58 protein-coding genes and 2 pseudogenes (1 of these 60 cut by a window edge) are annotated in these 54,193 nt (G+C 60.8%); 35 read left to right on the top strand and 25 right to left on the bottom strand.

The features are described from left to right. A protein-coding gene (locus tag BM70_RS0119370) for an NUDIX domain-containing protein (protein ID WP_025857516.1) crosses the window boundary here: on the bottom strand, window positions 1–352 show its 5' portion. The gene continues 236 nt to the left of window position 1, outside the view; 352 of the gene's 588 nt are visible here — the first part of the coding sequence; it begins with the start codon at window positions 350–352; the stop codon falls past the left edge of the window. A gap of 10 nt (window positions 353–362) precedes the next feature. Beyond that, on the bottom strand, window positions 363–1,220 hold the full coding sequence (locus tag BM70_RS0119365; protein WP_025857515.1) for an SDR family NAD(P)-dependent oxidoreductase: 858 nt from the start codon (window positions 1,218–1,220) through the stop codon (window positions 363–365). Window positions 1,221–1,382: 162 nt separating this feature from the next. Here BM70_RS0119365 and BM70_RS0119360 point away from each other — a divergent pair, with 162 nt between their 5' ends. Beyond that, window positions 1,383–2,309: an alpha/beta hydrolase gene (locus BM70_RS0119360; protein WP_025857514.1), complete on the top strand. Its 927-nt coding sequence runs from the start codon at window positions 1,383–1,385 to the stop codon at window positions 2,307–2,309. A gap of 176 nt (window positions 2,310–2,485) precedes the next feature. Here BM70_RS0119360 and BM70_RS0119355 read toward each other — a convergent pair whose 3' ends face one another. Beyond that, window positions 2,486–3,661: an alpha-hydroxy acid oxidase gene (locus tag BM70_RS0119355; RefSeq protein ID WP_025857513.1), complete on the bottom strand. Its 1,176-nt coding sequence runs from the start codon at window positions 3,659–3,661 to the stop codon at window positions 2,486–2,488. A gap of 120 nt (window positions 3,662–3,781) precedes the next feature. Here BM70_RS0119355 and BM70_RS0119350 point away from each other — a divergent pair, with 120 nt between their 5' ends. Then, a complete protein-coding gene (locus BM70_RS0119350; protein WP_025857512.1) occupies window positions 3,782–4,567 on the top strand; it encodes a DeoR/GlpR family DNA-binding transcription regulator in 786 nt (261 codons plus the stop codon). Here BM70_RS0119350 and BM70_RS0119345 read toward each other — a convergent pair. The 3 genes from BM70_RS0119345 to BM70_RS0119335 are packed head-to-tail and all read right to left on the bottom strand — an operon-like array spanning window position 4,532 to window position 5,912. After that, entirely contained in the window at window positions 4,532–5,269 is a 738-nt protein-coding gene (locus tag BM70_RS0119345; protein WP_025857511.1) for a DUF72 domain-containing protein, read from the bottom strand. The genes BM70_RS0119350 and BM70_RS0119345 overlap by 36 nt on opposite strands. Next, window positions 5,266–5,697 carry a hypothetical protein gene (locus BM70_RS0119340; protein WP_025857510.1) on the bottom strand — a complete coding sequence of 144 codons (432 nt, stop codon included), beginning with the start codon at window positions 5,695–5,697 and terminating at the stop codon, window positions 5,266–5,268. The genes BM70_RS0119345 and BM70_RS0119340 overlap by 4 nt, the downstream gene beginning before the upstream one ends. Window positions 5,698–5,699: 2 nt before the next feature. Next, window positions 5,700–5,912 carry a hypothetical protein gene (locus BM70_RS0119335; RefSeq protein WP_025857509.1) on the bottom strand — a complete coding sequence of 71 codons (213 nt, stop codon included), beginning with the start codon at window positions 5,910–5,912 and terminating at the stop codon, window positions 5,700–5,702. Window positions 5,913–6,115: 203 nt separating this feature from the next. Here BM70_RS0119335 and BM70_RS0119330 point away from each other — a divergent pair, with 203 nt between their 5' ends. After that, window positions 6,116–6,676, top strand: coding sequence for a type 1 glutamine amidotransferase domain-containing protein (locus tag BM70_RS0119330; RefSeq protein ID WP_025857508.1), 561 nt, complete (start codon window positions 6,116–6,118; stop codon window positions 6,674–6,676). A 68-nt stretch (window positions 6,677–6,744) separates the two neighbouring features. Here BM70_RS0119330 and BM70_RS0119325 read toward each other — a convergent pair whose 3' ends face one another. After that, on the bottom strand, window positions 6,745–6,960 hold the full coding sequence (locus BM70_RS0119325) for a PLDc N-terminal domain-containing protein (RefSeq protein WP_025857507.1): 216 nt from the start codon (window positions 6,958–6,960) through the stop codon (window positions 6,745–6,747). Between the two features lie 265 nt (window positions 6,961–7,225). Here BM70_RS0119325 and BM70_RS0119320 point away from each other — a divergent pair, with 265 nt between their 5' ends. Both BM70_RS0119320 and BM70_RS0119315 read left to right on the top strand, forming a co-directional pair. Next, window positions 7,226–7,702 (top strand): hemerythrin domain-containing protein, encoded by a 477-nt coding sequence (locus tag BM70_RS0119320; protein WP_025857506.1) that lies wholly within the window; start codon window positions 7,226–7,228, stop codon window positions 7,700–7,702. 68 nt (window positions 7,703–7,770) lie between these two features. Further along, window positions 7,771–8,049, top strand: coding sequence for a hypothetical protein (locus BM70_RS0119315; RefSeq protein ID WP_025857505.1), 279 nt, complete (start codon window positions 7,771–7,773; stop codon window positions 8,047–8,049). On the opposite strand, the gene BM70_RS0119310 is transcribed toward BM70_RS0119315, so the two are convergent. Both BM70_RS0119310 and BM70_RS0119305 read right to left on the bottom strand, forming a co-directional pair. Next, a complete protein-coding gene (locus BM70_RS0119310) occupies window positions 8,038–8,523 on the bottom strand; it encodes a hypothetical protein (protein WP_025857504.1) in 486 nt (161 codons plus the stop codon). The two genes, BM70_RS0119315 and BM70_RS0119310, sit on opposite strands and share 12 nt — an antisense overlap. A gap of 190 nt (window positions 8,524–8,713) precedes the next feature. Next, window positions 8,714–9,109, bottom strand: coding sequence for a helix-turn-helix domain-containing protein (locus BM70_RS0119305; RefSeq protein WP_025857503.1), 396 nt, complete (start codon window positions 9,107–9,109; stop codon window positions 8,714–8,716). Window positions 9,110–9,200: 91 nt separating this feature from the next. Between BM70_RS0119305 and BM70_RS0119300 the strand changes: the two genes are divergently transcribed. Beyond that, window positions 9,201–10,115 (top strand): aromatic alcohol reductase, encoded by a 915-nt coding sequence (locus BM70_RS0119300; RefSeq protein WP_025857502.1) that lies wholly within the window; start codon window positions 9,201–9,203, stop codon window positions 10,113–10,115. On the opposite strand, the gene BM70_RS0119295 is transcribed toward BM70_RS0119300, so the two are convergent. Both BM70_RS0119295 and BM70_RS0119290 read right to left on the bottom strand, forming a co-directional pair. After that, window positions 10,090–10,635, bottom strand: coding sequence for a putative natural product biosynthesis protein (locus BM70_RS0119295; RefSeq protein WP_025857501.1), 546 nt, complete (start codon window positions 10,633–10,635; stop codon window positions 10,090–10,092). The two genes, BM70_RS0119300 and BM70_RS0119295, sit on opposite strands and share 26 nt — an antisense overlap. 62 nt (window positions 10,636–10,697) lie before the next feature. Next, window positions 10,698–11,081 carry a DUF2946 domain-containing protein gene (locus BM70_RS0119290; protein WP_025857500.1) on the bottom strand — a complete coding sequence of 128 codons (384 nt, stop codon included), beginning with the start codon at window positions 11,079–11,081 and terminating at the stop codon, window positions 10,698–10,700. A 164-nt stretch (window positions 11,082–11,245) separates the two neighbouring features. Between BM70_RS0119290 and BM70_RS0119285 the strand changes: the two genes are divergently transcribed. After that, the gene (locus BM70_RS0119285) at window positions 11,246–11,854 is read left to right on the top strand and encodes an SCO family protein (RefSeq protein ID WP_025857499.1); all 609 of its coding nucleotides are present in this window, start codon (window positions 11,246–11,248) and stop codon (window positions 11,852–11,854) included. Continuing rightward, the gene (locus BM70_RS0119280) at window positions 11,854–12,321 is read left to right on the top strand and encodes a copper chaperone PCu(A)C (protein ID WP_025857498.1); all 468 of its coding nucleotides are present in this window, start codon (window positions 11,854–11,856) and stop codon (window positions 12,319–12,321) included. Before BM70_RS0119285 ends, BM70_RS0119280 begins: the two co-directional genes overlap by 1 nt. Window position 12,322: 1 nt before the next feature. Here BM70_RS0119280 and BM70_RS0119275 read toward each other — a convergent pair whose 3' ends face one another. Beyond that, a complete protein-coding gene (locus BM70_RS0119275) occupies window positions 12,323–13,246 on the bottom strand; it encodes a LysR family transcriptional regulator (RefSeq protein WP_025857497.1) in 924 nt (307 codons plus the stop codon). Window positions 13,247–13,455: 209 nt separating this feature from the next. Between BM70_RS0119275 and BM70_RS0119270 the strand changes: the two genes are divergently transcribed. Beyond that, on the top strand, window positions 13,456–15,078 hold the full coding sequence (locus BM70_RS0119270; protein ID WP_025857496.1) for an argininosuccinate lyase: 1,623 nt from the start codon (window positions 13,456–13,458) through the stop codon (window positions 15,076–15,078). A gap of 89 nt (window positions 15,079–15,167) precedes the next feature. On the opposite strand, the gene BM70_RS0119265 is transcribed toward BM70_RS0119270, so the two are convergent. Next, on the bottom strand, window positions 15,168–16,388 hold the full coding sequence (locus tag BM70_RS0119265) for a cation:dicarboxylate symporter family transporter (RefSeq protein ID WP_025857495.1): 1,221 nt from the start codon (window positions 16,386–16,388) through the stop codon (window positions 15,168–15,170). A 118-nt stretch (window positions 16,389–16,506) separates the two neighbouring features. Between BM70_RS0119265 and BM70_RS0119260 the strand changes: the two genes are divergently transcribed. Both BM70_RS0119260 and BM70_RS0119255 read left to right on the top strand, forming a co-directional pair. Beyond that, window positions 16,507–17,427, top strand: coding sequence for a LysR substrate-binding domain-containing protein (locus BM70_RS0119260; protein ID WP_025857494.1), 921 nt, complete (start codon window positions 16,507–16,509; stop codon window positions 17,425–17,427). Then, window positions 17,426–17,650: pseudogene (locus tag BM70_RS0119255) on the top strand (zinc-binding dehydrogenase); the annotation flags it as partial. The gene BM70_RS0119260 and the pseudogene BM70_RS0119255, both read left to right, overlap by 2 nt. Here BM70_RS0119255 and BM70_RS0119250 read toward each other — a convergent pair. Next, window positions 17,637–17,966 carry a DHCW motif cupin fold protein gene (locus tag BM70_RS0119250; RefSeq protein WP_025857492.1) on the bottom strand — a complete coding sequence of 110 codons (330 nt, stop codon included), beginning with the start codon at window positions 17,964–17,966 and terminating at the stop codon, window positions 17,637–17,639. The pseudogene BM70_RS0119255 and the gene BM70_RS0119250 sit on opposite strands and share 14 nt — an antisense overlap. Window positions 17,967–18,089: 123 nt before the next feature. Between BM70_RS0119250 and BM70_RS0119245 the strand changes: the two genes are divergently transcribed. After that, complete coding sequence (locus tag BM70_RS0119245) at window positions 18,090–18,578, top strand: HIT family protein (protein ID WP_025857491.1); 489 nt, start codon at window positions 18,090–18,092, stop codon at window positions 18,576–18,578. Window positions 18,579–18,702: 124 nt separating this feature from the next. Here the strand turns inward: BM70_RS0119245 and BM70_RS0119240 are convergent, their stop codons facing one another. After that, window positions 18,703–19,173: a GNAT family N-acetyltransferase gene (locus BM70_RS0119240; RefSeq protein WP_025857490.1), complete on the bottom strand. Its 471-nt coding sequence runs from the start codon at window positions 19,171–19,173 to the stop codon at window positions 18,703–18,705. Between the two features lie 175 nt (window positions 19,174–19,348). Between BM70_RS0119240 and BM70_RS0119235 the strand changes: the two genes are divergently transcribed. After that, window positions 19,349–19,684, top strand: coding sequence for a hypothetical protein (locus tag BM70_RS0119235; protein ID WP_025857489.1), 336 nt, complete (start codon window positions 19,349–19,351; stop codon window positions 19,682–19,684). Here the strand turns inward: BM70_RS0119235 and BM70_RS0119230 are convergent. Further along, on the bottom strand, window positions 19,674–21,287 hold the full coding sequence (locus BM70_RS0119230) for a hybrid sensor histidine kinase/response regulator (protein WP_025857488.1): 1,614 nt from the start codon (window positions 21,285–21,287) through the stop codon (window positions 19,674–19,676). The two genes, BM70_RS0119235 and BM70_RS0119230, sit on opposite strands and share 11 nt — an antisense overlap. Before the next feature lie 114 nt (window positions 21,288–21,401). Between BM70_RS0119230 and BM70_RS0119225 the strand changes: the two genes are divergently transcribed. After that, a complete protein-coding gene (locus tag BM70_RS0119225; protein WP_025857487.1) occupies window positions 21,402–22,004 on the top strand; it encodes a response regulator transcription factor in 603 nt (200 codons plus the stop codon). Here the strand turns inward: BM70_RS0119225 and BM70_RS0119220 are convergent. From BM70_RS0119220 to BM70_RS0119210, 3 genes are read right to left on the bottom strand one after another with little or no spacing between them, the layout of a single operon-like run. Further along, window positions 22,001–22,435 (bottom strand): GNAT family N-acetyltransferase, encoded by a 435-nt coding sequence (locus tag BM70_RS0119220; RefSeq protein WP_025857486.1) that lies wholly within the window; start codon window positions 22,433–22,435, stop codon window positions 22,001–22,003. The genes BM70_RS0119225 and BM70_RS0119220 overlap by 4 nt on opposite strands. Before the next feature lie 5 nt (window positions 22,436–22,440). Beyond that, window positions 22,441–22,992 (bottom strand): hypothetical protein, encoded by a 552-nt coding sequence (locus BM70_RS0119215; RefSeq protein ID WP_155952174.1) that lies wholly within the window; start codon window positions 22,990–22,992, stop codon window positions 22,441–22,443. 6 nt (window positions 22,993–22,998) lie between these two features. Continuing rightward, window positions 22,999–23,499: a hypothetical protein gene (locus BM70_RS0119210; RefSeq protein WP_025857484.1), complete on the bottom strand. Its 501-nt coding sequence runs from the start codon at window positions 23,497–23,499 to the stop codon at window positions 22,999–23,001. A 170-nt stretch (window positions 23,500–23,669) separates the two neighbouring features. Between BM70_RS0119210 and BM70_RS0119205 the strand changes: the two genes are divergently transcribed. The 4 genes from BM70_RS0119205 to argE are packed head-to-tail and all read left to right on the top strand — an operon-like array spanning window position 23,670 to window position 27,267. Continuing rightward, window positions 23,670–25,001 carry a flavin-containing monooxygenase gene (locus tag BM70_RS0119205; protein WP_371262168.1) on the top strand — a complete coding sequence of 444 codons (1,332 nt, stop codon included), beginning with the start codon at window positions 23,670–23,672 and terminating at the stop codon, window positions 24,999–25,001. A gap of 25 nt (window positions 25,002–25,026) precedes the next feature. Beyond that, the gene (locus tag BM70_RS0119200) at window positions 25,027–25,437 is read left to right on the top strand and encodes a RidA family protein (RefSeq protein ID WP_016969085.1); all 411 of its coding nucleotides are present in this window, start codon (window positions 25,027–25,029) and stop codon (window positions 25,435–25,437) included. Between the two features lie 10 nt (window positions 25,438–25,447). Next, entirely contained in the window at window positions 25,448–26,125 is a 678-nt protein-coding gene (locus tag BM70_RS0119195) for a DUF1028 domain-containing protein (RefSeq protein ID WP_025857482.1), read from the top strand. Continuing rightward, window positions 26,122–27,267 (top strand): acetylornithine deacetylase, encoded by a 1,146-nt coding sequence (gene argE / locus BM70_RS0119190; protein WP_025857481.1) that lies wholly within the window; start codon window positions 26,122–26,124, stop codon window positions 27,265–27,267. The genes BM70_RS0119195 and argE overlap by 4 nt, the downstream gene beginning before the upstream one ends. 114 nt (window positions 27,268–27,381) lie before the next feature. Here the strand turns inward: argE and BM70_RS0119185 are convergent, their stop codons facing one another. After that, a complete protein-coding gene (locus BM70_RS0119185; protein ID WP_025857480.1) occupies window positions 27,382–28,293 on the bottom strand; it encodes a LysR substrate-binding domain-containing protein in 912 nt (303 codons plus the stop codon). Window positions 28,294–28,511: 218 nt separating this feature from the next. Here BM70_RS0119185 and BM70_RS0119180 point away from each other — a divergent pair, with 218 nt between their 5' ends. From BM70_RS0119180 to BM70_RS0119150, 7 genes are all read left to right on the top strand, one after another. Continuing rightward, window positions 28,512–29,927: a cytosine permease gene (locus BM70_RS0119180; RefSeq protein ID WP_025857479.1), complete on the top strand. Its 1,416-nt coding sequence runs from the start codon at window positions 28,512–28,514 to the stop codon at window positions 29,925–29,927. Between the two features lie 189 nt (window positions 29,928–30,116). After that, window positions 30,117–30,608 carry a GNAT family N-acetyltransferase gene (locus BM70_RS0119175; protein ID WP_025857478.1) on the top strand — a complete coding sequence of 164 codons (492 nt, stop codon included), beginning with the start codon at window positions 30,117–30,119 and terminating at the stop codon, window positions 30,606–30,608. A 2-nt stretch (window positions 30,609–30,610) separates the two neighbouring features. After that, the gene (locus BM70_RS0119170; protein ID WP_025857477.1) at window positions 30,611–31,036 is read left to right on the top strand and encodes a GNAT family N-acetyltransferase; all 426 of its coding nucleotides are present in this window, start codon (window positions 30,611–30,613) and stop codon (window positions 31,034–31,036) included. Window positions 31,037–31,198: 162 nt separating this feature from the next. Continuing rightward, on the top strand, window positions 31,199–31,711 hold the full coding sequence (locus tag BM70_RS0119165; protein WP_043274295.1) for a sigma-70 family RNA polymerase sigma factor: 513 nt from the start codon (window positions 31,199–31,201) through the stop codon (window positions 31,709–31,711). After that, window positions 31,708–32,658, top strand: coding sequence for a FecR domain-containing protein (locus tag BM70_RS0119160; protein ID WP_025857475.1), 951 nt, complete (start codon window positions 31,708–31,710; stop codon window positions 32,656–32,658). Before BM70_RS0119165 ends, BM70_RS0119160 begins: the two co-directional genes overlap by 4 nt. Window positions 32,659–32,755: 97 nt before the next feature. Then, window positions 32,756–35,218: a TonB-dependent receptor gene (locus tag BM70_RS0119155; protein ID WP_025857474.1), complete on the top strand. Its 2,463-nt coding sequence runs from the start codon at window positions 32,756–32,758 to the stop codon at window positions 35,216–35,218. A 63-nt stretch (window positions 35,219–35,281) separates the two neighbouring features. Continuing rightward, entirely contained in the window at window positions 35,282–36,175 is an 894-nt protein-coding gene (locus BM70_RS0119150; RefSeq protein ID WP_025857473.1) for an AraC family transcriptional regulator, read from the top strand. Here BM70_RS0119150 and BM70_RS0119145 read toward each other — a convergent pair. Further along, a complete protein-coding gene (locus tag BM70_RS0119145; RefSeq protein WP_025857472.1) occupies window positions 36,117–36,704 on the bottom strand; it encodes a LysE family translocator in 588 nt (195 codons plus the stop codon). The two genes, BM70_RS0119150 and BM70_RS0119145, sit on opposite strands and share 59 nt — an antisense overlap. Before the next feature lie 329 nt (window positions 36,705–37,033). Here BM70_RS0119145 and BM70_RS0119140 point away from each other — a divergent pair, with 329 nt between their 5' ends. Next, window positions 37,034–37,876: an alpha/beta fold hydrolase gene (locus BM70_RS0119140; protein ID WP_025857471.1), complete on the top strand. Its 843-nt coding sequence runs from the start codon at window positions 37,034–37,036 to the stop codon at window positions 37,874–37,876. Window positions 37,877–37,940: 64 nt separating this feature from the next. Then, window positions 37,941–38,519, top strand: a complete 579-nt coding sequence (locus BM70_RS0119135) for a TetR/AcrR family transcriptional regulator (RefSeq protein ID WP_025857470.1) — start codon at window positions 37,941–37,943, stop codon at window positions 38,517–38,519. 6 nt (window positions 38,520–38,525) lie between these two features. Here BM70_RS0119135 and BM70_RS0119130 read toward each other — a convergent pair whose 3' ends face one another. Further along, window positions 38,526–38,960 carry a helix-turn-helix domain-containing protein gene (locus tag BM70_RS0119130; protein WP_025857469.1) on the bottom strand — a complete coding sequence of 145 codons (435 nt, stop codon included), beginning with the start codon at window positions 38,958–38,960 and terminating at the stop codon, window positions 38,526–38,528. On the opposite strand from BM70_RS0119130, the pseudogene BM70_RS33955 reads away from it, so the two are divergent. After that, window positions 38,875–39,764, top strand: a pseudogene (locus BM70_RS33955) (SDR family oxidoreductase). The gene BM70_RS0119130 and the pseudogene BM70_RS33955 overlap by 86 nt on opposite strands. A 55-nt stretch (window positions 39,765–39,819) precedes the next feature. Here the strand turns inward: BM70_RS33955 and BM70_RS0119120 are convergent. After that, on the bottom strand, window positions 39,820–41,265 hold the full coding sequence (locus BM70_RS0119120) for a mechanosensitive ion channel domain-containing protein (protein ID WP_025857468.1): 1,446 nt from the start codon (window positions 41,263–41,265) through the stop codon (window positions 39,820–39,822). A 356-nt stretch (window positions 41,266–41,621) separates the two neighbouring features. Here BM70_RS0119120 and proC point away from each other — a divergent pair, with 356 nt between their 5' ends. Genes proC through solA form a run of 4 tightly spaced genes read left to right on the top strand, consistent with a single transcriptional unit; the run spans window position 41,622 to window position 45,351 of the window. Then, the gene (gene proC, locus BM70_RS0119115; RefSeq protein WP_025857467.1) at window positions 41,622–42,440 is read left to right on the top strand and encodes a pyrroline-5-carboxylate reductase; all 819 of its coding nucleotides are present in this window, start codon (window positions 41,622–41,624) and stop codon (window positions 42,438–42,440) included. After that, a complete protein-coding gene (locus BM70_RS0119110; RefSeq protein ID WP_025857466.1) occupies window positions 42,428–43,285 on the top strand; it encodes a methyltransferase in 858 nt (285 codons plus the stop codon). Before proC ends, BM70_RS0119110 begins: the two co-directional genes overlap by 13 nt. Before the next feature lie 6 nt (window positions 43,286–43,291). Next, complete coding sequence (locus BM70_RS32560) at window positions 43,292–44,203, top strand: EamA family transporter (protein ID WP_081782099.1); 912 nt, start codon at window positions 43,292–43,294, stop codon at window positions 44,201–44,203. After that, window positions 44,200–45,351 carry an N-methyl-L-tryptophan oxidase gene (gene solA / locus BM70_RS32555; RefSeq protein WP_081782098.1) on the top strand — a complete coding sequence of 384 codons (1,152 nt, stop codon included), beginning with the start codon at window positions 44,200–44,202 and terminating at the stop codon, window positions 45,349–45,351. Before BM70_RS32560 ends, solA begins: the two co-directional genes overlap by 4 nt. A 59-nt stretch (window positions 45,352–45,410) precedes the next feature. Here solA and BM70_RS0119105 read toward each other — a convergent pair whose 3' ends face one another. Further along, on the bottom strand, window positions 45,411–46,277 hold the full coding sequence (locus tag BM70_RS0119105; protein WP_025857465.1) for a pirin family protein: 867 nt from the start codon (window positions 46,275–46,277) through the stop codon (window positions 45,411–45,413). Window positions 46,278–46,353: 76 nt separating this feature from the next. After that, complete coding sequence (locus BM70_RS0119100; protein ID WP_025857464.1) at window positions 46,354–47,559, bottom strand: multidrug effflux MFS transporter; 1,206 nt, start codon at window positions 47,557–47,559, stop codon at window positions 46,354–46,356. 100 nt (window positions 47,560–47,659) lie between these two features. Between BM70_RS0119100 and BM70_RS0119095 the strand changes: the two genes are divergently transcribed. The 3 genes from BM70_RS0119095 to BM70_RS0119085 all read left to right on the top strand — a co-directional run. After that, a complete protein-coding gene (locus BM70_RS0119095; protein WP_025857463.1) occupies window positions 47,660–48,766 on the top strand; it encodes an efflux RND transporter periplasmic adaptor subunit in 1,107 nt (368 codons plus the stop codon). 2 nt (window positions 48,767–48,768) lie between these two features. After that, the gene (locus BM70_RS0119090; RefSeq protein WP_025857462.1) at window positions 48,769–51,852 is read left to right on the top strand and encodes an efflux RND transporter permease subunit; all 3,084 of its coding nucleotides are present in this window, start codon (window positions 48,769–48,771) and stop codon (window positions 51,850–51,852) included. A 131-nt stretch (window positions 51,853–51,983) separates the two neighbouring features. Next, window positions 51,984–54,193: DUF6531 domain-containing protein (locus BM70_RS0119085; RefSeq protein WP_177326569.1), on the top strand; the 2,210-nt coding region annotated here is incomplete at its 3' end.

Genomic DNA, 54,193 nt, shown 5'->3' with positions numbered 1-54,193 from the left:
CTGCGTAGATTTTCTCGACATGGCCGACGCGATAGCCGGTCTCTTCCTCGGCCTCCAGGCGAATGCGTTCTTCGGGGCTGGCGTTATCAAGCAACCCGGCCGCCGCTTCGATGAGGTAGCCATGGTAATCGTTGACGAACGTCGGCATGCGAAACTGGCGAATCAGCAACACCGTACGCTGCGCGCGGTTGTACAGCAGGATGGTCGCGCCGTTGCCGCGGTCGTAAACCTCGCGGGTCTGGGCTTGCCAGCTGCCGTCGCGGCGGCGCAGGTCGAAGCTGTACTTTTTCAGCAGGTACCAGTTTTTCGAAAGGGTCTCTTCAGCGGTAATGCGCACGGGGCTGTCAGCCATGGTCGTTTTCTCAAGAAAGGGAATGTGTCTGTTTGATGCGATCCCAGGCAGCGGCGACTTCTTCTGCGCTGCTTGCCTTGATCCGCGCCAGATTACGCGGATATTCAACCCCGGGATTTTCCGTAAACCGCGTAGCGGTGAATTGGCCGTTGCTCGCGCGCAGGATGTAACCGGTGTCTTCACACTGCGCCGATGCCAGGTACACCACCCCCGGCGTCACCCACTCCGGTTTGAGTTCATCCGGCTCTTCAGTCACGCCCCACATGCGCGTCTTCGCCACCGGCGAGATCGCATTGACTTTGACGCCCGCCTCCAACCCCTCATGGCTCAACGCATTCATGATCCCCAGTTGGGCCATCTTGCCGGCGCTGTAGGCCACCAGGCCGGTTTGCTCGTACTGCGCGTACATGGCGCGGTCGGAGGTGGTGAGGATGATGCGCGGCGCGGGTGAACGCAGCAGGTGCGGCCAGGCGTGCTTGCACAGCCACAGCGGGGCGTAGAGGTTGATGTCCATGGCACGTTGCAGGAACGTGGCGTCGAGGTCGGTGATGTTCTGGTAACCCACCCAGCCGGCGTTGTGAATCAGGATATCGAGTTGGCCAAAGGCCTCGAGGGTGTACGCAACCAACTGCCGGCAGCCCTCGTTCGTGGACAAGTCGCCGCCGTGACCGATCACGTTCAAGCCTTCGGCCTGCAACGCCTTTGCCGCCGCCTGGACGACCGTTGCATCGCTGCCTGCGCCCGCGCTGTCGGCGCCGATATCGCTGATCACCACCCGTGCACCGCCCTGGGCCAGTGCCCGTGCGTAACAGAGCCCCAACCCGCGTGCGCCGCCGGTGACGATTGCGGTCTTGCCTATGAAATCCATGTGCTTGCTCTCCTGTTCGGCGGCCCACCCTAACAATCTCTGCACGTTTTGTTCAATGCAGTAACACTTTGTAAGAAACACCCATGGGCGGCTGTCGAATTAATTCCTGCCTGCCCAGGCCATCTGGTAAAACCCCTGCTTCACCTTTTTCCTGGAACCTTCATGTCCTCTCGTTTTTTCTCGCGCCTGAGCCTGCGCTGGTTTCCCATGCTGTGCATGGCGTTGTTGATCGTCGGCCTTCCGGTGGGATGCGCCGTGCTGCAACACAAGGAGCGTGAGCTGGTGTTTCGCATCGAGCCGGGCACCGCCAGTTGGTACAGCGGCTTGCCCAAAGCGGTGCAGGAGTTCGAACTCAAGCCCGCCAGTTTCAAATCGGGACAGAACATTCATGGCTGGTGGTACCCGGCGGACAACAAGGACGCGCCTGCCATCCTCTACCTGCACGGCGTGCGCTGGAACCTGACCGGGCAACTGTTTCGCATCGAGCAACTGCACGCCCTGGGCTATTCGGTGCTGGCCATCGACTATCGCGGCTTCGGCCAGAGCCACGGCGAGCTGCCGTCGGAAACCACCGTGTACGAAGATGCGCGCATCGCCTGGGAGCGTTTCCAGGTGCTGCAACCCGATCCGCAAAAACGCCTGATCTATGGGCACTCCCTGGGCGGCGCGGTGGCCATCGACCTGGCTGCCGAACTGGGCAAGCAGACACCGCTGCCGGTGCGCGGGCTGGTGATCGAATCGACCTTTACCTCGCTGGCGGATGTGGCGACGGCCGTGGCGAATACCTCGTTGCCGGTGCGCTGGCTACTGTCGCAGAAATTCGATTCCATCGACAAGATTGCCGACATCCACATGCCACTGCTGGTGGTGCATGGCCTCGACGACCGCTACGTACCGCCGCGCTTCAGCCAAGCATTGTTTGAAGCCGCCCAGGAACCCAAGCGGCTGTTGTTGGTGCCCGGCGCCAGCCATAACAACAGCATGAGCCTGGCGGGTCGCAGTTATGGCCAGGCGCTGGACAAACTGATGCAAGCGAAGATGCCGGCGCAGGTTGTCACGCACTCCACAGGCCGCGACGGCGACTCATAAAATCGCTTTTCGGCACTGGGTTAGCGCTTGCCTGTCAAGCGCAAACCCTGCCCATGCTGGGCCAAAGCGGAAGTTGATCAAATATTGATCTTGGCTTAAATCGCCAACCCTGCCGGGGCTTCGCAAAGTTATCCACAGAGATACCCACGGTTTTCGTGGACAACTCTTTTTATTTTTTACGTTTTTTTTGCTCCGTGAATGCTTTCTGGAAATGTACCCGGCAACAAAATCTCGCGATTCACATCGCGTATATCGTTATAGCCACACAGCGCCATGGTCACGTCCAACTCACGGGCGATGATCTCAAGCGCCTTGGTGACGCCCGCCTCGCCCATCGCGCCCAGACCGTACAAATGCGGCCGGCCGATCAGGGTGCCTTTCGCACCCAACGCCATCGCCTTGAGCACGTCCTGGCCGGACCGAATGCCGCCATCCAGCCACACCTCGATACGCTCGCCCACCGCCTCCACAATCGCCGGCAGTTGGCTGATGCTCGACGGTGCGCCATCCAGTTGCCGCCCCCCGTGATTGCTCACCACCAAGGCATCGGCACCGGCGTTCGCGGCCAGGCGGGCGTCTTCCACATCGAGGATGCCCTTGATGATCAGTTTGCCGCCCCAGCACTTCTTGATCCATTCCACATCGTCCCAGCTCAGGCGCGGGTCGAACTGCTGGGCCGTCCAGGAAGACAGCGAACTCATGTCGGCGACGCCTTTTACATGCCCGACGATATTGCCAAAGCCACGGCGTTTGGTGCCGAGCATCCCCATTACCCAGCGCGGCTTGGTGGCCATGTTGAGGATATTCGGCAGGGTCAGTTTGGGCGGCGCCGACAGGCCGTTGATCAAGTCCTTGTGGCGTTGCCCGAGGATCTGCAAATCGAGGGTCAGCACCAACGCATCCACACCGGCCGCCTTGGCGCGCTCGATCAATTGCTCGATGAAGGCGCGGTCGCGCATCACATACAACTGGAACCAGAATGGCGTGCCGACGTGTTCGGCGATGTCTTCCAGGGAACAGATGCTCATGGTCGACAGGGTATAGCGCAGGCCAAACGCGGCAGCGGCGCGGGCGGTGAGAATCTCGCCATCGGCGTGCTGCATGCCGGCCAATCCGGTAGGTGCCAGGGCCACCGGCATGGCCATCTCCTGGCCGATCATGGTGGCGCGGATCGAACGCTGATCGATATTGCGCGCGACCCTTTGGCGGAATTGGATGCTGGCGAAATCGCTTTCATTGGCCCGGTAAGTGCTCTCAGTCCAGGAGCCGGAATCGGCGTAGTCATAGAACATGCGTGGGACACGTTTTTGCGCGAGCTTGCGTAAGTCTTCGATGGTTGTGATCAACGATATCTAGGTCACCTCTCCCTGAACTGAATGCTGAGAGTAACCGCCCAATGGTCGCACAACAGCCATTGCGTTTAGATCGCGGCACGCTTAATCTCGCACAAACCCGCAAAAAAGCGCACAACCATGCACAACACTCATCAAACCATCGACCTGCCTTCTTTGCGCAAACAGAAGATCCTGTTGCTGCTGGAGCGCGACGGTAAAGTCACCGCCGCCGAACTGGTGGAACATTTTGCCGTGTCCCAGGACACCATCCGCCGCGACCTCGGTGAACTCGCCGCCGCCGGCCTGTTGCAACGCGTACACGGCGGCGCACTGCCCCGCCCCAAGGACACCGGCAAAGATTTCTTCACCCGCGTCGGCGAGACTAACGAGACCAAGCGCCAGCTCGCCCGACTGGCGGCCGACCGCGTGGAAGATGGCCAGATCGTGCTGTTCGATTCCGGCTCCACCACCCTGCAGATCGCCCAGGCATTACCCCACTCGATCCGCCTGACCGTGGTGACACCGTCGCCCATGATCGCCATTGCCCTGGCCGACCATCCCGATGTGAAAGTGATACTCGCGGGCGGCCAGCTCAACCCGGCGACCCTGTCCACCAGTGGCCATGAAACCGTGCGGCTGATCCAGGGCATCAAGGCCGACCTGCTGTTTACCGGCGTGTGTGCGCTGCATCCGCAAGTGGGCATCAGTTCGCTGCATTTTGACGAAGTGGCGGTCAAGCAAGCCTTGCTCGACAGCGCGTCCCACGTGGTGGCGGTGACCATGGCGGACAAGCTCGGTGCGGTGGAGCCCTTCGTGGTGGCGCCATGCAGCCGCATTCACACACTGATCACCGAGTGGCATGTACCGAGTGTGGAGGCGTACGAGCAGCTAGGGTTGGAAGTGTTGCGGGTGGAGGTCGAGTAAGGACAGCGCATCGGGCGTTGCCAGGCCGCTGGCGGTGTTGTCGAAGATGCACCAGGTGGAAATGCCATCCGCCACGGACGCGCTCAACAAGCGCGCGTACGCCGCAACCCGTTCGGGCCCGTAGGCACTGTGATAGATACGCGGCGTTCCATGCAGGCGCCAATAACGCACGCCCTGCCAGCCCGCCGGGGCATCTCCCGAGGCGAACACCGGCGGGTCGGCGGCCACTCGCCCAACCTGCAGAGCCTGCAACATCCCTTCGGCCGCCAGCCAGCTCGCATGCCGGGGTTCAAGCACCACAGCCCCGGCAAACCGTTCGCGCAACGCCATGAAGAATGCGTTGGCAACAACCGGTTCGTAGCTCAGCAACGGCGGCAATTGCACCAGCAGGCAACCCAGCTGTGTGCCCAGTTGCAGGCATTGCCCGAGAAATTCATCGAGTGCCGCCTCGCAGCCTTGCAAGCGCAGCTCGTGGGTAATGTGCTTGGGCACCTTGACCGAAAATCGAAAGCCTGGCGGCACCGATTGCGCCCAACGCGCATAGGTCTTCGCCAGGTGCGGGCGATAGAACGAACTGTTGATTTCCACCGCATTGAAGCGCGACGCATAGCGCTGCAAATGCGTGCCCCCGGCGGCAAACGCCGGCCAGTATTCACGGGGCAGACTCCAGCCCGCACAGCCCACTGACAGCACTGCGGTCAAAACAGCACCTTGGCCGCATCGCGCATGAAAATCTCGATGGTCTTCGGGCCCACACCGTCGAATTCCCCAAGGCGCTTTTCGAAGCCCTCACGGTTCTCGCTGGCACTGAGCATGCGGGTGATCTTTCCCGCGTACTCGGCGTTCAACTTGGCGCTGAGGTCGAGCAAACGCTGTGCGGTGGTTTCGTCATAGCGCACATAGTGGGCACGTCCGAGCATGGCCACCAACTCACGCGATGTGCAGTGCTGCAACTTGCGCGCAGTGTCGCGACCGTGTTCTTCGACAATCACCTTGTAGGCCTGCGCGGCAATCGGTGCCTGGATACGCTTGCCCATGAGAAAACTGGCGATAAACCACTTGAACAGACCACTGTCATCGTCGGGTTGGAGATCGATGCCCAACTCCGACGCGGTGATAGAACGGGCCATGTTCAGCGGCCCAGCTTGCGCTCGGCCTTGGCGGCCTGTTCGTTGATGGCATCGGTCTGGCGCTGAGTGTCTTTGATCGAGGTCGGCGTCACGACTTTATCGACGGTTTCAGTCTTGGGATTCGGGCGCTCCAGGGTCTGGCCTTTCGCGGCTTTGTCTGTACCCTGCTGGGCCTCTTCGGAGCTGATGGGGGCCGGGGTTTTGTCGGCAGTCATGGTCTGTCTCCAGTCAGATGAAGGCCCGCAGGAATGCGCGGGCGCTTAAAACAGCAGAGGCCTGCCGGTTTGGATAGTTCAAGGAAATTGCCCATGCCAACCGCCCAGGAAATAAGCGCAAATTAATTTAAACCTTTGCCGTCCCAGCCGGATCAACTCTCCCATATCCCCTCCTTCGCTCACCCATCAGGAGACACTCGATCATGAGTTCACACCTCAACGGCAAGAAGATTCTAGTCATCACTTCCAACACTGGCATCGAGCGCGATGAACTGCTCAAGCCACTGGAAGCACTGCGCGGTTATGGCGCGACGGTGACCCACGGTTCCAGCAAAGGCGGCACCACCCAGACCTTCGTCGACGACACCGAGAAAGACAGGACCGTGGAGTCCGACGCGAAACTGTCCGAACTCTCCGGCGCCGACTTCGATGCGCTGGTCATTCCCGGCGGCACCGTCAACGCCGACACACTGCGCCAGGATGCGGCGGCCTTGAAACTGATCAATGAATTCGTGCAAGCGGGCAAGACCGTGGCGGCGATCTGTCACGGGCCATGGGCGCTGATTGATGCGGGCGTGATCAAGGGCAAGACCCTGACCTCCTACAAGAGCGTGCGCATCGACCTGGAAAACGCCGGCGCCGCCGGATGGGTCGATGCCGAGGTCAAGGAATGCAAGGCCAATGGCTGGACATTGATTACCTCGCGCACACCGGATGATTTGCCGGCGTTCAATGAGGCGATTGCCAAGGCCGTCGCGGGCTGATTTTTTACAGCGCAACGAAAACAGGCGCCTTGATGGCGCCTGTTTCGCATCGACTCATGCCTCAGCTTTTACGGTGCTCCTGTTTTACGATGCTCTGGCATTTCCCGTTTAGGCCCAAACATCGCCCAGGCAATCAGGCCAAACATCGGCACAAAGATCAGCACCACCAGCCACAGCCCCTTGGTCTCCCAGCCACCGGTGCTACGCAGCACGACATTGATCGCCCACAATTCCAACAGCAGCAGAATCACCGCCAAACCGATCCAGATATATTGAATTTCCATGCTTCACCTCCTAGGTCGTATGCATTAGGTCAAGCGTCGGCCGCGAGGGTTCATTAAAATTTTCGCAGATGGTGCGGCGTTGTGGATTGCAACGCGCCAAACGCCCAACCATGCAAGGTGCACGACGAGTATCGCGCCGCGCTACTTCTAGCCCCTTGAATTACATGGTGATTCGACAAACGCTCAAGTTGGTACAACTGATGCACCTCTTGACGGGACGAGGCGTGCATTTCGACACGCCCTGAGTTCCCGTGAGGTGTCACCCATGAATGCCATTGACCTGCTCAAAGCCGACCACGAACGCGTGAAGGCGCTGCTGACTCAATTGAGTGAGTCCACCGAACGCGGAGTAAAAAAACGCACTGAGCTGCTGGCCAAACTGGAAGCGGAAATCAGCCTGCACACCCGGCTGGAAGAAGAAATCCTCTACCCGGCGTTCCGCAAAGCCGGTGGCAAGGAACAGGACATCATGTACCACGAAGCCAAGGAAGAGCACCGCACCGTCGACTCCCTGGTACTGCCCGACCTGAAGCAGACCGAGCCTTCGACAACGGAGTTTTCCGGCCGCGTCAAAGTGGTCAAGGAACTGCTGGAGCACCACATCGAGGAAGAAGAAACCGAGATGTTCCCCCAGGCTAAAAAGCTGCTGGGCAAAGCGTTGCTTGACGAGTTGGGCGCCGAAATGGAAGCGATGAAAACGGCGCATAAAAAGTTGCAGTCGACCAAGCCCATGGCGGCTTGATCGAGGCATGACGGGAGCCTGGGGGTGATCCAGGCTCTTGCTACCTCCACACGCTAGGGGATTGCGTCATGAAGACCAGATCGTCCCAAAGGATTTTACTCATCGTCGGCCTATCAGCCCTGCTCACCGGCCCCGCCCTCGCCGCCTTTGGCGATAACCCGCAACCGTCGTCCAACGCCTTGAGTGGCGACAGCGCTAGCGGCTCTGCCCTACCACCGGGCACCTACCCCAGCAGCCCCTCAAACAGCGACAAGAACAGCAAAGACACCGACAAGCAGCCGAGCAAATCGACCAAACCGGCTGACACTCACAAACCGGCCAAGGAAAAGCCGCGTTCAGGCAGTTGACAATCGGTAGACCTTGACCCGTGGAATACCGGCGGCTGCCAGCAGGTCGATGTCCAGGGCATCCAGGCACTTGTCGGCGCTCACCACCGGTTGACCACGCTCCAGCACCTGCCCGCGCTTGCGTACGTGTTCACCCAAGCGCAACGGTGGGCACCAGATACGTGGGCCATACACGCGGCAGCGTTGCAGGGGCACCACGCTGTCGGCCCCCGCGGGCAGCGGCGCACCGCTGAAGGTCCGTGCGGCCTGCCTTGCCTGCAACGGCACATCGCGGCTGTCTGGCTCGACAACAACCAAGTAACCGCCGAGCTCCGGCACGTCGAACGCACGCAGGGCATAGCCGTCCAAGTCGCTGCTGTCCCGAGCCGGCACATCGAGGGGTGAAAACACGTCTTCGGCAGTCACCCGCCCAAGGGCCTGGGCCAGGGTAATCATCTCGGTGCAAACACAACGGCGCGGGATCAGGTCCGCCATGATCCAGGCTCCCGGCGCTGAAAACACACAGGCCACCGGCGACGCAATGGCGCAAGGGAAAGGGGCATGGCGCGTTCCTCCAGAACGTTCGCCACAGTGTGGGAAGCGACGCCGTATCACGCCTTGATCGCGGTCAACAAACGTGCGCGGCATGACACCGCACGCCTGTTCATTACCGCGCAAGAACAACTCAGTTCCGGTCGAAACGCTCCCGCGCCTGGCGAAAATCCTCGCCCTTCTCCACCACCCAAGTCCACAGTGGGATCATGTGCACCAGCAGTTCCGTCCCGAGGGTCGACAGCTCGTATTCGACCTTCGGTGGCACTTCCTGGAAGTCATGGCGCAGCACCAGCCCGTCGCGCTCCAACTGGCGCAAAGTGCGAGTCAGCATGCGTTGGGTGACACCGTGCATGCGCCGGCCGATCTCGGCGTGACGCAGGCGACCGCTCACACCCAGCACGTGCACGATGCCCAGGGACCAGCGGTTTCCCGCATGGGTCAGCACTTCGCGCTTGAGGCCGTCATCGTCAGCGCTCAGGGCATCACAGGCTGCCTGTGAACGGCGGATGATCTCGTCGTTATCCATGTGGGCGTCTCGGTATCACGGGTGTGCCTTCTTATGCGCAGCGATTAATTCTGCAAGCATGCCACGACTTTCAACCCACACGGAGCCTCCTATGACCTCCTCTTCCATCCTGGTACTCGGTGCCGGCGAACTGGGCATGGCCGTCTTGCACGCACTGGCCGACCTAGCCGCACCGCGCGGCACCCGCATTGCCGTACTGCTGCGCCCCGCCAGCCTGCAATCGGCGGCGGCCAGCACGTTGGCTGAACGCGGTATCGAGCGGGTACCCGGTGATCTGCTGAACGACAGCCTAAGCACGCTTGCCGGGATCTTTGCCCCTTTCGACACGGTGATTTGCTGCACCGGTTTTGCCGCCGGCCCCGGTACCCAGCTCAAGCTGGCGCGAGCCGCCATCGAAGCAGGCGTGAGGCGTTATGTGCCGTGGCAATTCGGCGTGGACTATGACGTGATCGGGCGTGGCAGCCCGCAGGATACGTTCGATGAACAACTCGACGTACGCGACCTGCTGCGCGCCCAGCAAGGCACACAATGGCTGATCATTTCCACGGGGATGTTCACCAGTTTTCTGTTCGAACCCTCGTTTGGCGTGGTCGACCTGGCACAGAACAGCGTGCATGCCCTGGGCGGCTGGGACACCGCCGTCACCGTCACCACACCTGAAGACATCGGCCGGCTGACCGCGCAAATCGTATTCGCGCAGCCGCCGCTCGCCAACCAAGTGGTGTTCACCGCTGGCGACACCCTGTCCTATGGGCAACTGGCCGATACCGTGGACGCCGCCCTCGGTATCCAGCTCAAGCGCGAGCCCTGGCCAGTGCCGATGCTGCTGGACGAACTGGCGAAGGATCCCGACGACAACCTGAAGAAATACCGTGCAGTGTTCGCCCAGGGCAACGGCGTGGCCTGGGACCCGGCCGTGACGTTCAACGTCCGTCACCAGATCGCCGTGACGGACGTTGCCGCTTGGATTCGCCAGCACCTCAAGGCACCGGCAACCAACCGCTGAACTCACCACGGGTATTCAACGGGCACCAGGCGAAGTCCCATTCCGAGCCCGGCAACGCCTGGTGTTCGGCGCCCGCCAACGGCGGTCCCTTCCAATCGAACACCGTTGCACCTTGCCAGGCCAGGACCACACCTCGGGCCTGGCTTGCGTCTGTATGGACCCAGCGCGCGGCCGCCGCGGCCATGAAGGCCTCGATGGGTTCATCGTCAGTCTGCGCTCGATACACGGAGCCCAGCAGCCAACGGCAGACGTTCAGGTGATAGGTCCAATCCAGCGGCGGCTGATTGCGATAGGCCCAGGTCATGAAGCTGCGAAACAGGTTCAGGCCCTCGGGCGGGTCGAGCTTGAGCAGCGCCGGGCAGATATCGAACAGGGTGTGCCAATACGGCAACAGCCGTGCGTCCAGGTGCACGAAGCTGCGGGAATTGCTGGGGTATTCAGGCAGCGCGGGCTCCGCGTGCAGGCGACGGGACGCCTTGCTGACCAGGCGGCGGGCGCCTGCGGGCAACAGGTGGTTCATGAAGCGCACTCACAGTCATGACGATGGAATGCCTCCTCGTCTCAGGAGGCCCAGGGCATACGTCAGAATGCGGGGGAAGCGCGGGGGTTGGCCGAGGGCCAGGAATAACGCGGCGGCGCCTTGTTGCGCCGTTCATGGGCCGGGCGCGGGGTTTGCCCAAGGCCGAGCAGCCATGCCAGTCCGATCAGGAACACCAGGGTGACGGTCAAGGCATTGCAGACGGGGCAGGCAAAGTAGTTCGAGATGTTGCTGGAAGACGGGCTGCCCAACCCTTTGTCGGAAACTGGCGGCTGGCTGCCGTCCACCGAACAGAACGCCCCGCCGATGCCATTGAGGGCCTGGCCCATCATCTGCCCATGCCCCAAACCGCAGACGAACAGGTTCATCAGCACGCAGAAGTACAGGGCCCAGGCGATCAGCGAACGGTCAGGGTGGCTCAATTTCATGGCGGCGACTCTACCACCAGAGCCGCAGAAGGATGAAGCGCGGCATGCCCCTGTGGCAGAACGTCGCAGATTACGTGGACCTGCCAGGGTTGGTAGACTGGGCGCCCTCAAAGCCTGACGTATTGATCCAGAGCAATGCAGGCGCTTCACAGGATGCACAGTTGATGAGTACGTTATTCACCCGCCGCAAAGTGCTGACCGGTATGGGCCTGCTGGGCCTGGGCAGCCTGCTGGGCGGCTGTGACTACAGCCCCAGGCTGAACTTCAAGTACGGCAAGGACTTGAGCGACAAGATCATGGGTCGCACCTTCAAGCTCAAGAACACTGACGGCGAGACCGTCACCCTGAGTTCGTTCCGTGGCCTGATGCCGGTGGTGTTCTTCGGTTTCACCCAGTGCCCGGCCGTGTGCCCGACCACCCTGGCGCGCGCCGCCCAGGCCAAGAAGCTGATGGGCCGCGACGGCGAAATCATGCAGGTGGTGTTTATCACCCTGGACCCGGAACGCGACACGCCCGAGATTCTCGACAAGTACGTCAAGGCCTTCGACCCCAGCTTCGAAGCGCTGTACGGCACCCCGGAAGAAATCGCCGTGGCCGCCAAGGAATTCGGGATCTTTTATGAAAAGATCCCCGCCGGCGACACCTATACCCTGTCCCACACGGCCACCAGTTTCGTGTTCGACACCCGTGGCAACCTGCGCCTGGGCCTGCAGGCATCCCTTACTGCTAAAGAGTGCGCAGAAGACCTGCTCACCGTCATGGAGGTCTGCTAATGACTGCCGTTCAACACCTCAAACGCGCCCTTGTCGGCATGACCTTGCTGGGCCTCGCCGCCCACGCCAGCGCCCAGGTGCACGTCACCGACGCCTGGGTACGCGCCAGTGTGCCGGGCCAACCGTCCAGCGGCGCGTTCATGACCGTCACCGCCGACAGCGCCAGCAAGCTGCTGAGCGTGGCCTCGCCAGTGGCCAAGGACGTGCAGATCCATGAAATGAGCATGAAGGACGACGTGATGCGCATGGGTCCGGTGGACTCGGTGGCCCTGCCGGCCGGCAAGGCCGTGACTCTAGACCCTAACGGTTACCACGTGATGCTGATGGGCCTGACCGGCCAGATCAAGGAAGGCGACCAGGTGCCGCTGACCCTGACCGTGCAAAATGCCAAGGGTGAGAAGCAGACGATTGAAGTGACAGCGCCTGCCCGTGGCCTGGATGGGATGGACCACAGCAAGATGCACTGAGTCACAGCACGCGCAAATGGGCCGCCGGCGCAACGCTCGGCGGCTCGCGCAGAAAATCGATCAGCGCCCGCAGCTTGCGGCTCACACGGCGGCGATCGGAGTAATACAGGGTGAAGCCGGGCAATGCCGGGCACCAGTCTTCGAATAGGCTGACCAGTTCACCACGGGCGACAAAAGGGTCGATATGGCCGCTGATCATGTAGCCGATACCCAAACCATCCAGCACGCTCTGCACCAACGCTGAAGAATCGTTGACGATCATTCGGCCGCGCACTGCCAATTGCAGGGTTTCCTGGCCGTTGGCAAGGTCCCAGCGTTCGACCACGCCGCTGGACGCACGGAACGTGATGCAGTTGTGCTGGAGCAGTTCGCTGGGATGTTGCGGTGTACCGTGTAGCGCCAGGTAGGCCGGCGCGGCAATCACGCGCATGCACAGAGGCGGCCCGACCTTGACCGCAACCATGTCCTGCTCGACGAAATCACCGAAGCGAATACCCGCGTCATAGCCCAGGCGGACGATGTCCACCAATGCGTTTTCCAGGGTCAGTTCCAGGTCGATCTGCGGGTGGGCTTCGAGAAACGCCGCGAGCAAAGGCTGCAGCACGGTCATGTAGGCGGCACGCGGCACGTTCAGGCGCAGCAGGCCGGACGGTGAGCCGCTGCTGTCCCCCACTTCCAGGGCGGCGGCCGTCAGGGCCATGACCGCCGGTTGCACTTTGGCCAGGAACCCCAGCCCCGCTTCGGTCAGGCTGACGCTGCGGGTCGTGCGATTGAACAGCGCCACCCCCAGGCGCCGCTCCAGGTTGCGAATCACCTGGCTGACCGCTGACGGCGACACACCGAGGCGCACGGCGGCGGCCGAGAAACTGGCATGTTCGGCGACGCAGACGAACGTCACCAACCCGTCGAGTTGATCCTGGCGCATAAAGGGTTCCGCATAAAATGAACGGTATAGCACAAGCATTATGAAGATAGGCTTCAAAGCATGAATAGGATTAGGGGGCTAGTGCATTCAATCAAACCCTGCCCGCATACTTAAAAGCTCTGCCATCTACACTTACTATATATTTTCAATCTGAAAACAGACTCGATAGCCTGACGGCTCACAACTCCAAAAATAAATCGGGTATTCCTGTGAACACATCCCCCCGCGCCCTCAAAAGCCTGCTTCATCTGGCGGTGGCTTTCGCCCTGTTCAACAGCGTTGGCGCCCATGCCGCCAACACCGGCGAACTGCCCTGCACCACCACCGAACAATGCGCCGCCCAGGCAGCGAAAGTCGGCGCCACGCCTGACAGCTCGCACACCGAGCACAAGGCCAAGGGCGATCCGACCCAGACCCAATTCGCCTGGCTGAACCGCATCAACAAAGCCTCGATCGTGATGCTCACCGAAGAAGGCATCGTCAAACCCGAGATGGGCCAGAAGATCGCCGGCGGCGTGCGTTACGCGATTGCCCAGGCCGACCAGCCCGGTGGCACGCGCCCCAGCGATGTGCTGCAACTGGAAAAAATCATGACCGACAAGATCGGTCCCGAGGCCTCGCTGATCCACTCCGGCCGCAGCCGCCAGGACATGCTCGCCACCTACCGCCTGGCCGCCCTGCGCAGCCAGGTGCTGGCCTACAGCGAAGCCCTCAACGCCACGCGCCTGCGCCTGCTGAACATTGCCGACAAAAACGTCGACACCCTGGTCCCGGCCTACACCAACGGCGTGCAGGCCATGCCGATCAGCTATGCGCATTACCTGCTGGCGTTTGAAGCGGCATTTGACCGCGACGGCCAGCGCATCCGCGAGCTGTACACACGCTTGAACAAGAGCCCGATGGGCACCGCTGTGCTGGCCAACTCCGCCTACCCGCTGAACCGCGAGCGCCTGGCCGAGTTGCTGGGCTTTGATGGGGTGCGCGAGAACTCGTTGGACTCCAGCCAGGTATCGACCTATGACATTCCGATCGAAGCGGCCAACCTGGCGTCGTCGTCGGCGATTCGCGTCGGCGCCATGATTGGCGACATCCACACCCAGTACCATCAGATCCGCCCGTGGTTGCTGCTGGATGAAGAAGCCACCTACACCAGCAGCGCCATGCCGCAAAAACGCAACCCCGGCCTGCTGATGCGTGCCCGCGAGACCGCCTCGGATGTGGTCGGCCTGGCCCAGGCCGTGACCCTGCGCGCGCACAACGTCACCACCGGCATGACCGACTACAAGTTCGCGTTTGATTCACTGGGCGTGTTCCGCTCCACCAAGGAAATGTTCGAAAGCCTGGACGCGGTGCTCGATGCGCTGCAGATCAACCCGCAGCGGGCGCTGGAAGAGCTGGAATCGGAATGGACCACCTCGATGGAACTGGCCGACACCCTGGAGCGCCAATTCAAGGTGCCGTTCCGTATCGGTCACAGCTTTGCGTCGCTGATCGTCACCGAGGCGCGCAGCAACGGCACCACACCGAAAACCTTCCCGTACGCCGACGCGCAGAAGCTGTATAGCCAGGCGGCCGACAAGTACAAGTGGACGCCCAACACCTTGCCGCTGGATGAGGCAGGCTTGCGCGCAGCCCTGTCGCCCACCACCATGGTACAGACCCGCAAAGGCACTGGCGGCCCGCAGCCGCAGGAGGTCAAGCGCATGCTGGTGGAGGCGCGCAAGACGCTGGAGGGCGATCAGCAGTGGTTGAAAGAGCGGCGTGAAAAGCTGCAGAGCGCTGAAGGCAACCTCGACAAAGCGTTCGACAAGCTCGCCACTACCAAAAACTGACACCCTCGCCCCGCAAGAGCCGGCTTGCCGGCGATCGCGCCCCTGAAGACCTCGCTGATCTCAAGGACGCATCGCCGGCAAGCCGGCACCTACAGGGGGCGGTGTGTGAGTTGGGCGTGCAATGCCTCACGGTCAATCGACCGTTGCCACCCACAAATCGCCAGGCACGCCACGCAGTTGCCCAGCACATTGGTCAGCGAGCGGCATTTCATCAAGCGTTCCACTCCCAGCAGCAACCCGACGCCTTCCAGCGGCACCAGTTGCAGGATGTTCAAGGTGGCGATCAACGTGAACAACGCCGAGCCCGCCACGCTGGTGGAGCCCAGCGACGTCACCATGCAGATGACCAGCACCGCGAGCAGCTCCGGCACGGCGATCTCGACCCCGGCCATATGGGCCAGGAACATGATGGCGGTGGTCAGGTACAGGTTGGTGCCAGCCAGGTTGAAGGTGTAGCCGGTGGTCAAGACCAGACGCATTAATTGGCGATCACAACCGAGGGCTTCGAGTTTATTCACGCAACCTGGAAGTGCAGCGACAGAAGAGCCCGTAAATGTCACCAATAACAACTCTTCTTTTAAATACACAATCAACCGGGACAACTTGACCCCGACCAATCGGGTAAGCGTGGCAAACACTAAAACTACAAACAGTGCACTGACCAGGTAAATAACCACGACAAACTTCAACAACGGCAATACTGAACTTACACCGTATTTCCCCACCACAAAGGCCATCGCTCCAAACGCTGCCAACGGGGCAAACCTGAGGACGATCCGCAGCAGGTAGAACAACCCTTGCACCCCGGTTTCCAGCCAGCCCAGGCAGCGGTTGCCCAAGGCGCTGCCGCGGCCCAGCAACAGCCCGCAGACCACGGCGGCAAACATCACCTGCAGCACCAGGCTCTGGGTGAACACACGATATAACGTGGAGGATGCCGACAGCAGCGACAGCTCGTGCAGGAAGCTTTCCGAAGGCACCGGCGGCGTCGACAACACCCCGTGTTCCAGATTGAACACCCAGCCAGTGGCCATGCCCAGCATCAGCGCGGCGCAGGACATCAACTGGAAGTACACAATGATCCGTCGCACCACATGGCGGTGATGAGGTTCGCGCTTGATACCGGCGACCCCGGTGGATACCAGTACAAACAACAGAAAGGGCATCAACCCGCCGACCACTCTGATAAAAGTGTCACTGAGCACTTTCATATCAATCGCCAGGTTCGGATACACCAGGCCCAGTATCATGCCAAGTGCAATGGCAATCAAAATAGGCAGGGTTCCGTTCTTGGCGTATCGGGTCGGCATCGGTACTCCAGCCTGTTTTTATTTATTGTTATTGTCGCCCTTCGCAGCTTTGGGCATATTGGGCGCCACGGTCGCTGCCGGCCGCAAATAATAAAGTCTTGTCACGGGATATACCACCATGGAACTTCGCCATTTACGTTATTTCATCATGGTGGCTGAAGAGCGACATTTCACCCGTGCCGCCGCGCGCCTGAACATGCAGCAACCGCCCCTCAGCCAACAGATCCGTGCCCTCGAAACCGAGTTGGGCTTCGACCTGTTCAAGCGCCATCCCAAGGGGGTCGACCTGACCGCCGGCGGCCTGGTGTTTCTCGACGAGGCGCGGGTCATCCTCGCCCGGGTCGAACAGGGCTCCCTCAAGGCGTCCCGCGCTGCACAGGGCATCGAAGGCACGCTGGTGATCGGCTTCACCAGCTCCGCCGCCGCCCACCCGCTGATCCCACGGATCATCCGCGCCTACCGCGAGCGCTACCCCGGCGTGGAACTGTCGATCAACGAAGGCAGCGCCCGCGAGGTGACCGAGGACAGCATCGAAAAACGCCTCGACATCGGCATCCTCCGCGCGCCGGTCAGCACCCACCAGAGCCTGACCTTTCACCGCCTGCTCAATGAAGAAATGCTGCTGACCCTGCCCATCGGCCATCCCCTGTTGAACACACCCGGTAGCGCCATCCCCCTTATCGCCCTCAAGGATGAACGTTTCATCCTCGTACGTCGCCCCGGCGCGCCGGGCATGTACGCCAACCTGATCAAAGCCTGCCAGAACGCCGGTTTCGAGCCGAAAATCGCTTTTGAAGTGGAGCGCATGCTCACCAACGTCAGCCTGGTGGCCGCCGGCGAAGGCATCTCGGTGGTGCCGGCATCAATGCGCGATGTGCACCGTGAAAGCGTGGTGTATTGCCGGATCAAGGACGCGCGCCCCAAGCTGCTCGCACCGATTACGCTGGTGCGACGCACGTTCAATCCGTCGGCGCCGTTGCAGAATTTTATCGGGTTGGCGCGGGAGCTGGGTGGGGTGTATCGCAAGGGAACAGGATGACATCCTCGCCAAGAGCCTGACCGTACGCGGGTTTATCCAGACCGAGTTCGTCGATCAGCAACAGGACACGTTCTTGAAAGAGGCCGCACAGTGGATCGCCGACGGCAAACTCAAATGGCGCGAAGACATTGTCGACGGACTCGAACAGGCACCCGAAGCATTTATCGGACTGCTGGAGGGGCGCAACTTCGGCAAGTTGATCGTGCGCCTCAATCCACGATAAACAACCTCGCCCCGACACTCGTCGAAGAGCGATGGCCTTCCATGTCATTGCCCACCTGGTAACTCATTCCGGCCGTGAGGGTGAACTGGCGGCCGTCTTCCAGCTCCGTGTGCAACTCGCCTTCGAGGCACAACAGAATGTGCCCGCGCCAGCACCAGTGATCCGCCAGGTAGCCGGGGGTGTATTCGACCATGCGCACGCGGGTGGTGCCGAAGTGGCCGGTACGCCATAACGCATTGCCGGTCACGCCAGGGTGAGAAACCGGTTCGACCGTGGACCAGTCGGTGGTGCCAAAGGGGACAGCGTTCAGATCCATGATGGGCTCAGTGATGGTTTGCAGGGCTTGAGGCTATCCACCTGGTGCGGCAGCCGATAGACACAGATCAAGCGCTTTTGTGGGATACAGTATCCTGTCCGCACTGCGCTCACGGATACGCTTATGCAGATCGACCCCACCTACGTCCTTCACGAAACCGAACACTGGCTGCTCAACCATCACCTGGCGTCCGCACTACCCGGTTACCTGATGCTGGGTGCCAAGGCACCGATCCATTCCCTGGCGGACATGCCGGAAGCGGCGCTGGCCGAGCTGGGCGGGTTGCTGGCAAAGACCCAGCGGGTGATGGAGGCGCAACTTGAGCCGAAGTGGCTGTACATCAGCCGCTATGGGCACATGCCGGGCTTCCCGCTGCATTTTCATTTCATCCCGGTGTATGACTGGGTGGAGGACGCGTTCTGGCGGGATGAGCGCTATCGGCGGCTGCAAGGTTTTGGCGCGCAGGGCCAGGCGCAGGCATTGACCGATGGCGCGGAACTGACGCTGTTTGTGTGGCGGGAGTTTGGGGAAAGCCCTACGCCGCCGCCGGTTCAGGGAGAATCCCTGCAGCAGGTGATCGCGCGATTGCGCGCTGCGTTCAGACCGGAGTGAAAAGCCCAGCTTAAAACAGATCCCCTGTAGGAGCCGGCTTGCCGGCGATGGCGGTCCGTCATGCAGCCTCGTTGCTGCTGACACGACGCTATCGCCGGCAAGCCGGCTCCACAGGGGTGTGGTATCAGCAGGTGAGGTGTTTGGTCATTGGGACACAGGCCAACTGCAAACCCGACGGCGAATGGTAAATCGCCTGCTCATCGCCCACATACCCACAGGCCCGATAGAAACTCGCCGCATTCAACGTCGCATCCAGCACCAGGGTTTCAATCGCCTGTTCCCGCGCAACGCTCTCCAGGTGATCGAGCATCGCCTTGCCATATCCGCGCCCGGTGAACCCAGGCAACACAAACAATGCGCCGACTTCGTTGTTGTCCGGATCAAGCATGCCGGTGGCCACCGGTTCTCCCTGCACCCACCCCAGGTAAAACGGTTTGTCCATCAGCGCGCTGTAGCCGTCTTCGGCTCTACCCCGCGTCCACAGCAGCATTTGCGCCTGCGTGTAGGCGCCGATGCACTGGCTGCGAATGGCCTGCAAACGGATGTCGAATGCCACTTGGGCATGTTCCTGGTTGGCGCGTTTGATCTCCAGCATGTGTAACTCCTTCCATGAAATCATCGTGCCATTAGCACACTTGTGCTAATCGACCCCTCTTCCCTGCGGCGCTATATTCCCCGGCACTTCCAACGCTGCCCAGACACCGCGCATTCATTGCGCGAGGGGTCGTTGTGCGCTGGAAAAACCATAACAACCCCAAGGAAGAATCACCATGAAACTGCAAGCCTCTGTTACCCGCCTTACCCTGCTCGGCGCCCTGATCATCGGCGTCGCCGGCTGCAGCAATGTCAAACCCAGCGAAGACCACCTCAAGACCTTGTCGGAAACCAACCTGGGCGAGCCGGTCAAGCGTATCTCCAACGTGCGCAGCGACTCGATGACCACCTACTACATCGCCAGCGCCGCCTCCGGCGACTACAACTGCTCCGTACCCAGTGGCGCCAGCGGTGGTTTGTTCACGGTGGCGAGCTTTGGCCTGATGAAGCCCGCCGCCTACTGCCAGCCCAAGGGCGCACGGGGCAACGCGCTGCAGGGCTTCACCCAGTAACCGTCTCCTGGCTCAAGTCCCGCAGGGTGCCGCGCAGTTCAGCGGGACGCACGGGCTTGGAGAGAATGGCGATCTGACGGTCGTACAGCGCGGCCTGGATTTTCTCCACATCGTGCCCGGTGAGGATCAGCGCCGGGACCGCCCAGCCGCGTTGTTCACGCAGGGCATCGATGCATTCGATACCGGTGGCGTGGTTCCCCAGGTCGTAGTCGGCAACGATGATGTCGCAGTCGCTGACCAGATCACGGCCCGAGGATTCGGCCTGCACTTCGCAACCCCAGCGCTCGAGCAGGGCCTGGGTGGCGAGCAGTACGTTGTGATCATCTTCTACCAGGCACACTTTCAAACCGGTCAACAAGCCGGCCTGCCGGGTGTCGTCGCGTGGAGCCATGGTGCGTGGCGCAGTGGCCAGGGTCAGGCCGTACAGGCTTACGCAAGTGCCGTGGCCAACCCGTGAACGCAGGCTCACTTGCACGCCCATCAACTGCCCCAGGCGCTTGACGATGGACAGCCCCAGGCCCACGCCTTCGACGTCTTTGTCACGCAGGTGGCGTACCCGATAGAACTCTTCGAAGACCTTTGACAGATGCTCCTCGGCAATCCCCCGCCCTCGGTCGTAAATCTCCACCGCCAGGCCACCGTCGCGAATGCGCACGCCGATCAGCACCGGACGTTGCGCGCCGTATTTGAAGCAGTTGGACAGCACGTTCTGCACCATCGTCGCCAACAGCGCCGGGTCGACCAGCGCCCAGTGCGCGCAAGGCCGCAGGCGCAGTTCCACGCCGGCCCAGCGCGCGGCTTCGGCGTTCTGGCGCACCAGGTCGGCAAGGAACTCGCCCAGGTGCACCGCCTGGTATTTAGGCAACAGGCGGCCGTTGTCGAGGGTGTAGAGGTCGAGAATCGAGCGGAACAATTGCGACACGTTCAGCAGCGAACGGTCGATGTTGTCGACCAGGCGCCGCTCTTCATCGCCCAGCCGGGCTTCGCGCAGGCAGGCAGTGAACAGGCCGATGGAGTGGATGGGCTGGCGCAGGTCATGGCTGGCCTGGGCGAGGAATCGGGATTTTTCCAGGTTGGCGGCGATGGCCTGCTCGGAGGCCTTGCGCGTGCGCTCCAGCAGGATATGCGCGTACACCGGGATCACCGTGCTGGTGATCATCAGCATCAGCACCATGAAGGGTTGCGCCTGCCACACCGGCGTGAGCCGATACACCACCAACAGCGCCAGCAACGCCAATGCCGTGGCAATCGCCAGGTAGCGCGAGCCGTAGCGCATGCCATTGCCGAGGTTGACCCACACCATCACCGCATACAGCGGCAACGCCGCTTCGCCGCCGACCACCATGCCGAACGAGGTGCCGGTGTAGTCGTGGAGCATGCCGAAGATCCGTCGCGCCGGGTAATGCCCGGGCCATCGCGCGATCACCTGGCGCAGCGCGATGGAAACCAGCAGGAACAGCACGATATACAGGATCACTGGCAGGTAGGTGTCTATCGACTGTCCGGGCAGGAAGCCCAGCGCGCCGATGTACACGATAGCGATGGTGGCCACCACAATGCGCAGGTTGGCCTGGTCGAGTTCGGAGTTGGTCTCAAGACTCATGGGTTACGTCCTTGTGCGGCAATCAACAAATCCATCATGCGCCCCAGGCAGGCCTTGGGCGCGGTGGTAAGGTAGCATGCCACGGCACAACCTTGCCCCAGGGAGGAGCACCCCATGACCGGCCGCATCATCATTGCCGACGACCACCCGATGTTTCGCGAAGGCATGCTGCGCACCGTGCAGCGCCTGCTGCCGGACGCCCTGGTGCAGGAAGCCGGCGACCTCGACGGCGTGCTCGCATTGATCCGCCAGGACGGTGACATCGACACCCTGATCCTCGACCTGCGTTTCCCCGGCCTGACCTGCATGAGCCAATTGGCGGAACTGCGTCAGCAATTGCGGCGCACCACCTTGATCGTGGTGTCGATGGTGGACGACCCCGCGCTGATCGATCAGGTCATGGCCCTGGGCGCGGACGGTTTCATCGGCAAGAACATCGCCCCCGACGAGATCGGCCAGGCGCTGCAGGCCATCCGCGAAGGTGAAGTGCTGGTCAAGTTCACCCCTTCCGGGCTGCTGCCGCTGGACACCCACACCCTCACCGCCCGACAACAGGACGTGTTGCGCCTGATCGCCCAGGGCAAGACCAACAAGGAAATCGCCAAGGCCCTGGATATCTCGCCGTTTACCGTGCGCATCCATGTGTCGTCGCTGTTGCGCACCCTGGATGTGCCCTCGCGCGCGGCGGCCGCGGTGAAGTATTCCGGGGAGTTCTAGGCGTTTTCATCGCCGGGGCGGGTGAAGGAATAGCGGTCGATATCGGTGCGCAGCGTCCAGCCCTGGCCCTGCCAATAATGGGCGGCGCGGGTGTTGGTCTTGAACACGTCGAGGTGGCATTTGTGAATGCCCAGTTGCGCCAGCACGTCGAGGCAACGTTGCGTCAGCGCCTGGGCGATGCCCTGGCGGCGATAGTCCGGCAGTACCAGCAGGTGCTGTAGGTAACCGCGACGTCCGTCATGGCCGCACATCACGCAAGCGGTCAATCGACCTTCGGCTTCGGCGACGAAACTCATGCCGGGGTTGCGTGCCAGGTAGCGCTCGGTGGCCTCGCGGGAGTCGGCGTCGCGCAGGGAGATGCCGGGGGTGTTTTGCATGAGGCCGAGAACGGCGTCGTAGTCGGCTGGGGTCATGATGCGGATGTTGGGCATGGAGATCAGAAACCTTTGAAGTCAGACGTCGTTTGACGCCACTTTTTCCTTACCTTGTCCAAACGTTCATAAATCAGGGCAAAGTTGAATTGTTGCAAGGAGGCGCGCCCATGCGCCAAGGCATTTCGATTGACGTATAGGTCTCGTAGGTCGAATAGATAGTTTTTGAAATAGCTATCGCGACCTAGCGCCGCTTGCCAGGCGTCAATGATGCTTGCAAAAGAAATATGACCATCGTTACGGTTCAGACGTTGAAACCGCTGATAGTGGCTGCTCGCGCTATTGCCCTCTGCGCTTCGCCACGCACAGTCCCTGCGGATCCCCCCTTCACACGCCGCAAGCAACGCCAATGACGCAAATGCTTCATGCTCATCCTCTTTGCGGCGCACGAAGTCTTTCCATTCCCTTTCACTCATGAACATGATTTGGTCGAGCGTCTCTTTCGAGATGTGTTGCGAATTAGCCCCATCCGCTATTCGCTTGAGATGCCGCAGCCCGTCCAGACTGACGAAGTACCAGTTTCTCGCTTCATCGATAGTGGGAAAACGCTCTGTCATCAGCATTTATTCCCCGACAATCGATTCAAACAGCCGTACCAGACCTGTGTTGTCAAAATCAAACCCGTTCCTGGCACCAACGCCGGGGTAAACCCGCCACGCCCATTCGCGTTCGTAAGCAGGCCGGCCGTCGTCAACAGAGGCGTTCTCAGGTGGCTGGGCAATCAATTTTACCCTTGCGCCGCGGCCCGTCTCTTCCACATCAACCCTACCAAACCCGCCAATGATCACACTGGCAACTGGCGTGAATTGCACCACGCCGGTTGGCATTTGAACACGCAGCCCCGAGGCGCTGTAGGCGCCCAGGGTTTCTTCTGAAATAGGATGAGTCGTGGATGCAAAAGCAGACGGATCAAGGCCAGCATCAATCAACGATTGACGGATATACGAAAAAAGCTGGTCAAGCTCATCAAGCCAGCGTTTCTTGCGAGCTTCCCAATCAACATGCCGCTCCTGGGACTGCTTTTTTGCCTGCTGCTCGCTGATGAATCGTTTCAAATCGGTCATGAGAAATCTCCTTGGGTGAAGCCTACTCCAATTGGCATTGCGTCAGTAACCGTCATTAAGTAACGGCATGCTTTGGGTCTGCATCGCTCCGCTCTGCATCCGATATTTATGCTCACTTCCCAGCTTAATAATATTTTATTAATAACCGCCCTCCCCCTAGCCTTGAGGTCATGCCAACGCTGAATCCAACTGCATTACGCAAGGACAGAGACATGACTGAAGCAATAACAAAAACAGACACCCTGGTGGTGGGCGCCGGTCAGGCTGGCGTGGCCATGAGCGAGCATCTGAGCAAGCAAGGCGTGCCACATCTGGTGCTCGAACGCAGCCGCATCGCCGAGCGCTGGCGCACCGGGCGCTGGGATTCGCTGGTGGCCAACGGGCCGGCCTGGCATGACCGCTTTCCCGGCCTGGAATTCGATACGGTCGCGCCGGATGGCTTTGCGCCAAAAGAACGCGTGGCCGATTACTTTGAAGCCTATGCCCGCAAGTTCAATGCGCCGATCCGTACCGGTGTTGACGTGCTGTCCGTGGTCCGCAATATCGGCCGTCCCGGTTTCACCGTGCACACCAGCGAAGGCGTGATCGAAGCCAACCGTGTGGTGGCCGCGACCGGGCCGTTCCAGAAGCCGGTGATTCCGGCCATCGCGCCCAAAGACACCGCGCTGCATCAGATCCACTCCGCCGATTATCGCAATCCTGCGCAATTGCCAGCCGGCGCCGTGCTGGTGGTGGGTGCCGGTTCGTCCGGTGTGCAGATCGCCGATGAATTGCAGCGCTCCGGACGCCAGGTTTACCTGTCGGTCGGCGCGCACGACCGCCCGCCCCGTGCCTACCGCAACCGCGACTTCTGCTGGTGGCTGGGTGTGCTGGGCGAATGGGACCAAGCGGCGATGAAGCCCGGCCGCGAGCACGTGACCATTGCGGTCAGTGGCGCACACGGCGGCAAGACCATCGATTTCCGTGAACTGGCCCAGCAAGGCATGACCCTGGTCGGCCTGACCCAAGCGTTCAATGGCAACGTCGCCACGTTCCAGCCGAACCTGGTGGAAAACCTCGCACGCGGCGATGAGAACTACCTGGCCTTGCTGGACGCAGCCGATGCCTACATCGAGCGTAACGGCCTTGACCTGCCGCTGGAGCCCGAAGCCCGTCGCGTGTTCCCCGATGCGGATTGCATCAAGAACCCGGTCCTGGAGCTGGACCTGGCCAAAGCCGGCGTCACCACGATCATCTGGGCCACGGGCTTTGCGGTCGACTACAGCTGGCTGAAAGTCGCGGCCTTCGACGCCACTGGCAAGCCCCAGCATCAGCGCGGCGTGTCCAGCGAAGCCGGGATCTACTTCCTGGGCTTGCCGTGGCAGTCCCGCCGAGGATCGTCGTTTATCTGGGGTGTCTGGCACGACGCCAAGTACGTCGCCGACCACATCGCCATCCAGCGTCAATACCTTGAATACCGCGAAGCCGCCCCGGTGACTCGCCCATCCCCTGTCAGCGCCTGATCACCTTATTGCCGGAGTTTTTTTGATGCCTACTCACACTCGCATCCGCATGTTCAACACCAAGGAAACCTACCCCAACCAGAGCCTGGACAACGACCTGTGCCAGGCCGTACGCGCCGGCAACACCGTGTATGTGCGCGGCCAGGTCGGCACCGATTTCGAGGGTAACCTGATCGGCCTTGGCGACCCGCGCGCCCAGGCTGAACAAGCGATGAAAAACGTCAAGCAACTGCTGGAAGAAGCCGGCAGCGACCTGAGCCATATCGTCAAGACCACCACTTACCTGATCGACCCGCGCTACCGCGAGCCGGTGTACCAGGAAGTCGGCAAGTGGCTCAAGGGCGTGTTCCCGATCTCCACCGGGCTGGTGGTGTCGGCCCTCGGCCAGCCGCAGTGGTTGATGGAAATCGATGTGATCGCTGTTATTCCCGAGTAAGGAGCCGCACATGACCTTTTCAATCGTCGGCCGTTGCGCCGACACCGGCCAATTGGGCATCGCCATCAGCTCATCGAGCATTGCCGTGGGCGCCCGCTGCCCGTGGCTGCGGCCGGGTGTGGGTGCGGTGTCGACCCAGAACATCACGTTGCCGGCCCTGGGCCCGGACGTGCTCGACCTGCTGGAACAAGGCCTTGCCCCCGCCGATGCGATCGACAAGGCCTTGACCCGCAACGGCTACAGCCAGTACCGGCAACTGACGGCGATTGATCACCTGGGGCGCAGCGTGCATTTCAGCGGCAGTGAAACCCTCGGCACCCACAATGCGGTGTCGGGCGAACAGTGCGTGGCGGCGGGCAACATGCTCGCCGACCGCGCAGTGATCGAGGCCATGGTCAGCGCCTTCGAGCAAGCTGAAGGCCAGTTGGCGGATCAGTTGCTGGCGGCGATGCACGCCGCGATTGCCGCCGGAGGCGAAGCCGGCCCGGTGCATTCCGCCGCACTGGTGGTGGTGGGCGAGCTGACCTGGCCGATCATCAACCTGCGCGTGGATTGGGCCGATGAACAACCGATCCTTGCGCTGCAAAAACTCTGGGACGCCTATCGCCCGCAAGTTCAGGACTACATTGATCGCGCCCTCGCCCCGGATCGCTCACCCGGCTACGGCGTGGCCGGAGACGACCGATGAGCACCAGCCGCGAACTGCTGCAAACGCTGGTGGGGTTCGACACCACCAGCCGCGAGTCCAACCTGCAACTGATCGAGTTTGTGCGTGATTACCTGGCGGGATTTGGCGTGGCCTGCGAGCGGGTCTACAACGCGGAGCGCAGCAAGGCCAACTTGTTTGCCAGCATTGGCCCGGTGGAATTACCGGGCATTGTGCTGTCCGGCCATACCGATGTGGTGCCGGTGGACGGCCAACCCTGGACCGTGCCGCCGTTCGAGTTGAGCGAACGCGACGGCAAGCTGTTTGGCCGCGGCACTGCCGACATGAAGGGCTATATCGCCTGTGTGTTGGCGCTGGTGCCGGCGTTGGTCGAGGCACCGCTGCGGATGCCGGTGCATATCGCCCTGTCGTATGACGAAGAAGTCGGTTGCCTGGGTGTGCGTTCGCTGCTTGCGGTACTGGAGCAACGCCCGGTCAAACCGATGCTGTGCATCATTGGCGAACCCACCGAACTCAAGCCGGTGCTCGGCCACAAGGGCAAGTTGGCGATGCGTTGCGACGTGCATGGCGAGGCGTGTCACTCGGCGTATGCGCCATACGGGGTGAACGCGATTGAACACGCCGCGGAGTTGATCGGCGAGCTGGGACGCATCGGGCAGCGGTTGCGGGACACCCAGGACCCGCGGTTTGATCCACCCTTCAGCACGGTCCAGACCGGAGTGATCAGCGGCGGCAAGGCATTGAATATCGTGCCGGCGGATTGCCGGTTTGATTTCGAAGTGCGTGCGCTGCCCTCACAGGATCCAGCCGAGGTGGCTGACGAACTGAAGGCCTACGCCGAGCAGCAGGTGTTGCCGCGCATGCAGGCCGTCAGTGCGCAGAGTACGATCCGCTTTACCGAATTGTCGGCGTATCCCGGCCTGGTCACGGATGAGCGCAGCCAGGCAGCAGCGTTGATTGCCGCGTTTTCCGGTTCGCGGGATTTCGGCACGGTGGCGTTTGGTACCGAAGGCGGCTTGTTCGATGCCGCGGGCATTCCCACAGTGGTGTGCGGACCGGGGAGCATGGACCAGGGGCATAAGCCAGATGAGTTTGTCAGCCTGGAGCAACTGGCGGGGTGCGATGCCATGCTGGGGCGGATGCTGGACTCGATTCGCATGTAGTCCACCGTACCCTTGGAGGAGCCGGCTTGCCGGCGATGGCAATATGTCAGCTTATTGATGCAGTGCCTGATGCGCCGCTATCGCCGGCAAGCCGGCGCCTACAGGGGATTGGTGTCAGCCGAGCAAGCGGGCGAGCTCTTCGCGGCAGTAGTCGACGAAGAGCTGCACGGGCTTGGTCAACGGCGCCCGCCGCAACCACACCGCCGACAAGCCTGAACCCGTCACCGTTTCTGCCAACGGTACACACACCACTTTCTGGCCGTCATAGGTGTACTCGGTAAACGGCTTGGTCACCAGAATCGAAAACCCGAATCCTCGCCCAACCATCCCCCGCACCATCTCGATGGACGGCGAGCTGAACACGATATTCGGCGTCAACCCGCGTTCTTCGAAGATGCTCACGAAGTAGGTGCGGCTCGGCAGCACGTCGAGCAAAATCATCGGTTCCAGCACCAGATCCGCCAGCGACACCTTGGCCTGCTGCGCAAAGCGGTGGTCCGCCGGCAACAGCGCATACGGCTGCTGTGGCGGCATCAATGGCGTGGTCTCGATGGTGCCGCCCAGGTCGTGCTCAAAGAGCATGGCCACATCGATACTGCCGGCCGTCAGCGCCTGCACCAGCTCTTGCTGCTCGCCATCGCGAATCCGGATTTCCACCCCCGGCCAGCGCGCCTTGAAGCCGGCGATCAAGCGCGGCAGGTACAGCGGCGCCACGGTTTCAAAGCAGCCGATATCGATCTGCCCCGCCACCACATCATTGTCCGCCAGAGCGTTCTGCTCGAACTCATGGGCCACCCGCAGCAGCTCCAGCGCCTTGCGATAGAAGCGTGCGCCGCTGGGAGTGAGCGACACACCCTGGGCGTGATGACGGATAAACAGCTGCACACCGAAGCTGTCTTCCAGTTGCTTGATGGCCGTGGACACCGACGGCTGCGCGATATACAGCTTGCGCGAGGCCTCGGCGACGCTGCCGCATTCGGCCGTGGTGACGAAATATCTGAGTTGGCGCAGGTTGTAGGCAGCCATCGAGGCCTCCAGAAACGTGGGACTTCGCCCGCAAGACAGGTGTAGGCAACATACCGGAGCGCGTCGAAGCGCGAGCTATATTTTTTAAGGTCTATAGCAACAAACTTACTAATTTACCTCCCCGCGCCCATTGCAGATGATCACTCCAACAACAAAGCGCCGCGCAGGTGGCGCACAGCGAAGTACGTCAACGTACTCACCTTGCCTTGGAGCTCGTCATGGTTACCACTGCAACATCCTCCGCCCCGCTTATCGAAAAACACACGATTGGATACGTGCCCCCGGAAGATCGCCATGGAAAGGTAAGAGACCTGTTCACCCTGTGGTTCGGCGGCAACATTGCGCCGCTGCCGATCGTCACCGGTGCGCTGGGTGTGCAACTGTTCCACCTCAACCTGGTGTGGGGCATCGTCGCCATCCTTGTCGGCCATCTGGTCGGCGGCGTGTTGATGGCGCTGCACTCGGCCCAGGGCCCACAGATGGGCATCCCGCAAATGATCCAGAGCCGCGCCCAGTTCGGCTCCCTCGGCGCCCTGCTGGTGGTGGTGATTGCCGGCGTCATGTACGTGGGGTTCTTTGCGTCCAACATCGTGCTGGCGGGTAAATCCCTGCATGGCGTGGTCGACGCCGTGCCCGTGCCAGTGGGCATCGTGATCGGCGCCATCGGCTCCGGGATCATCGGCATCATCGGCTACCGCTTCATCCACGTGCTAAACCGCATCGGCACCTGGGTGCTCGGCGCCGGGATCGTGCTGGGGTTTGGCTATATTTTTACTCACGTGCAGACCACCGACTTCCTGACCCGCGGTGAATTCAACATCTCCGGTTGGCTGGCAACCGTGTCCCTGGCTGCGCTGTGGCAAATCGCATTCGCCCCTTACGTGTCCGACTACTCCCGCTACCTGCCGGCAGACGTGCCGGTCGCATCCACGTTCTGGACCACCTACCTCGGCTCGGCCCTGGGCTCCAGCCTGTCGTTCATCTTCGGCGCCGTCGCCGTCCTCGCCACGCCCGTCGGCATGGACACCATGGACGCAGTCAAACTCGCCACCGGCGCGATCGGCCCATTGATGCTGGTGCTGTTCCTGCTCAGCGTGATCAGCCACAACGCTCTCAACCTGTACGGTGCGGTGCTGTCGATCATCCCCCTGGTACAGACCTTTGCGTACCGCTGGATCCCCACGGCCAAAAGCCGCGCAGTGATCTCGATCCTGGTGCTGGCGGCCTGCGCCATTGCGGCGGTGTTTGCCTCGAAAGACTTCATCGGCCACTTCGTCGACATGGTGCTGGTGTTGCTGGTGGTCCTGGTGCCGTGGACGGCGATCAACCTGATCGACTTCTACGCGATCCACAAAGGGCAGTACGACATCGCCTCGATCTTCCGCGTGGATGGCGGGATCTACGGGCGCTACAACCCACAGGCGCTGCTGGCGTATGCCGTGGGGATTGTGGTGCAGATTCCGTTCATGAACACGCCGCTGTACGTCGGTCCGATTTCAGAACACATCAACGGGGCGGATTTGTCCTGGGTGGTGGGGTTGGTGGTGACGTCGCCGTTGTATTTCTGGTTGGCGAGTCGAGACAGTGCGTATAAGCGCCGGATGGAGGGAGGGAAGTTGGTGGGTGAGGTTTGATCCGCCGGCTGTGGCTTGATCTGAGTTGAGCGGTGAAGGAAACCCGCTTTGGCGGGTTTTCCGGTTTCTGTGCTTGCACCCTGGCCCCTGGAGCGAGCTTGCTCACGCCTACAGGGGATAGCGTTTCAGTGCCAGACACGTGATGTTTCTTTATGATGGGGCCTTTCGCTTAATGCCTCAGGAAAGACCATGCCCGCCCTCACCTTCCGCAACGCCCTCCCCGCCGATGCAGCCCGGTGCTTTGACATCGAAATCAGCGCCTACGAAGGCGACGAAGCCGCAACCCTGGAGAAGATCGCCACGCGTATTGCGCAGTACCCGCAAGGCTTTTTGCTCCTGGAGGCGGATGGCGAGGTGGTGGGCTTTGTCAACTGCGGCTGCGCCCATGAGGTGGTGATGTCGGACGAGGCGTTCAAGGAGTTGGTGGGCCACTCGGCCGAAGCGCCGAATGTGGTGATCATGTCGGTTGTGGTCGACCCGGCCCATCAGGGCAAGGGCTATTCCAGGCTGCTGATGACCGAGTTCGTGCAGCGCATGCGCGGGATGGGCAAGCAGACGATTCATTTGATGTGCAAGGAGCGGCATGTGCCGCTGTACGAGCGCATGGGCTATGACTATGTGCGACCTTCGCCATCGGATCACGGTGGCATGGCGTGGCATGAGATGGTCATGGCGCTCTGAAGATGATCCTGCCGCCAATTGAAATCAGCGACCAACCCAACGCCGAAGCCGAGCGCATCCTCGGCAGCGGGCTGGCGGCGTTCAACGAAGGCATCACCGGCTACAACGATCGCCGGCCGCTGATGGTGCTGATCAAAGACCCCGGAACGGATCGGATCGTCGGCGGCATCACCGGAAAAACCACGCTGGGCATGGCCTTCCTCGATCTCTTCCACCTGCCCGAACACCTGCGCGGTTCGGGCCTGGGCAGCCAACTGCTGCAAGCCTTCGAAAACGAGGCCCGACGTCGCGGTTGTCGCAATGCGGTGCTTTATACCCTGAGCTTCCAGGCGCCAGGGTTCTATGCGAAGCACGGGTGGGTGAAGTTCGGTGAAGTGCCCTGCCAACCTGAGGGCAGCAGCCGGGTGTTTCTGTCTAAACAGCTGTGATCGTCAGCACTTTGCCAAACAATCGGTTCTCGACGAGGGTCGATGATTTCTACGACCCTCACAGCCCCGATAGCAAACCAATATCATTTGCACGCAGCCCGACGCTTTGCTTTAATCGCGACCAATTCTTATTTACACGCTTTTTTGAGCTGGACGGGCAGTGTGTCGACCTCTTTTACCCACCTCTACGGCACCCATCACAGCTGGCTGCTCGGCCTGCTGCGCCGGCGTCTGAACGACCGTTGGGATGCCGCCGACCTGGCCCATGACACGTTTATCCGGATTCTCAACCGCCCGCCAGCCGAGACCGACCCCGTACGCCAACGCTCCTACCTGGCCACCATCGCCCGTGGGCTGTGCATCGACCATTGGCGCCGGCGCCAGCTCGAACGCGCGTGGCTGCAAACCCTGGCCGAACGGCCGGAAGCGCTGCAACCGTCGCCGGAGCAACGGGCGATCATCGTCGAGACGCTGGTCGAGGTGGACGCCATGCTCGCGCGCCTGCCGAAGAAGGTCAGCGAAGCGTTCCTGCTCGCCCAGCTGCATGGACTGCCCTACAAGCAGATCGCCGAGCAGCTTGGCGTGGGCGAACGCATGGTCAAGAAGTACATGGCCCAGGCCCTGCTGCACTGCGCGATCCTCGAAGCGGAACTCGACGGGATGCTCGTGCAATGAATACCCCCGGCAAGCTCAGCCACGCCAGCCTTGAGCAGGCCGCGCAATGGTATGTGCGCCTGCAGGACCAGGGCAGCGCCCTCGAACAACTGCGCTGGCAAGCCTGGGTCGCGCAAAACCCTGAACACTTGGCCGCCTGGCAGTACGTGCAGCGGGTGAGCCAGCGCTTTGCCCCGCTGCAGGAACAAGCCCATGGCGCCAGCCGCGCCTTGCGCAGTTCGCGGCGCCAGACGCTCAAGACGCTGCTGGTGCTGTGCGGCGGCTCGGCGTTGGCCTGGGGCAGCTGGCGCAACACCGCCCTGCCCCGGCTGGTGGGCGGCTGGAACGCAGACTACGCGACCACCAGCGGCGAGACCCGCGATGCGTTGCTGGCCGATGGCAGCCATGTGTGGCTGAACGCGTTGAGCGCGCTGGATGTGCGTTTTGATGCGACGCAACGCTTGCTGCATCTGCGCTTTGGCGAGGTGTTGATCGACACGGCCAAGGATGCCAGCCGGCCGTTCCTGGTCGATACCGAACACGGGCGCATGCAGGCGCTGGGCACCCGCTTCAGCGTCCTGCACGGCGACGATCACACCCAACTCAATGTCTTCGAAGGCCGGGTGCAGGTCACCACCCAGGACCGGCATGTGCGCATCATCGACGCAGGCCAGCAAGCGTCCTTCACCCGCGACGGCTTCAAGCCCACTGCAGCGGCCTCGCCGGCGCGGGAGGCCTGGAGCCGTGGCGTGCTGTTGGCGGACAACTTGCCACTTGGGCAGTTGATCGCCGAACTCGACCGTTATCGGCCGGGCCACCTGGGGTGTGACCCGGCGGTGGCGCAGTTACCAGTGATGGGTTCGTTCCCGCTCAAAGACAGTGATCATGCACTGTACCTTTTGCAGGCAGCGCTGCCGATTCGGGTCGACCGTCCGTTGCCATGGTGGGTATCGGTCGGCCCTCGGTAAAAAAACTCACACGCCAGTTCCCTTTTTCAACACTCGTTCGGTTAACCCTGCAGACGCTTTCAATTCGCCGATCGATTTGATCCAAAGGGAAACATCCATGTCGCAACCTGCTCGTTTCGCGCTGCGCCCATTGGCGCTGGCCACTTCGCTGTTCTGCCTGGGCGCGCCGATGGTACACGCCGCCGACTCGCCCTCGACCCAGGAAGCCACCCGCCCTTACCGCATCGCCGCTGGCTCACTGGTCAGCGTGTTGAACAGCTTCGCTGAACAGTCGGGCATTTTCATCGCCGGTCACAACAGCCTCGCCGCGGGCAAGACCAGCCCCGGCCTGAACGGCAGCTACACCCCGACGGCCGGCTTGCAGCGCCTGTTGCAGGGCAGCGGTCTGCAGGCCCTGCCCCAAGGCAATAACGGCTACGTGCTGGAGCTGATCCCGGCCAACACCGGTGCGCTGGAGCTGGGCGCCACCACGATTTCCGGCCAGGACCTGGGCGCCACCACCGAAGACACCCACGCCTACACCACCGGCTCCATGGCCTCGGCCACCGGCCTGCCGCTGTCGATGCGCGAAACACCGCAATCGGTGACGGTAATCACCCGCCAGCAGATGGACGACCAGGGCACCAACAGCATCGCCGACACCCTGCGCCGCGCCCCCGGTGTGAGCGTGCAGAACTACGACAGCGAGCGCTGGGAGTTCTCCAGCCGTGGCCTGCCGATCACCAACTTCCAGTACGACGGCGTCAACTCCACCTACGACGGCGTGTATGACTACGGGACCACCAGCACCGACATGGCGGTGTACGACCACCTGGAAATCATCAAGGGGTCGGCCGGCCTGCTGAGCGGCTCCGGCGACCCCTCGGCCACGGTCAACCTGATCCGTAAAAAACCCACGGCCGCGTTCAAAGCTTCCGTGACCCAGACCTTCGGCTCCTGGGACAACTACCGCACCGAAGGCGACATTTCCGGCCCGCTGACCGAGTCCGGCAATGTGCGTGGGCGTTTTGTCGGCGTGTACCAGGACCGCCAGTCGTACCTGGACCACTACCAGAACACCAAGGACATCGGCTACGGCATCCTTGAAGCCGACCTCACCCCGGATACGCTGCTGACCTTCGGCATCGACCAGCAGGACACCCGCTCTCGCGGCGCCAGCTGGACCGGTTTCCCGATGTACTTCAGCGACGGCTCGCGCACGAACTTTTCGCGCTCGTTCAACCCGGCCGCCGACTGGAGCCGTCGCGACTTCAACAACCAGACGATCTTCGCCTCGGTGCAGCAGAAGCTGGCGAATGACTGGTCGCTCAAGGTCAGCCTCGACCGCAAGCGCAGCCAGCACGACACCCTGCTCGCCTCCGCCAGCGGCGGCAACCCGGACCCGGTCAGCGGCGAGAACATGTACATGTTCATGGGCAAGTACAAGGGTGACCAGGTGCAAAACACCCTGGACGTGAATCTCAGCGGGCCGTTCAGCCTGCTCGGCCGTGAGCACGAGTTGATCATGGGCTTCATGGCCACCCGCTCGAAACAGGATGTGCCGGTGTACGGTTCGGTCTACCCGCCCGTGGGCGGCAGCATCTTCGACTGGCACGGCGAATACGCCAAACCGGACATCCCGCGCAGCGGCCAGAACGATATCGTGCAGCGCCAGACCGGCGCCTACCTGGCCACACGCCTGAAACCCACCGATGACCTCTCGGTAATCCTCGGCACCCGCGTGAGCAATTTCAGCGGCACCGACAACACCGATTTCTACGACCCGACCACACCCGACAACCGCACCAGCTACCATCAGAGCGGCGTGGTCACGCCGTATGCCGGGATCGTCTACGACCTCGACGACACCTGGTCGGTGTACACCAGCTACACCCAGATCTACCGCCCGCAGAACAGCAAGGACGCCGACCGCAAGCTGCTTGACCCCATCGAAGGCGACACCTACGAGGCCGGGATCAAGGCCGCGTTCTACGAGGGCCGCCTGAACGCCAGCTTTGCGGCGTTCCGCATCGAGCAGGACAATGTGGCCGAGTACGTCTCGGGCTTCGAGACCGACTCGGTGTATCGCCCGATTGCCGGTGCGACCACCAAAGGCTTCGAGGCGGAGCTGTCGGGTGAGGTGCTGGACGGTTGGAACGTCTCCGCCGGCTACACCTACCAGCACACCCGCGATGCCAACAACGGCTATGTGTACAGCTCGGTGCTGCAAACCACCACGCCACAGCAAGTGGTGCGCCTGTTCAGCACCTACCGCCTGCCCGGCGCGCTGGAAAACGTCACCGTGGGCGGCGGCGTGAACTGGCAGAGTGAGTTCTTCGGCAATGTGTTCCAGCCCAACCCGAATGACACGGTCAATTTCGGCCAATACGCGCGCATCACCCAGGACAGCTACTACCTGGTGGACCTGATGGCGCGCTACCGCTTCAACGAGCACCTGAGCACGACGCTGAACGTCAAGAACCTGTTCGATAAAAAGTACTACACCGGCCTGGGCAACTTCGGCACCGGTTTCTACGGCGAACCCCGCAGCCTGCAACTGGCGACCAAGTGGGACTTCTGAGCTGACGACGGTGGCGGTCTGTGCAATGATCCCTTCACTCGCTCAAGGGAGGGACCCGCCGCCATGTCGCCGAACAGCCTCGCTCACCCCTCACGCTCGCCGCGCTTCTGGCGCGACGAGCGCCTGCCCTTCATCGAAGCGCGCACCATCGCCGATGGGCGCAAGGTGACCTACAGCCGTCACGCGCATGAGCATTTCTCCATCGGTGCAGTCACCACGGGACGCAGCTATTACCACTACGGCGCCGACACCTTTGAGATCAGCGCCGGCACGGTGGTGTTGATGAACCCTGGCGACGTACACGCCTGCAATCCCATCGCCAATGAGCCGTGGTCCTACCAGATGGTGTACATCGACACGCCCTGGCTGACGGACTTGCAGCACCAACTGGGGTTCAGCACGGACCAGGGTTACCGGCCCTTCAACACGCCCTACACCCGCGACACGGTGCTCTATGACGGCCTGCTGGAGTTGTATCGGATACTGGTGGATGAACAGGCCGAACACCTGCAAAAACAGAGCACGCTGGTGAGTTACTTCACTGATGTGCAACAGCGCCTCAACCCCTCCGACGCGCCGGTGCGCGAGGTGAACCACAAGCTGGAACGCGCCGCCGACTACATCCGCGAATACTGCACCGACGCACTCAAACTGGAAGATATCTGCGTGGCGGCCGAGCTGTCGCCTTCCTACCTGATCCGTGCATTCAAGCAGTATTACGGGCTGACGCCCCATGCGTTCCTGGTCAACCAGCGTATCCAGTTTGCCCGCGCACAATTGCGCCAGGGTGAGCTGATCGCCGACGTTGCGCTGGCCGCGGGGTTTGCCGACCAGGCGCATTTCCAGCGTGCGTTCAAACAGCACTTCGCCGCCACGCCGGGGCAATACCGCGACCGGCTCAAGCCATCAATAAATAACCCACACTGGCCACCAGCAACGCAGCCATTGAGCGGTTGAACACGCGAACGCCCTGGGGGTTGCCGAGGTAGCGGCGCAGGAATGTCCCGGCGTAGGCCCAGCACGCCACCGACAGGTAGCAGATCACCAGATAAAGCACCGCAAACAACCAGACCTGTGCAGCATCACCCTCCGCCACAAACAAGCCCATCCCCGCCACGCAGGCCAGCCAGGCCTTGGGGTTGAGCCACTGCATGATCGCCCCGTACAGCATCGACGGCGCGGTGGCGGTGCCCTCGGCGTCCAGACGGCCATCGTCCGCCGCCAGTTTCCAGGCCATATACAGCAGGAACGCCACCCCGCCCCACTGGATCAACTGGGTCAAGATCGGCCAGCGCACCAGTACCTCATGCAAACCCAGGCCAATCAACACCAGCAGCAACGTGAAGCCCACGGCAGCACCGAACACATGCTTCTGGCTGGCGATAAAGCCGAAGCGTGCCCCCGAACTCAGCGCAACCACATTGACCGGACCCGGCGTGATGGAGGTGGCCAGGGCGAAGGCAGCCATGGAAATGATCAAGCTCATTGCAGTTCCTTTTTATTCGAACCCGTGATGGTGAGGCCACGGTAAACGGCGACTCAGATCGCGGTATTGAACAAAATGACCCTCGTCGGGTTAGCCACTCGACCGAAAAGGCCCGCCTGCTGCTGGCAACCACGCCCGGCCAGCGAGACGCTGATCGATTGTGCCAATAGCCTGATCGCCCACAAGGTCGTTTAGACGCTTTTATTCCATTGATATAACTGCATTTTTTTCTTTCAGGCGCTCGGTTTTGATAGGCAAAAATGCGTATTTCCCGTGCTGGAGCCGGTGCTAGAGTTCAGCCCCCTACTCATCGCAAACAAGGAACCGCCATGTCACGTCGCCTGTTGGCAGCTGCCTGCCTGATGCTGTCTTTTTCTGCGGCTCAAGCCGCTGAACGCTGGGAAACCTTGCCGCCGACGCCCGCCCCCGTGGCGGGCGCGAAGACCGGCTACGCCGCCGTCAACGGCATCAAGGTCTACTACACCCGCACCGGCCATGGCTCGCCAGTGGTGCTGCTGCATGGTGGCTTGTCCAACTCCGATTATTGGGGCAACCAGGTCAAGGCGCTGGCGGCCAAGCACACGGTGATCAGTATCGACAGCCGTGGCCACGGGCGCAGTTCGCGGGATGACAAACCCTACGGTTATGACCTGATGGCCGACGATGTGGTGGCCGTGCTCGACAACCTGAAGATCCCCCGCGCCGATATCGTCGGCTGGAGCGACGGCGCCATCATCGGCATCGACCTGGCCCTGCGTCACCCGGACCGTATCGGCAAAGTATTCGCCTTCGCCGCCAACACCCAGACCTCGGGTGTAAAGGACGCGGTGGAAAAGAACCCGACCTTCGCCGCCTTTATCGAGCGTGCGGGCAAGGAGTACGCCAAGCTGTCGCCGACGCCTAAAGAGTACGACGCGTTTGTCGAGCAGATCAGCCACATGTGGGCCAGCCAGCCGAACTGGACCGACGCGCAACTGCAGGCCATCAAGACGCCGATCCTGATCGCCGACGGCGACCATGACGAAGCGATCAAGCGCGAGCACACCGAGTACATGGCCGCGACCATCCCCGGTGCCGGCCTGCTGATCCTGCCAAACACCAGCCACTTTGCGTTCCTGCAAGACCCGGCGTTGTTCAATGCGGCAGTACTGGGCTTCCTCGACGGCAAATAGACCCTGTACCCTGTGGGCGCGCACCACGTGCGCGCCCATAGATCCCAGCCATGTCAGGACGCCAATGCCCAACCCGATTCCACGACGGCGCAATGCCGCCGTCACCCGCGAAGCCATCCTGTTGTCTGCGCGCAAGGCGTTTGCCCAATCGGGCTATGACGGTGCCGGGGTGCGTGAAATCGCCGCCGGCGCGGGGGTGACCGCGATGCTGGTCAACCGCTACTTCGCTTCCAAGGAGCAGCTGTTCGCCGAAGTGATCGCCGACACCATGGCCAGCCCGATCATCCTCACCGAAAGCAACCTCAGCGCGGAAAACCTCGGCCGTACCATCGCCACCGCGCTGGTCAGTATCACAGAAGCCGGCAATACCCCGCTGGAAGGTTTCCTGATCATGTTGCACGCGGCCTCCAGCAAACGCGCGGCCATCATCGGTCGGGAGCAAGTGGAAAAAGGTCACCAGGCAACCATGGCCGCCGCACTCAAGGGTGCCCACCATGAAGAGCGCGCCGCGCTGGTGATGGCCTTGGTGTCGGGTTTCCAAGTGATGCGCCAGATGCTGGAGTTGTCGGCGCTGGCCAAGGCCGATCCAGAGGTGCTGATCGACCTGCTGACGCCGCTGTTCCAGCGCTTGGTGGACGGCTGAACCGCGTCAAGCCCCGGGCATTTGGGTGACGATATCGCCGATGCCCAACACCCGCCCGTCCTCAGCGACGATCTCGACCTTGCGCAGCGGCTTGAGCGAGCGCGCATCCAGCACTTGAGCCCCCACCTCTTCAGGCTCGGTATAGGCCTGGCCCCATTGCGCCAGGGTCACCAGCACCGGCATCAATGCGCGGCCCTTGTCCGTGAGCTGGTATTCGCTGCGCGCGCCCACTTCACGGGTTTGCAACAGGCCTTGCTCGACCATGTCCTTCAAGCGCGTGGCGAGGATGTTTTTCGCCACGCCCAGGTGCTTCTGGAAGTCACCAAAGCGCGTCACGCCGGCGAACGCATCGCGGATGATCAACAGCGTCCACCAGTCACCCACCACGTCCAGGGCACGGGCCACCGGGCAGCCATCGCCCTCCAGGCATTTGCGTTTCATCGTCGGCCCTCCAGGTATGCGTAAAATCAGGTTGCATTATAGGACCAACAGGCACAGGATAAAAACGGTTTCATTATTAAACCCAATAGATCGCCTGGAGCTGATCATGGATATTCGTGGAAAAGTGGTATTGGTGACCGGTGCCAATCGTGGCCTCGGCAAAGCGTTCGTCACCGCCTTGCTGGAAGGCGGTGCGGCCAAGGTTTATGCGGGTGCACGGGACCCGAGCAGCGTGAACATCCCCGGCAGCACGCCGGTTGCCCTGGACATCACCGACCAGGCCAGCGTGCAGCGCGCTGCCGAGCAGTGCACCGACGTGGACGTGGTGATCAACAACGCGGGGTTCCTGAAGTACGGCTCGCTGCTGGCTGAAGACAGCGTCGAGAACCTGCAGCAGCACTTTGACGTGAACACCTCGGCACCCTGCGTGTCAGCCGCGCCTTTGCGCCGATCCTGGCCAAACAGGGCGGCGGTGCACTGATCAATGTACTGTCGGTGCTGAGCTGGCTGAGCCCTCCGGGTGCCGGTGGCTACAGCACGTCCAAGTCCGCCCAGTGGGGCCTCACCAACGGCCTGCGCGGCGAATTGCGTGAGCAGAACACCCTGGTGATCGGCGTGCACCCGGCCTACATCGACACCGACATGGTGGCCGATGTGCAAGCACCGAAGAGCACGCCCCGGGACGTGGTCGCCCTCACCCTCCAGGCCCTGAGCGAAGACCGCGAAGAAGTGTTGATCACCGACATGACCCTGGCGGTCAAGGCTTCGCTGTCCACCGACAGCCCGGTGTACCTCAACCGCTGATCAACGAGAAAGGCGCGCCCGCCTCGGCGGGCGCGGCTGATGACGCATGAACCGGCTACAACCCGCGATTGCGCAACCAGTGCAGGAAGCCCTTCTTGACGGGCACCACCGGCGCCTCCTGGGTCAAGGCCTGCGCGGCGTGCAGGCGGAAATCCAGCAATGCCCTCATCGCCTCGCTGATGTCGTGCCGCGCATCCAGGCAGGGTTTCAAGTATTCCTTCTCGATGCGGTACAAGGTGCAGAACGTCTTGGCGGAGAAATCCGCCAGCGCGGCCTGGTCCGACAGGATCCCCGCCTCGCCAATCACCTCGCCCGGCCCCATGCGCCCGGCCTCGAACTTGTGCCCGGCCTTGATCAGCATCACCGAGACCACACCGGACTCGACGATAAATAAATGGTCGCTGACCTCCCCGGCCGGCAGGATCACCTCGCCGGTGCGGTAGGTCTGCAGGGTCATGTTCTGGCTGAAGGTGTCTTTCTCTTCCTGGCGCAGGGTGGAGAAGATCGACGAGCGTTCAAGCAACGCGCGCGCCGCGGACATGGCCGGCGGCGTGCTGCTTTCGGTGGCCGACAACAACCCCACACCGGCCGCTTGCAGGTGCCTGAAGGCCAGGTCGTAAAGCTGGTTGCGCACCTCGCGCTTGAGGGTCATTGCCGGCACAAACCCACTGATTTCATATTCGACGCCGCCACTGGCCGAGGTCTTGAACGCCACACTCGGTGCCGGCTTGGCCAGCAACGGCCGGCAGCCTTGCATCGCCCGCTCCAGTGCTTCGATCACCGTTTGCGGACGCGCATGGGGGCTGACCTGCACGCTGACTGCCAGGCCGAACATGTCCGCCGGGCGCGAGAAGTTGATGATCTTGGCCTTGGCCGCCAGGGAATTGGGGATCACCGCCATGCTGCCTTGAGAGGTCTGCAAGCGCGTGGCACGCCAGTCGATGTCCGTCACCCGGCCTTCGGTGCCATCGATGGAGATCCAGTCGTCCAGCTGATACGGCTTGGTGGTATTGAGGACAATCCCGGAAAACACGTCGCTCAAGGTGCTCTGCAATGCCAGGCCGACAATGATCGCCACTGCGCCCGAGGTGGCGAGCACGCCTTTGACCGGCAGATCGAGCACATAGGCCAGGGCGGCAATGATCGCAATCAGGAAGATCACCGCCCCCATCAAGTCCTGCAGCAACCGCCCGGTGTGCCCGACCCGCTGCATCATCAGCGCACCGAGCAAAACCGTGAGCGTGCGCGCCGCGAACAGCCACCAGCCGATCTGCAACGCGGTAGCCGCCAGGTGCAAGGCGGTGTTGTCCGCATAGGGCGCAAGCTGCATGGGATTCATGCCGTCGTTGAACAGCACGGCACTGAATACGGCAAAGATCACCAACCGCGCCGCCAGTTTCCAGTTGGCGAGGTTGACGGAAATGAGGCGCCACACGGCGATGTCGATAAGAATCAGCGCCAGGGCGCACAGCATCGGGTGATCGGCGATAAATGAGGGCATCCAGACGACTCCAGGGCGAATGCGGAGAAAGATCGCATGAAATCCTGCTTCGGGGTATAGCGGGTGTGCTTACGTCTGCCTAAACCGCCCTCATATCCTTTCGCTCGCAAGAACGTGGGCTGGACTTTAGAACTGTAAGAACTCTCCTTCAGGTAGCGCTTAATAAATTTTCAAATACCGGAAGCTCAGCGTTTTCTCACAACTCACTATCCCTATGCACAAAAATATCACCAGAAACGGACTACATGTTTTTGAGACGTTATTAGTTTGAAAATGTTCAGATTCGGTACGAAGCTAAAGTACCTACAGAGCCATCAATCCCTGAACGGCCTCCGATCAATCAGGAGTTATCCGCCATGGCAGAGTTAAAAAGTATTGCAATTGTTGGCGCAGGCCATATGGGGAGCGCAATCGCCATGGGTTTAAGGCGTTCAACCCCCAATATCTCTCTAGCCATTATCGATTCGGACCCCGAAAAACACACAGGAACACGCCGAGCCAACATTAGCTTACTGGCCAGTTTGCCCGACGCTCGTACCTTTCAGGCCTTGATACTCGCAATCCCTCCTCAGGCTTTCAAAAACTTCTCGAAAAACAACCCACAATTCAAAAGCCACCCTACCTTAATAATATCAGTCATGGCAGGGATAAAAACATCCGAATTAGAAAAGCACTTAAAGACCTCACAAGTATGCAGAGCAATTCCAAATCTTCCTTGCGCCATCAACGAAGGCGTGACCGTATTAACGTCCCATCCAAACATCACGCAAAAAAACAAACTACTGGCTATCAAAATCCTTTCACAGCTTGGCACGTTGATCATGACGCAAGAAGAGAGAGCTATTGACGATGCGACTGCTCTGGCTGGAGGGGGACCCGCGTACATTTCTTATTTTGCAGAAGCGCTGATTGCATATGCAGTGTCAGCAGGCTTTGATAAAGCAACGGCATCAAGCATGGTAACCCAGATAATACATGGAACCTCTGCGCTTCTGAAAGCAAGTAAAGACACACCAGAAATCCTCTGCGAAAAAGTCATGACGCCGAACGGAACGACAGAGCGAGCTATACACTTCCTCGATAATAAGCAGGTTAAAAATATAATTATTGACGCTTTGAAACGCTCAAGCATGAGATCGATGGAATTGGGAAGGGGCCTACCATGCAAGGATTAATCGACCACGGCATAGCTTGCCAGCAACACCAAACTAGCAATCCGACAACACGCCCAAATGAGATTTATCAACTCTACTTCGGACTAGGACAAAGCCTGAATTTAGCTCACGATCCCGAAGTATTCAAAGTTAGTCTGGCAGGCATCAGGCTCGGCCATTACCTTGTGCAATCTTTGGCGCCCAACGCCCCAGACAGAAGTATCTTGGACATCGGAACTGGAAGTGGCGTTCATGCCTTATTAATGCGCAAGCTTGGCAACCGAAACATCACAGCTATCGACGTCTGCGAAAAATCGATAGCGCAAGCTAAAATCAATGAAGCCTTAAACTTCAAGCAAAACGAAATATCATTTTACATCAGCGATTTATTTAGCGGCCTGCCCAAACAGAAGTTTCAAACAGTCATCTTCAACCCCCCAGGCTGGCGGACACCCTCCCCGTCACTTATTCAACTTTTGGAGAAGGCCGATCAGGTGAAGCGATTGCCAGTTCGCAGCATGTTTTACGGTGACGACGTCATTAGCCGCTTCTTGGAGGATCTTCCTGCCTACTTGGAACCTATGGGCAGGGCCATCGTGGGACTCAACTCGTTAGTTGGAATACGGGACGTACTGGAAAGATACAGTCAACAACACGGCGGTCATCCACCGCTACAGTACAAGCTTGCTGAACGCCACACGTTTCCGCTTATTCACTATTCGTCTCAGTGGCAATCACTCAGCGAGCATCTCCAATACGAATTTTCTGACTGGGCCAAGCGTGATCTGGCTGCATACTCAATTGATGAAGACGGTAATATTTATTGGTCATATGAAATCGTTGAATTTTTTCATCGCCGCTCTTGACCGGCCATGAAACCACAAGACGACCTTCACTCACGTCATGCTCCGTCCATCTTATTGGCGGGAGCAGCCAACGTTCTTCTGGGGCTATCATCCCTGTACTGGAGAGAGCTTGACGGCATTCAAACATTCATCATAGTCGCTTATAGGATTTTATTATCCACTGCGATCCTTACCGTACTAATCCCCATTTTAAAACTCCATCACCGACTGAGCAGGGTGACGTTCAACATTATCTGCTTGCACTGCGCCGCATCATTACTAATTGCGCTGAACTGGGGAGCCTTCATCTGGTCATCTATTAATGGTTCTATTCTAGAAAGCGGAATCGGCTACCTATTGGCACCTTTTATCGCCATCGTGCTTGGAGCATTTATTTACCGCGAAACCTTAAACACAAGAAAAGTCATTTCAATCAGCATTGCATTTGGACTCGTGGCGCTTTTAATACTAACTACACAACACCTCAATCATTGGACTTATTTACTGATCTCCGCAAGCTGGGGTCTTTACACACTGATTAAGAAAATCACGCCCTTGGACGCTGTCAGCGGATTATTTATAGAAATGCTGTTCTTGGCAACGCTTTTTGCATTGATGTCTTTCCTGTATGACACACCTATCATCCCAACTCAAGAAACCTCCCCTCACTCGACCCCTCTTATTTGGTTAGCCGGTGGAGTATCTATAGCCCCCTTACTCATGTTTTCTTACGCGACAAAAAAGCTTTCACTTTCTCAGTCCGGTGTCTTGCAATTCATTCTGCCTCTCACACTTACAACTATCGCTCTCCTTCGCCAACAAGATGGCTCTCCTCACGCGTCACTTAGCCTTCCCCTGACAACAATAGGAATGCTAATCACACTGACCGCTTATGACATCATATTTCCACCTCCGTCTAAAAAGAGAAAAAACAGATGAAAAACACTTATGACATTATCGTTGTCGGGCTTGGAGTAATGGGGGCAGCCACCTTATGGAGAGCAGCATCGAAATGTTCTCGAGTATTAGGCGTTGACGCGTACGGCCCCACTCACAGCTATGGATCATCACAAGGAAGCTCAAGAATATTTCGCCGTGCTTACTGGGAGGGAGATAACTATCTACAACTGCTCAATCACGCGGACCTGCTTTGGAACGAGCTTGAACAAACCAGCCAGCAGCAACTGCTGTTTCGTACAGGGGGTATCTTTATCGGCCCTCAATCAAGTCGTGTAGTGGCAGGGAGCATCCGGACCGCGGTTCAGGGAGCAATTGAGCATGAGCTGTGGGATTGGTCGAAAATCACTAATAGGTCACCGGCTTTCAACATCAAGCGCGGAGCGCAGGCTGTCTATGAACCTGGCGCATATGCTATTGCTGCTTGCGATGCCAGATTGGAAATGCTGAACGAAGCAGTGAAACATGGAGCTAGCACCGATTTTGGTCATCGCGTCGTACACCTCGAAAATGATGGGTCGGATGTGCGCGTGACAACCAATGGCGGACGCTCGTATTTAGCGAGGTCCGTGATTGTAACTGCGGGGCCTTGGATCGCTGACAACCTCCTACCTGAACTCAAACAGTTACTTGAACCACGCAGAGTGCCTATATATTGGTTCACACCTAAAGTAGGCTTTGAAAAATTATTCGCCGCTGAACACTTCCCCGTTTTTCTCTACGAGCGAGAGGATGGTGCTCTACTTTACGGCGTTCCTTCAATTACCGGCAATGAAACCGGCGTGAAGATCGGCTTCCATAACCGACAACACACCCCTGCCTCTCCTGACTGTAAGGCTATCCCAGTACAACAAAGGTATGTAACGGAGATAACGTCGATAGTTGAATCTCTGTTCCCAGCACTTGAGCGCTCGCCTACAAAAGCAGCGAACTGTTTCTATACGATGAGTCCGGATGAATCCTTCTTGATCGGAAAATCCAAAATATTGGAATCCACTTATTTCGCGTCAGCTTGTTCTGGACATGGTTTTAAATTTGCCCCTGCTATTGGTGATGCCCTAGCTGATTTGTCTACCGGCCAACCCGCCAGCTCGTCCCTATCGGAATTTTCAGCCAATCGCTTCGACTGATTGCCTAAAAGCTTCAGGGTTTGGCTGAGGACGCCCACCCGCTATCGATACGCGGCCTATCAGCGATGCATCTGCCCAAACTTGCCCGATTGAAAATCAGCGAACGCCTGATGAATCTCCTGCTCGGTATTCATCACAAACGGCCCATGCCCGACGATGGGCTCGTCGATCGGCTCGCCGCTGAGCAGCAATACCTTGGCGTCATCATTGGACTCCAGTGTGAGCTGACGGCCATCGCGCTCGAACAATGCTAATTGACCCTGGCGCGCAACCTCCTCGCCATTGACCAGCACCGTGCCGCGCAGGATCACCAGGGCGGTGTTGCGCCCGGCATGCAGGTCCAGCGTGACCGCCTTGCCAGCGTTGAGGCGCAGGTCCCATACGTCAATCGGTGTAAACGTGCGGGCCGGTCCCTGGGTACCGGCAAACTCGCCGGCAATCAGGCGTAGTTGCCCCGCGTCGTTAGCCAAGGGCAATACCGGGATGTCGCCATCGACGAGGGTCTGATAACCAGCGTCGGCCATTTTATCCTTGGCCGGCAGGTTGACCCACAGTTGCACCATCTCCAGCGCCCCGCCGCTGCGGGCGAAGGCTTCGGAGTGGAACTCCTCGTGGAGGATGCCTTTGGCGGCGGTCATCCATTGCACGTCGCCGGGGCCGATTTTACCGCCGGCACCGGTAGAGTCGCGGTGTTCAACCTCGCCGTCGTAGACGATGGTCACGGTTTCAAAGCCGCGATGAGGGTGCTGGCCGACGCCGCGCCGTTGTTCGGTCGGGGTGAAGTCGGCCGGGCCCGCGTGGTCCAGGAGCAAGAATGGGCTGATGTGCTTGCCCATGGTGTCGTAGGAAAACAGTGTGCGCACCGGGAAGCCGTCGCCGACCCAATGGGCGCGGGGGCTGGTGTAGATGCCGATGAGTTTTTTCATGGTGATCCTCCAAAGTGAGTCCACCATAAGGCGCCAGGCCGTTGAGTACTAGCCGGCAAATACAGCGGTAACTGTCCTATGTATAGGACAATCCTTTGGCCTGACGTTGGCGCAACAGGTGAAACGCCACGAACGCGGTGACCGCAAAGCACGCCTGGATAATGATCATCGGCGTGGCGCTGCCGTCGCGCAGCTGGCTCAGCAGCACACCGCTGCAGGTGGCGCCGAACATCTGCGCAAACCCCATCAGCCCGGCTGCCAGACCGGCGCGGTGGGCGTTGGGCATCACCCCGCCGGTCACCGATCCGGGCAAGACCAGGCCGCCGCCGAGGGTCACCAGGGCAATCGGAATATCCAGCCCCAGCACCGACAGGCCGAACAGCTCATAAATGACCACGGCCGAGATCCCGCCAACGGCCACCATCGCCACACCCATCGTCACAATCCGCTGTGGCCCCAGGCGCATGATGTTGCGCCGGGTGTAGGTGGAACCAACGATCAGCATCGACACGATCAGGCCGAAATTGATGCCGTACTCAAGGCTGCTGAAGCCCAGCAGGTTGATGAATACCGCCGACGAGCCGGCGATCACCGCAAACATGGCGCCATAGGTACACGCCAGCGCCACGGCAAACGCCCGGTACTGGCGGCCCTTGAGCAAATCCAGGTATTGCCCGCCCAGCGTGCGCCAGTGCCCGGCCTTGGGGTCGAGGTAGTGGTTGCTCTCGCGAAAGAACAGCAACGCCAACAGCAGCACCACGCTGCCAATCGCCAGCGCCAGGATGATCGGGGCATGCCAGCCGAGCAGTTTGATCAACAGCCCACCGACCATTGGCGCCACCACAATGGCATAGAGCATGCCGATCATGGTCAACGCCAGGGCAGGCCCCGCCTCGGCCTTCCACACATCACGCACCACCGTGCGCGCCAGCACCAGCGCGGCGCAGGCGCCCAGGCCTTGAAGCACGCGGGCGGCAATGAATTGATGGATGTCCTGCACCAGCAGCATCGACAAGGTCGCCAGTACGTACAGCACCAGCCCGCCGATCAGCACCGGGCGACGGCCAATGCGGTCCGACAGCGGACCGAACAGCAATTGCCCGAGGCCGAATGCGGCGACAAATGCCGACAGTGCCATCAACGCCGAGCCCGCTGGCGCGGCCAGCGCCTGCTCGATGGCGCCGAGGCCGGGAATGATCAATTGGGTCGAAACTTCACCCAGTGCGGTCAGGGCCACCAGTAAAAACAGCAAGCTGCGCGATGGGACCGGGGCGTTTGTCATGAGGAACATCCGGGGGCTGGATTAATTTATATTTCGACCATAATATGCGTAAAAAATTATGTCCATAATTTTTTGCCCAAAGGTAACCCCGGAGCCCGCCATGCACCCTCTTCCCTTGCGTCTTCTCACGCCCCTGGCCCTGTTGATCATTCTCAATGGCTGCAACAGCAAGGCCGACACCGCCGCCGAAGTGCCCCAGCCGCGCCCGGTCCTGGCGGCCAAAGTCGAAGCCGCCGGCACCCAGCAAAGCGCCTATACCGGTGTGGTTGCGGCACGTACCGAAAGCGATCTGGGCTTCCGGGTCAGCGGCAAGGTCATCGAGCGTAAAGTCGATCCCGGCCAGCACGTGTCCCGTGGCGACACCCTGCTGGTGCTGGACATTGGCGACTTCGAACTGGCCCTGCGCTCGGCCAAGAACCGCGTCAACGCCGCCCAGGCACAACTGCGCCAGCGCCGCGACGACGAAAACCGCTACCAGCGCCTGGCCAACACTGGCGCGGTGTCGCGGCAGATCTTCGATCAGTCGGCCACCAACCTGCGCGTCGCCGAAGCTGAACTGGCCTCGGCACAATCCGACGCCAGCCAGATCGAAAACCGCCGCACCTACTCGGTGCTCAAGGCCGATGGCGACGGCATCATCACCGACGTGCGAGTGGACCGTGGGCAAGTGGTCGCCGAAGGGCAGATCGTCGCGCGCCTGGCCCATGACGGTGCCCGCGAAGCCATCGTCAACCTGCCGGAAAACCAGCGCGACCAAGCCGCGCAGAAAGCCCTGGCCTTCCCTTTCGGCGCCCCGGAGCAAGCGGTGAGCGCTACCCTGCGCGAGCTGTCTGCCAGCGCCGATCCGACCACCCGCACCTACCGCGCCCGCTACGTCTTGCACGGCGCCGTCGACCGCTTCGCCCTCGGCTCGACCATCACCGTGCGCCTGCAAGGCAATGGCCAGGCCCAGCAAACCCGCGTGCCCATCGGCGCCCTGCAGGACTCTGGACAAGGCACCGGCGTCTGGCTGATCGGCGCGGACGACAAGGTCAGTTTCGCCCCGGTGAAAGTCGCCAGCCTCGGCCAGGAAGACGCCTTGCTCGACAGCGGCGTAAGCCCCGGCCAGATCATCGTGGCCCTCGGCGCGCACCTGCTGCACAGCGGTGACGCCGTGCGCCTGCTGCCCGCGCAAGTACTGGCCCTCAACCGCAAACAGGACAACTGAGCATGCGCGGTATCAACCTCTCGGAACTGGCGGTCAAGCATCGTGCGGTCACGTTGTTCCTGATCATTGCGATCCTCGCCGCAGGAATCTTTTCGTTCGGCAAACTGGGACGCGCCGAAGACCCATCGTTCACCGTCAAGGTGATGACCATCACCGCTGCCTGGCCCGGCGCCACTGCCCAGGAAATGCAGGAACAGGTGGCCGACCGCCTGGAAAAACGCCTGCAGGAACTGGACTATTACGACCGCGTCGAGACCATCGCCCAGCCGGGTTTCGTGTCGATGCGCATGACCTACAAGGAGTCCACACGCCCCAGCGAAATCCAGGACCTGTTCTACCAGACCCGCAAAAAGCTCAGCGACGAAGCCGCGAAGTTGCCCAAGGGCGTGATCGGGCCCTTCTTCAACGATGAATATTCCGATGTGTATTTCGCGCTGTACGCCCTGGAGGCCGAACACCTGCCTCATCGGCAACAGGTGCAGATGGCCGAAGAGCTGCGCCAGGGCTTCCTCAACCTGCCAGGGGTGAAGAAGGTCAATATCCTCGGCGAGCAGGCCCAACGCGTGTTTGTCGAGTTTTCCTATGAGCGCCTGGCGACCCTGGGCATCAAGCCCGACCAGATCTTCGCCGCCCTCGCCGCGCAAAACGCCGTGGCACCGTCGGGCTTCGTCGAAACCGCCGGCGCCCGCGCGTATATCCGTATCGACGGCGCCTTCGACAGCTTGTCGCTGATCGAGAACGTGCCGCTGGAAGTCAACGGCCGCGTGCTGCGCATCGCCGATGTGGCCACCGTCAGTCGGGGTTATGAAGACCCGCCGAGCTACCGCATCCGCCACCAGGGCGACCCGGCATTGATGCTCGGCGTGATCATGGAGAAACACTGGAACGGCCTGGAACTGGACAAAAGCCTCAAGGCCCAGGAAGCCAGGATCCAGGCCGACCTGCCCCTGGGCGTGAACTTCGCCAAGGTCTCCGACCAGGCGAAAAACATCAGCCTGGCGGTGAACGAGTTCATGCTGAAGTTCTTCGTCGCCCTGGCGGTGGTGATGGTGATCAGCCTGTTGGCCCTGGGCTTTCGCGTCGGGCTGGTGGTGGCGGCTGCGGTGCCGCTGACCTTGTCGGTGGTGTTTGTGATCATGCTGCTCACCGGGCGTGAGTTCGATCGCATTACCCTCGGCGCGCTGATCATTTCCCTGGGTTTGCTGGTGGATGACGCGATCATCGCCATCGAGATGATGGTGGTGAAGCTTGAGGAAGGCTTCGACCGGATCCACGCCGCCACCTTTGCCTGGAGCTCCACGGCGGCACCGATGCTCACCGGTACGCTGGTGACTATCATCGGCTTTCTGCCGGTGGGCTTTGCGCGGTCCGGGGCGGGGGAATACGCCGGTAATATCTTCTGGATCGTCGGCTTTGCGCTGATTTCGTCGTGGCTGGTGGCCGTGGTGTTCACGCCGTACCTGGGTGTAAAACTGCTGCCCCAGATCAAACCGGTGCCCGGCGGCCATGATGCGATCTATGCCGGGCGTTACTACCAGCACCTGCGCGGCCTGGTGCACGCCTGCGTGCGGCGGCGCTGGCTGGTGACCGGGTTGGTCGTGGGTGCGTTTGTGCTGTGCGTGGCGGGCATGGGCGTAGTGAAGAAGCAGTTCTTCCCCAATTCCGACCGTTCCGAGCTGATTCTGGAGGTGTACATGCCGCCTGGCAGTGCCTTCAAAAGCACCGAGGCGGTGGCGGCGCAACTGGAAAAAGCGCTGCTGCAGGAGCCGCAGACCAGCATGGTCGACACCTATGTGGGCGGCGGCGCACCGCGCTTCTTCCTGTCGCTGAACCCGGAACTGCCGGACCCGGCGTTTGCCAAGCTGATCGTGCAGACTCCGGACTCCCATGCCCGCGACGCGTTGAAACTGCGCATGCGTGAACGGATTGCCGCCGGCGAGTTTCCTTCGGCGCGGGTTCGCGTGACGCAACTGCTGTTCGGCCCGCCCGTGCCGTTCCCGGTGGTGTTCCGGGTGTCCGGCCCGAATGTGGATGTGCTGCGCAGCGTGTCCGAAGACGTGCGCACAGTCGTCGCCGCCAACACGCTGACCAAGGACGCCTTCCTCGATTGGGGCGAGCGCACCAGCGGCTATCGCCTGGTGTTGGATCAAGACCGCCTGCGTTTGCTGGGCTTCACCCCCAACGACGTGAAGTCACAACTCAATGCCCTGCTCAGCGGTAACCCGATCACCGAAGTGCGCGAAGGCAACCGCACCGTCTCCGTGGTCGCACGCGCCCAGGGCAGCCAGCGCGAAGACCTCGGCAACCTCAACAACATGACCCTTACCAACAGCGCCGGTACCTCCGTGCCGTTGGCCCAGGTCGGGCATTTCCAGGCGGTGATGGAAGAACCGATCCTCAAGCGCCGCAACCGCGCGACCACCGTGGAAGTGCGCGCCGACATCATCGACGGTGTGCAACCGCCCGACGTGGAAATGGCCGTGTACAAAGACCTGCAGCCACTGATCGCCAAGCTGCCCGCCGGTTACCAGATCGACATCGGCGGCCCGGTGGAAGAAAGCGCCAAGGCCAACGTCGCCCTGGCCGCGCTGTTCCCGATCATGATCCTGTTGACCCTCACGGTGATCATGTTCCAGGTGCGCTCGTTTGGCGTGATGTTCATGGTCTTCGCCACTGCGCCACTGGGTTTGATCGGGGCGGTGCCGACGTTGCTGCTGTTCAACCAGCCATTCGGCTTCAACGCGATCCTGGGCCTGATCGGGATTGGCGGGATCCTGATGCGCAACACGCTGATCTTTACCGATCAGATCCGCCAGAACCAGGACCACGGCATGCCAATTCGCGAGGCGATCATCGAGGCCACCGTACGACGCGCACGGCCGGTGATCCTGACCGCGTTGGCGGCGGCGCTGGCGTTCATTCCGCTGACGCTGTCGGTGTTCTGGTCGTCCCTGGCCTATGTGCTGATCGGCGGGGTGCTGGTGGGCACGGTGTTGACGCTGTTGTTCCTGCCGGCGCTGTGCAGTCTGGTGTTGGGCAGGGAGAAGACGAGAGTTGTCGAAACTTCCCACGTAACGGCCGGATAAGCTCTACTCCCCTCCCCTGAAAAGGTCCGCAAAGTCCCTCGCCTGATTACACAGTGCGAGGGATTGCGGATGGATTTTCTGATTGGAACTGTTTCTTGAACCCGGCCATTGGCAGGCTGGCCCTGACCCCAATGGATGTGAAGACGGTCGATGTCGAGAGCGTCTTTCGCGATTTCCGGGAATGCCTGAACACCTTTGATGACTGGGCGGAAAGCTTCTGGAGCTTTTCGGCGCTGGATATCGAACAGGTCTTCAAGGTGGGGGATGAGGTGGCGCTGGTAGCGCCGATCAACCGCTCCCTTTTCCCGAGCAGCACCGTCGCGACTTGCCAGGCCAACGGCACGTTGACTCTGGTGCACCTGTTCCAAAGCACGCGATTTGTACCCATCGGCAACACGCCGGTGGTATTGCAGCGCGTCGATCCCAACGGCGGCCCACTGGGCGAGCCGATCCACAAGACCATCGGCCCGAGCGGCATTCTCGAGATCAACGCGTGTGAGCGCGACCAGCAGTACCGGGTCAACTTCTATCCCAATGTTTCCAAGGACCACATCAAGGCGCTGTATGCCTCTTATCAATCGGTGATTGATGCATTGGAAGTGCGCCTGCGCGAAGAGTGGGAGAGCACCTTCAAGGCGCAGTGGAAGGACTACACAGACGCCAACCCGCTTGATCAGCGCAGGATGCTGGAGAAGGCGTTTCTTCACGGAATGGGTAAGGCGCTTTACAGCCTTTGGGACAATTTCACGCAATTGTACGACCTGCTGGCAGATATCCAGACCCACAGTGAGACGTTGCTGCGGTACATCTCCCAGACCGAATTGGATGAACTGCTGAAACTCAGCAAAGACTCGATTGCCCGCGGCCTGCTGGTACTCAGCGATGAGCCGCTGATGTTTATTTATGTGTCGGCGATATCCAGTTGGATACGGATGTTGCCGCCGCAAGAAATGAACGAGGTGATGGGGGAAATCACCGGCGAGGTGTTGATCGGTCTGCTGCTCGTGAGGGTTGCAGGCGTCATGGGTGTGACCCTGCGCCTGGGCACCCAGGTGTTGGGGCATATCAAATCCGGGCGAGTACGCCAGTGGCTGGAGAGGCTGGCCGATCAGCTGGTAGGGCCTCGGTTGGAAGCGCATGTCGAAGCGGCCAAACCGTTGTTGCTGGGCGGCGCGCCGACGCCGATCAGGGTGATTCCGGATGTGCCGTTGAAGGCGGGGGATCAGGTGGTTTCCAACGCAGTACCGGTGGTTCGGGACAAGGCCACGCAACGGACGGTGTTGGTGCGGCAGGAGCTTGTGGATGACGTGCCGTCGTCCGCTCGCAATCCCAATGGGGATGCGGCTGTGTCCTCGGACAAGACCGCTACCAACGGCTGCCCGGTATCGATGGTTACGGGCGAGGAATTGCTGACCCTCACCGATGGGGCGCTGGACGGGATTCTGCCGTTTGAGTGGACGCGGTTGTATCGCACCAGTGCGGTGGCAGTGGATTGTGGGTTGGGCTTTGGCTGGAGTCACTCGCTGGCGCATCGGCTGAGTATTTCCGCTGATTCGGTGGTGTGGACCGATCATGAAAACCGCTCGACCACCCTGCCCTTGCCGTCTGCTTCTCGGCCCGCAATCACCAATAGCCTGGCTGAAGCGGCGATCTATTTAGGGTCGTTGCCCGATGAACTGGTGCTGGCTCAGGCGTCACGTTTCTACCACTTTCGCGACGGTGTGCTGACGGCGATCAGCGATGCGTATGACAACCGGCTGCGTATTTGTCGGGATGTTTTGGGCCGTATCGAGCGGGTGGATAACGGCGTGGGGCGTTCGCTGTTGTTGCGCTATGCGTCGGGCCGGATCGTGGCGGTGGACTACCAGATTCAGCGCATCGTGGATGAAGGGCCGTTTGTTTGGGTGACGGAGCAGACGGTTGTTTCCTACGCCTATGACGACTTGGGACGGCTGATTTCAGCGACCAACGCAGTCGGCGAAAGCGAGGTTTATCGGTACGACCAACAGCACGTGATTCTTGAACGCGGCTTGGCCGGTGGGGCGAGTTTCTTCTGGGAGTGGGAACGGTCTGGCAAGGCGGCGCGATGTGTTCGGCATTGGGCCAGTTTTTCGCAGATGGACACGCGGTATGCCTGGGATGACAACGGGCAGGTCACGGTGTTTAACGCCGATGGCAGCCAGGAAGTCTATGTGCATGACCAGCGGGCGCGGCTGGTGCAGCGGGTGGATCCTGACGGGGCCGAGCACTTCAAGTCCTACGATAACCAAGGCCGGCTGACGGTTGAGCAGGACCCTCTCGGGGCGATCACGGCCTACCAGTACGACGAAGCCGGGCGTCT

The sequence above is a fragment of the Pseudomonas sp. CHM02 genome, from assembly GCF_000612585.1.
Lineage (GTDB): Bacteria > Pseudomonadota > Gammaproteobacteria > Pseudomonadales > Pseudomonadaceae > Aquipseudomonas.
The sequence above is the reverse complement of the archived record's forward strand: the minus strand, read 5'-3'. Positions and strand labels throughout refer to the sequence as shown.

What these genes read in the sequence shown, in the direction of transcription:
- BM70_RS0119335 (WP_025857509.1), bottom strand. Translation starts at nt 5,912, where the DNA reads ATGACTGCCGACAAAACCCCGGCCCCCATCAGCTCCGAAGAGGCCCAG.
- BM70_RS0119170 (WP_025857477.1), top strand. Translation starts at nt 30,611, where the DNA reads ATGATCCTGCCGCCAATTGAAATCAGCGACCAACCCAACGCCGAAGCC.
- BM70_RS0119110 (WP_025857466.1), top strand. Translation starts at nt 42,428, where the DNA reads ATGCAAGGATTAATCGACCACGGCATAGCTTGCCAGCAACACCAAACT.
- BM70_RS0119185 (WP_025857480.1), bottom strand. Translation starts at nt 28,293, where the DNA reads ATGGCTGCCTACAACCTGCGCCAACTCAGATATTTCGTCACCACGGCC.
- BM70_RS0119280 (WP_025857498.1), top strand. Translation starts at nt 11,854, where the DNA reads ATGACTGCCGTTCAACACCTCAAACGCGCCCTTGTCGGCATGACCTTG.
- BM70_RS0119200 (WP_016969085.1), top strand. Translation starts at nt 25,027, where the DNA reads ATGCCTACTCACACTCGCATCCGCATGTTCAACACCAAGGAAACCTAC.
- BM70_RS0119210 (WP_025857484.1), bottom strand. Translation starts at nt 23,499, where the DNA reads ATGACCGATTTGAAACGATTCATCAGCGAGCAGCAGGCAAAAAAGCAG.
- BM70_RS0119325 (WP_025857507.1), bottom strand. Translation starts at nt 6,960, where the DNA reads ATGGAAATTCAATATATCTGGATCGGTTTGGCGGTGATTCTGCTGCTG.
- BM70_RS0119260 (WP_025857494.1), top strand. Translation starts at nt 16,507, where the DNA reads ATGGAACTTCGCCATTTACGTTATTTCATCATGGTGGCTGAAGAGCGA.
- BM70_RS0119175 (WP_025857478.1), top strand. Translation starts at nt 30,117, where the DNA reads ATGCCCGCCCTCACCTTCCGCAACGCCCTCCCCGCCGATGCAGCCCGG.
- BM70_RS0119350 (WP_025857512.1), top strand. Translation starts at nt 3,782, where the DNA reads ATGCACAACACTCATCAAACCATCGACCTGCCTTCTTTGCGCAAACAG.
- proC (WP_025857467.1), top strand. Translation starts at nt 41,622, where the DNA reads ATGGCAGAGTTAAAAAGTATTGCAATTGTTGGCGCAGGCCATATGGGG.
- BM70_RS0119235 (WP_025857489.1), top strand. Translation starts at nt 19,349, where the DNA reads ATGAAACTGCAAGCCTCTGTTACCCGCCTTACCCTGCTCGGCGCCCTG.
- BM70_RS0119330 (WP_025857508.1), top strand. Translation starts at nt 6,116, where the DNA reads ATGAGTTCACACCTCAACGGCAAGAAGATTCTAGTCATCACTTCCAAC.
- BM70_RS0119130 (WP_025857469.1), bottom strand. Translation starts at nt 38,960, where the DNA reads ATGAAACGCAAATGCCTGGAGGGCGATGGCTGCCCGGTGGCCCGTGCC.
- BM70_RS0119155 (WP_025857474.1), top strand. Translation starts at nt 32,756, where the DNA reads ATGTCGCAACCTGCTCGTTTCGCGCTGCGCCCATTGGCGCTGGCCACT.
- solA (WP_081782098.1), top strand. Translation starts at nt 44,200, where the DNA reads ATGAAAAACACTTATGACATTATCGTTGTCGGGCTTGGAGTAATGGGG.
- BM70_RS0119240 (WP_025857490.1), bottom strand. Translation starts at nt 19,173, where the DNA reads ATGCTGGAGATCAAACGCGCCAACCAGGAACATGCCCAAGTGGCATTC.
- BM70_RS0119215 (WP_155952174.1), bottom strand. Translation starts at nt 22,992, where the DNA reads ATGACAGAGCGTTTTCCCACTATCGATGAAGCGAGAAACTGGTACTTC.
- BM70_RS0119285 (WP_025857499.1), top strand. Translation starts at nt 11,246, where the DNA reads ATGAGTACGTTATTCACCCGCCGCAAAGTGCTGACCGGTATGGGCCTG.
- BM70_RS0119275 (WP_025857497.1), bottom strand. Translation starts at nt 13,246, where the DNA reads ATGCGCCAGGATCAACTCGACGGGTTGGTGACGTTCGTCTGCGTCGCC.
- BM70_RS0119360 (WP_025857514.1), top strand. Translation starts at nt 1,383, where the DNA reads ATGTCCTCTCGTTTTTTCTCGCGCCTGAGCCTGCGCTGGTTTCCCATG.
- BM70_RS0119265 (WP_025857495.1), bottom strand. Translation starts at nt 16,388, where the DNA reads ATGCCGACCCGATACGCCAAGAACGGAACCCTGCCTATTTTGATTGCC.
- BM70_RS0119105 (WP_025857465.1), bottom strand. Translation starts at nt 46,277, where the DNA reads ATGAAAAAACTCATCGGCATCTACACCAGCCCCCGCGCCCATTGGGTC.
- BM70_RS0119300 (WP_025857502.1), top strand. Translation starts at nt 9,201, where the DNA reads ATGACCTCCTCTTCCATCCTGGTACTCGGTGCCGGCGAACTGGGCATG.
- argE (WP_025857481.1), top strand. Translation starts at nt 26,122, where the DNA reads ATGAGCACCAGCCGCGAACTGCTGCAAACGCTGGTGGGGTTCGACACC.
- BM70_RS0119315 (WP_025857505.1), top strand. Translation starts at nt 7,771, where the DNA reads ATGAAGACCAGATCGTCCCAAAGGATTTTACTCATCGTCGGCCTATCA.
- BM70_RS0119150 (WP_025857473.1), top strand. Translation starts at nt 35,282, where the DNA reads ATGTCGCCGAACAGCCTCGCTCACCCCTCACGCTCGCCGCGCTTCTGG.
- BM70_RS0119095 (WP_025857463.1), top strand. Translation starts at nt 47,660, where the DNA reads ATGCACCCTCTTCCCTTGCGTCTTCTCACGCCCCTGGCCCTGTTGATC.
- BM70_RS0119220 (WP_025857486.1), bottom strand. Translation starts at nt 22,435, where the DNA reads ATGCCCAACATCCGCATCATGACCCCAGCCGACTACGACGCCGTTCTC.
- BM70_RS0119195 (WP_025857482.1), top strand. Translation starts at nt 25,448, where the DNA reads ATGACCTTTTCAATCGTCGGCCGTTGCGCCGACACCGGCCAATTGGGC.
- BM70_RS0119205 (WP_371262168.1), top strand. Translation starts at nt 23,670, where the DNA reads ATGCCAACGCTGAATCCAACTGCATTACGCAAGGACAGAGACATGACT.
- BM70_RS0119135 (WP_025857470.1), top strand. Translation starts at nt 37,941, where the DNA reads ATGCCCAACCCGATTCCACGACGGCGCAATGCCGCCGTCACCCGCGAA.
- BM70_RS0119140 (WP_025857471.1), top strand. Translation starts at nt 37,034, where the DNA reads ATGTCACGTCGCCTGTTGGCAGCTGCCTGCCTGATGCTGTCTTTTTCT.
- BM70_RS0119145 (WP_025857472.1), bottom strand. Translation starts at nt 36,704, where the DNA reads ATGAGCTTGATCATTTCCATGGCTGCCTTCGCCCTGGCCACCTCCATC.
- BM70_RS0119225 (WP_025857487.1), top strand. Translation starts at nt 21,402, where the DNA reads ATGACCGGCCGCATCATCATTGCCGACGACCACCCGATGTTTCGCGAA.
- BM70_RS0119090 (WP_025857462.1), top strand. Translation starts at nt 48,769, where the DNA reads ATGCGCGGTATCAACCTCTCGGAACTGGCGGTCAAGCATCGTGCGGTC.
- BM70_RS0119230 (WP_025857488.1), bottom strand. Translation starts at nt 21,287, where the DNA reads ATGAGTCTTGAGACCAACTCCGAACTCGACCAGGCCAACCTGCGCATT.
- BM70_RS0119160 (WP_025857475.1), top strand. Translation starts at nt 31,708, where the DNA reads ATGAATACCCCCGGCAAGCTCAGCCACGCCAGCCTTGAGCAGGCCGCG.
- BM70_RS0119340 (WP_025857510.1), bottom strand. Translation starts at nt 5,697, where the DNA reads ATGGCCCGTTCTATCACCGCGTCGGAGTTGGGCATCGATCTCCAACCC.
- BM70_RS32560 (WP_081782099.1), top strand. Translation starts at nt 43,292, where the DNA reads ATGAAACCACAAGACGACCTTCACTCACGTCATGCTCCGTCCATCTTA.
- BM70_RS0119320 (WP_025857506.1), top strand. Translation starts at nt 7,226, where the DNA reads ATGAATGCCATTGACCTGCTCAAAGCCGACCACGAACGCGTGAAGGCG.
- BM70_RS0119365 (WP_025857515.1), bottom strand. Translation starts at nt 1,220, where the DNA reads ATGGATTTCATAGGCAAGACCGCAATCGTCACCGGCGGCGCACGCGGG.
- BM70_RS0119180 (WP_025857479.1), top strand. Translation starts at nt 28,512, where the DNA reads ATGGTTACCACTGCAACATCCTCCGCCCCGCTTATCGAAAAACACACG.
- BM70_RS0119100 (WP_025857464.1), bottom strand. Translation starts at nt 47,559, where the DNA reads ATGACAAACGCCCCGGTCCCATCGCGCAGCTTGCTGTTTTTACTGGTG.
- BM70_RS0119245 (WP_025857491.1), top strand. Translation starts at nt 18,090, where the DNA reads ATGCAGATCGACCCCACCTACGTCCTTCACGAAACCGAACACTGGCTG.
- BM70_RS0119305 (WP_025857503.1), bottom strand. Translation starts at nt 9,109, where the DNA reads ATGGATAACGACGAGATCATCCGCCGTTCACAGGCAGCCTGTGATGCC.
- BM70_RS0119295 (WP_025857501.1), bottom strand. Translation starts at nt 10,635, where the DNA reads ATGAACCACCTGTTGCCCGCAGGCGCCCGCCGCCTGGTCAGCAAGGCG.
- BM70_RS0119310 (WP_025857504.1), bottom strand. Translation starts at nt 8,523, where the DNA reads ATGGCGGACCTGATCCCGCGCCGTTGTGTTTGCACCGAGATGATTACC.
- BM70_RS0119120 (WP_025857468.1), bottom strand. Translation starts at nt 41,265, where the DNA reads ATGCCCTCATTTATCGCCGATCACCCGATGCTGTGCGCCCTGGCGCTG.
- BM70_RS0119290 (WP_025857500.1), bottom strand. Translation starts at nt 11,081, where the DNA reads ATGAAATTGAGCCACCCTGACCGTTCGCTGATCGCCTGGGCCCTGTAC.
- BM70_RS0119250 (WP_025857492.1), bottom strand. Translation starts at nt 17,966, where the DNA reads ATGGATCTGAACGCTGTCCCCTTTGGCACCACCGACTGGTCCACGGTC.